48 protein-coding genes and 1 pseudogene (1 of these 49 running past the window's edge) are annotated in these 57671 nt (G+C 60.1%); 36 read left to right on the plus strand and 13 right to left on the minus strand.

What is annotated here, in order from left to right; all coding sequences use genetic code 11:
- Window positions 1–304: 304 nt before the first annotated feature.
- From QNJ86_RS05870 to QNJ86_RS05925, 12 genes are all read left to right on the plus strand, one after another.
- Window positions 305–526, plus strand: a complete 222-nt coding sequence (locus tag QNJ86_RS05870; RefSeq protein WP_283831671.1) for a hypothetical protein — start codon at window positions 305–307, stop codon at window positions 524–526.
- 99 nt (window positions 527–625) lie between these two features.
- Complete coding sequence (locus QNJ86_RS05875) at window positions 626–1132, plus strand: RsbRD N-terminal domain-containing protein (RefSeq protein WP_283831672.1); 507 nt, start codon at window positions 626–628, stop codon at window positions 1130–1132.
- Entirely contained in the window at window positions 1129–2118 is a 990-nt protein-coding gene (gene dsrM / locus QNJ86_RS05880) for a sulfate reduction electron transfer complex DsrMKJOP subunit DsrM (RefSeq protein ID WP_283831673.1), read from the plus strand. Before QNJ86_RS05875 ends, dsrM begins: the two co-directional genes overlap by 4 nt.
- A 6-nt stretch (window positions 2119–2124) precedes the next feature.
- Window positions 2125–3801: a sulfate reduction electron transfer complex DsrMKJOP subunit DsrK gene (gene dsrK / locus QNJ86_RS05885; RefSeq protein WP_283831674.1), complete on the plus strand. Its 1677-nt coding sequence runs from the start codon at window positions 2125–2127 to the stop codon at window positions 3799–3801.
- Window positions 3794–4195, plus strand: a complete 402-nt coding sequence (dsrJ, locus tag QNJ86_RS05890; RefSeq protein ID WP_283831675.1) for a sulfate reduction electron transfer complex DsrMKJOP subunit DsrJ — start codon at window positions 3794–3796, stop codon at window positions 4193–4195. Before dsrK ends, dsrJ begins: the two co-directional genes overlap by 8 nt.
- Window positions 4196–4241: 46 nt before the next feature.
- Window positions 4242–5027: a sulfate reduction electron transfer complex DsrMKJOP subunit DsrO gene (dsrO, locus tag QNJ86_RS05895; RefSeq protein ID WP_283831676.1), complete on the plus strand. Its 786-nt coding sequence runs from the start codon at window positions 4242–4244 to the stop codon at window positions 5025–5027.
- Complete coding sequence (dsrP, locus tag QNJ86_RS05900) at window positions 5020–6237, plus strand: sulfate reduction electron transfer complex DsrMKJOP subunit DsrP (RefSeq protein ID WP_283831677.1); 1218 nt, start codon at window positions 5020–5022, stop codon at window positions 6235–6237. Before dsrO ends, dsrP begins: the two co-directional genes overlap by 8 nt.
- Window positions 6238–6386: 149 nt before the next feature.
- Window positions 6387–6701, plus strand: a complete 315-nt coding sequence (locus tag QNJ86_RS05905; protein ID WP_283831678.1) for a TusE/DsrC/DsvC family sulfur relay protein — start codon at window positions 6387–6389, stop codon at window positions 6699–6701.
- 225 nt (window positions 6702–6926) lie between these two features.
- The gene (locus tag QNJ86_RS05910) at window positions 6927–8408 is read left to right on the plus strand and encodes a cobyrinic acid a,c-diamide synthase CobB (protein ID WP_283831679.1); all 1482 of its coding nucleotides are present in this window, start codon (window positions 6927–6929) and stop codon (window positions 8406–8408) included.
- A gap of 361 nt (window positions 8409–8769) precedes the next feature.
- Complete coding sequence (locus tag QNJ86_RS05915; protein ID WP_283831680.1) at window positions 8770–11010, plus strand: molybdopterin-dependent oxidoreductase; 2241 nt, start codon at window positions 8770–8772, stop codon at window positions 11008–11010.
- Window positions 11011–11014: 4 nt separating this feature from the next.
- The gene (locus tag QNJ86_RS05920; RefSeq protein WP_283831681.1) at window positions 11015–11353 is read left to right on the plus strand and encodes a 4Fe-4S dicluster domain-containing protein; all 339 of its coding nucleotides are present in this window, start codon (window positions 11015–11017) and stop codon (window positions 11351–11353) included.
- Between the two features lie 120 nt (window positions 11354–11473).
- Window positions 11474–12211: a hypothetical protein gene (locus QNJ86_RS05925; RefSeq protein ID WP_283831682.1), complete on the plus strand. Its 738-nt coding sequence runs from the start codon at window positions 11474–11476 to the stop codon at window positions 12209–12211.
- A gap of 254 nt (window positions 12212–12465) precedes the next feature.
- Here QNJ86_RS05925 and QNJ86_RS05930 read toward each other — a convergent pair whose 3' ends face one another.
- The 5 genes from QNJ86_RS05930 to QNJ86_RS05950 all read right to left on the minus strand — a co-directional run bounded on the left by QNJ86_RS05930 (window position 12466) and on the right by QNJ86_RS05950 (window position 18823).
- On the minus strand, window positions 12466–12744 hold the full coding sequence (locus tag QNJ86_RS05930) for a type II toxin-antitoxin system RelB/DinJ family antitoxin (protein WP_283831683.1): 279 nt from the start codon (window positions 12742–12744) through the stop codon (window positions 12466–12468).
- Between the two features lie 84 nt (window positions 12745–12828).
- On the minus strand, window positions 12829–13497 hold the full coding sequence (locus QNJ86_RS05935) for a haloacid dehalogenase type II (protein ID WP_283831684.1): 669 nt from the start codon (window positions 13495–13497) through the stop codon (window positions 12829–12831).
- 156 nt (window positions 13498–13653) lie between these two features.
- Entirely contained in the window at window positions 13654–14463 is an 810-nt protein-coding gene (locus QNJ86_RS05940) for a 4Fe-4S dicluster domain-containing protein (protein ID WP_283831685.1), read from the minus strand.
- Window positions 14464–14467: 4 nt separating this feature from the next.
- On the minus strand, window positions 14468–17203 hold the full coding sequence (locus tag QNJ86_RS05945) for a molybdopterin-dependent oxidoreductase (protein WP_283831686.1): 2736 nt from the start codon (window positions 17201–17203) through the stop codon (window positions 14468–14470).
- A 180-nt stretch (window positions 17204–17383) separates the two neighbouring features.
- Entirely contained in the window at window positions 17384–18823 is a 1440-nt protein-coding gene (locus tag QNJ86_RS05950) for an SLC13 family permease (RefSeq protein WP_283831687.1), read from the minus strand.
- A 433-nt stretch (window positions 18824–19256) separates the two neighbouring features.
- Between QNJ86_RS05950 and QNJ86_RS05955 the strand changes: the two genes are divergently transcribed.
- From QNJ86_RS05955 to QNJ86_RS05965, 4 genes are read left to right on the plus strand one after another with little or no spacing between them, the layout of a single operon-like run.
- Window positions 19257–21833, plus strand: coding sequence for a molybdopterin-dependent oxidoreductase (locus QNJ86_RS05955; RefSeq protein ID WP_283831688.1), 2577 nt, complete (start codon window positions 19257–19259; stop codon window positions 21831–21833).
- A gap of 1 nt (window position 21834) precedes the next feature.
- Entirely contained in the window at window positions 21835–22650 is an 816-nt protein-coding gene (locus QNJ86_RS05960) for a 4Fe-4S dicluster domain-containing protein (RefSeq protein ID WP_283831689.1), read from the plus strand.
- Between the two features lie 26 nt (window positions 22651–22676).
- The gene (locus tag QNJ86_RS13895; protein WP_365994047.1) at window positions 22677–22898 is read left to right on the plus strand and encodes a zinc ribbon domain-containing protein; all 222 of its coding nucleotides are present in this window, start codon (window positions 22677–22679) and stop codon (window positions 22896–22898) included.
- An 11-nt stretch (window positions 22899–22909) separates the two neighbouring features.
- On the plus strand, window positions 22910–24172 hold the full coding sequence (locus tag QNJ86_RS05965; RefSeq protein ID WP_283831690.1) for an MFS transporter: 1263 nt from the start codon (window positions 22910–22912) through the stop codon (window positions 24170–24172).
- Here QNJ86_RS05965 and QNJ86_RS05970 read toward each other — a convergent pair.
- Window positions 24169–25284: a helix-turn-helix transcriptional regulator gene (locus tag QNJ86_RS05970; protein WP_283831691.1), complete on the minus strand. Its 1116-nt coding sequence runs from the start codon at window positions 25282–25284 to the stop codon at window positions 24169–24171. The genes QNJ86_RS05965 and QNJ86_RS05970 overlap by 4 nt on opposite strands.
- 627 nt (window positions 25285–25911) lie before the next feature.
- Between QNJ86_RS05970 and QNJ86_RS05975 the strand changes: the two genes are divergently transcribed.
- Window positions 25912–27336, plus strand: a complete 1425-nt coding sequence (locus QNJ86_RS05975) for an SLC13 family permease (RefSeq protein WP_283831692.1) — start codon at window positions 25912–25914, stop codon at window positions 27334–27336.
- Between the two features lie 56 nt (window positions 27337–27392).
- On the opposite strand, the gene QNJ86_RS05980 is transcribed toward QNJ86_RS05975, so the two are convergent.
- The 3 genes from QNJ86_RS05980 to QNJ86_RS05990 all read right to left on the minus strand — a co-directional run bounded on the left by QNJ86_RS05980 (window position 27393) and on the right by QNJ86_RS05990 (window position 30667).
- The gene (locus QNJ86_RS05980) at window positions 27393–28793 is read right to left on the minus strand and encodes a response regulator transcription factor (RefSeq protein ID WP_283831693.1); all 1401 of its coding nucleotides are present in this window, start codon (window positions 28791–28793) and stop codon (window positions 27393–27395) included.
- 150 nt (window positions 28794–28943) lie between these two features.
- Window positions 28944–29861 carry a sensor histidine kinase gene (locus tag QNJ86_RS05985; RefSeq protein ID WP_283831796.1) on the minus strand — a complete coding sequence of 306 codons (918 nt, stop codon included), beginning with the start codon at window positions 29859–29861 and terminating at the stop codon, window positions 28944–28946.
- Between the two features lie 110 nt (window positions 29862–29971).
- Window positions 29972–30667, minus strand: coding sequence for a response regulator transcription factor (locus QNJ86_RS05990; RefSeq protein ID WP_283831694.1), 696 nt, complete (start codon window positions 30665–30667; stop codon window positions 29972–29974).
- A gap of 123 nt (window positions 30668–30790) precedes the next feature.
- Here QNJ86_RS05990 and QNJ86_RS05995 point away from each other — a divergent pair, with 123 nt between their 5' ends.
- The 12 genes and pseudogenes from QNJ86_RS05995 (at window position 30791) to QNJ86_RS06050 (ending at window position 44466) form a co-directional block, all read left to right on the plus strand.
- A complete protein-coding gene (locus tag QNJ86_RS05995; RefSeq protein WP_283831695.1) occupies window positions 30791–31570 on the plus strand; it encodes a type III pantothenate kinase in 780 nt (259 codons plus the stop codon).
- Window positions 31571–31753: 183 nt separating this feature from the next.
- A complete protein-coding gene (locus QNJ86_RS06000) occupies window positions 31754–33421 on the plus strand; it encodes a formate--tetrahydrofolate ligase (RefSeq protein WP_283831696.1) in 1668 nt (555 codons plus the stop codon).
- 350 nt (window positions 33422–33771) lie between these two features.
- Window positions 33772–35247: an ATP-binding cassette domain-containing protein gene (locus tag QNJ86_RS06005; protein ID WP_283831697.1), complete on the plus strand. Its 1476-nt coding sequence runs from the start codon at window positions 33772–33774 to the stop codon at window positions 35245–35247.
- 195 nt (window positions 35248–35442) lie between these two features.
- Window positions 35443–36693 (plus strand): ammonia-forming cytochrome c nitrite reductase subunit c552, encoded by a 1251-nt coding sequence (locus QNJ86_RS06010; RefSeq protein WP_283831698.1) that lies wholly within the window; start codon window positions 35443–35445, stop codon window positions 36691–36693.
- A gap of 271 nt (window positions 36694–36964) precedes the next feature.
- The gene (gene cgr1 / locus QNJ86_RS06015; RefSeq protein WP_283831699.1) at window positions 36965–37678 is read left to right on the plus strand and encodes a cytochrome c-type protein Cgr1; all 714 of its coding nucleotides are present in this window, start codon (window positions 36965–36967) and stop codon (window positions 37676–37678) included.
- Window positions 37679–37968: 290 nt separating this feature from the next.
- Window positions 37969–38634: a cytochrome c maturation protein CcmE domain-containing protein gene (locus QNJ86_RS06020; protein ID WP_283831700.1), complete on the plus strand. Its 666-nt coding sequence runs from the start codon at window positions 37969–37971 to the stop codon at window positions 38632–38634.
- 73 nt (window positions 38635–38707) lie between these two features.
- Complete coding sequence (locus QNJ86_RS06025) at window positions 38708–41026, plus strand: heme lyase CcmF/NrfE family subunit (protein WP_283831701.1); 2319 nt, start codon at window positions 38708–38710, stop codon at window positions 41024–41026.
- A gap of 53 nt (window positions 41027–41079) precedes the next feature.
- Window positions 41080–41745 (plus strand): annotated as a pseudogene (locus QNJ86_RS06030) (ABC transporter ATP-binding protein); the annotation flags it as partial.
- Window positions 41746–42462, plus strand: coding sequence for a heme exporter protein CcmB (locus tag QNJ86_RS06035; protein ID WP_283831703.1), 717 nt, complete (start codon window positions 41746–41748; stop codon window positions 42460–42462).
- 16 nt (window positions 42463–42478) lie between these two features.
- Window positions 42479–43249 carry a cytochrome c biogenesis protein gene (locus tag QNJ86_RS06040; protein ID WP_283831704.1) on the plus strand — a complete coding sequence of 257 codons (771 nt, stop codon included), beginning with the start codon at window positions 42479–42481 and terminating at the stop codon, window positions 43247–43249.
- A 51-nt stretch (window positions 43250–43300) separates the two neighbouring features.
- Window positions 43301–43492, plus strand: a complete 192-nt coding sequence (locus QNJ86_RS06045; protein WP_283831705.1) for a hypothetical protein — start codon at window positions 43301–43303, stop codon at window positions 43490–43492.
- Between the two features lie 152 nt (window positions 43493–43644).
- Entirely contained in the window at window positions 43645–44466 is an 822-nt protein-coding gene (locus QNJ86_RS06050; RefSeq protein WP_283831706.1) for a UTP--glucose-1-phosphate uridylyltransferase, read from the plus strand.
- 141 nt (window positions 44467–44607) lie between these two features.
- Here the strand turns inward: QNJ86_RS06050 and QNJ86_RS06055 are convergent, their stop codons facing one another.
- Together QNJ86_RS06055 and QNJ86_RS06060 are read right to left on the minus strand one after the other, a co-directional pair.
- Window positions 44608–45570 (minus strand): D-2-hydroxyacid dehydrogenase, encoded by a 963-nt coding sequence (locus QNJ86_RS06055; protein ID WP_283831707.1) that lies wholly within the window; start codon window positions 45568–45570, stop codon window positions 44608–44610.
- Between the two features lie 599 nt (window positions 45571–46169).
- Complete coding sequence (locus tag QNJ86_RS06060; RefSeq protein ID WP_283831708.1) at window positions 46170–47291, minus strand: SLAC1 family transporter; 1122 nt, start codon at window positions 47289–47291, stop codon at window positions 46170–46172.
- A gap of 767 nt (window positions 47292–48058) precedes the next feature.
- Here QNJ86_RS06060 and QNJ86_RS06065 point away from each other — a divergent pair.
- The 6 genes from QNJ86_RS06065 to QNJ86_RS06090 all read left to right on the plus strand — a co-directional run bounded on the left by QNJ86_RS06065 (window position 48059) and on the right by QNJ86_RS06090 (window position 54749).
- Window positions 48059–49054: a homocysteine S-methyltransferase family protein gene (locus QNJ86_RS06065; RefSeq protein WP_283831709.1), complete on the plus strand. Its 996-nt coding sequence runs from the start codon at window positions 48059–48061 to the stop codon at window positions 49052–49054.
- Between the two features lie 3 nt (window positions 49055–49057).
- Window positions 49058–49330, plus strand: a complete 273-nt coding sequence (locus QNJ86_RS06070) for a hypothetical protein (RefSeq protein ID WP_283831710.1) — start codon at window positions 49058–49060, stop codon at window positions 49328–49330.
- A gap of 394 nt (window positions 49331–49724) precedes the next feature.
- Window positions 49725–52052: an anaerobic ribonucleoside triphosphate reductase gene (locus QNJ86_RS06075; RefSeq protein WP_283831711.1), complete on the plus strand. Its 2328-nt coding sequence runs from the start codon at window positions 49725–49727 to the stop codon at window positions 52050–52052.
- Between the two features lie 10 nt (window positions 52053–52062).
- On the plus strand, window positions 52063–52608 hold the full coding sequence (nrdG, locus tag QNJ86_RS06080) for an anaerobic ribonucleoside-triphosphate reductase activating protein (RefSeq protein ID WP_283831797.1): 546 nt from the start codon (window positions 52063–52065) through the stop codon (window positions 52606–52608).
- A 66-nt stretch (window positions 52609–52674) separates the two neighbouring features.
- Complete coding sequence (locus QNJ86_RS06085; protein WP_283831712.1) at window positions 52675–53655, plus strand: mechanosensitive ion channel family protein; 981 nt, start codon at window positions 52675–52677, stop codon at window positions 53653–53655.
- Entirely contained in the window at window positions 53652–54749 is a 1098-nt protein-coding gene (locus QNJ86_RS06090) for a DUF2804 domain-containing protein (protein WP_283831713.1), read from the plus strand. Before QNJ86_RS06085 ends, QNJ86_RS06090 begins: the two co-directional genes overlap by 4 nt.
- Before the next feature lie 200 nt (window positions 54750–54949).
- On the opposite strand, the gene QNJ86_RS06095 is transcribed toward QNJ86_RS06090, so the two are convergent.
- A complete protein-coding gene (locus QNJ86_RS06095; RefSeq protein WP_283831714.1) occupies window positions 54950–56020 on the minus strand; it encodes a type IV pilus twitching motility protein PilT in 1071 nt (356 codons plus the stop codon).
- Window positions 56021–56306: 286 nt separating this feature from the next.
- On the opposite strand from QNJ86_RS06095, the gene QNJ86_RS06100 reads away from it, so the two are divergent.
- Window positions 56307–57152: an energy-coupling factor transporter transmembrane component T family protein gene (locus QNJ86_RS06100; RefSeq protein ID WP_283831715.1), complete on the plus strand. Its 846-nt coding sequence runs from the start codon at window positions 56307–56309 to the stop codon at window positions 57150–57152.
- 114 nt (window positions 57153–57266) lie between these two features.
- Here the strand turns inward: QNJ86_RS06100 and QNJ86_RS06105 are convergent, their stop codons facing one another.
- Window positions 57267–57671 carry the 3' portion of a Yae1 family protein gene (locus QNJ86_RS06105; protein WP_283831716.1) on the minus strand. 228 nt of this gene lie beyond the right edge of the window, so only the last 405 of its 633 coding nucleotides appear in the window; its start codon lies off the right edge, out of view — the gene reads right to left on this strand; its stop codon occupies window positions 57267–57269.

The raw sequence follows: 57671 nt of genomic DNA on the forward strand, positions 1-57671 counted from the left end.
AACCCTTGCCCTACGGAGCACCTGCAAAGGGAACTTCCGTTGCGCCCCCTTCTGAACGCCTGTGGAGCGGTGCGGCGATTGTAGCACCTGGGGGAAACGGTGCGTGCAACTATTTGAAAACTGCGGCGCGTGGGCGGCCAGAAATTAACAGCTGAACAGGTAAAACAGTCTGTCATTGTCTTTTTTGATGGGGTGATGAATTCATTGTATTTTACACGTGTCTAACCCCGTGATTAAATGAAGTGCAGTGGGAATCATGCACCAGTGACAGGCTCTTCGCGAAGGGCCGAAGGAGGACGTTATCATGGATAAAGGTCCCGCAGATCCTCAGATCAAGCAAAAAATCCTCGACTATCTCGACACCATTGAAAAGGCCAAGAGCAAGGAAATTGCCAAGGCTATTGGTGAGCAGAAGTCGGCCGTCGATTTGGCGGTCAAAGAACTCGCGTTCGAGGACAAGGTGGAGTATCTCTACATCACCACAACGTTTATCGCTCTCAAGGGCAAGGTTGCTCCGCCTGAATAGGCGCCTCCACCCGCAGTTCGGGGCGCACCCGCGCCGGGAGAGCGCGGATGCGAGCAGCGATGGGGTGGCAAGAGAGACGAGAGAGCACCGGGGGATGCGATGAGCGCGCTGACTGAAGCGATAAGCAGGGGAAAGGGGCCCATCCTGGAAGCGTGGCGAAAGGCTGCGTTTCCTGCGCAGGAGACGGGTTTTTCATTCCCGCATCAGGCCAAAGGCCGATTTGCCGACCCCGCTTCCTTCCATGAAGCGGAGGGGATGGACGCTATTCTCACGTGGCTGGCTGACGAAGAAAATTCGGATATACCCGAACTTTTAGGAGAAATCTGCCGCGTGAAGGCCGTGCAGGATGCTGCACCTTCCGCCGCCCTTGCGTTTCTGTTCGACCTCAAGCCCGCCCTTCGCTCCGTTGTGGGCGACGCGGCCGACGAGGCCGCCCTTCGAGCGCTCGACGCTCGCATTGACACCCTCGCCCTGCACGCCTTCGACCGCTATGTGGCCTGCCGCAACCAGATTGCACAGCTGCGCGTGGACGAGGTGCTGCGCGGCGAAGAGATGCTCCGCAGACAGCTTGCACGCATTCAGAAGAACGGGGAAGAACCGGTATGAAAATTGGGATCCCTCTGCTTATCGTAGTGTTGTTGGCGGCGTTCGCCTGGGTGGGCACCGCGTACCTGCAGTGGTACACCCTGTTCGGAATTATCATTCCGTATGCGGCGTTTACCCTGTTCGTGATGGGGTTTGTCATTCGCCTCATCAAGTGGGGCACCTCTGCGGTGCCGTTTCGCATTCCCACCACGTGCGGCCAGCAGAAGTCGCTGCCGTGGATCAAGCAGAACAAGCTTGAGAACCCCTCGTCGTTTGGCGGGGTGGTAGGCCGCATGCTGCTTGAGGTGCTGTGCTTCCGTTCGCTGTTCCGCAACGCCAAAACCGATAAGGTGGACGACAAGCTGGCGTTCGGCTCGGCAAAGTGGCTGTGGCTGGGCGCGCTCGTGTTTCACTGGTCCATGCTGATTATTGTGTTCCGCCACCTGCGCCTGTTTTTGGAGCCCGTGCCCGCGTTCATTCAGGGCATTGAGGGGCTCGACAGTATTTTGCAGGTGGGGCTTCCGCTGCTCTACATCACCGACGTGCTCATTGTGGGGGCGCTCACGTTTCTGTTCATCCGCCGCGTGGTAATTCCGCAGGTGCGCTACATCTCGCTGCCGGCCGACTTCATGCCGCTGTTTCTGCTGCTGGGCGTGGCCATTTCCGGCATCGTGATGCGCTACGGGTTCCGCATCGACATTGTGGACGTGAAGGAACTCACTATGGGCCTGGCCACGCTCAACCCGGTGGCTCCCGAGGGCATTGCCCCCATCCTGTTCGTGCACCTGTTCTTGGTGAGTGCGCTTCTGGTGTATTTTCCCTGGAGCAAGCTCATGCATGCGGGCGGCATCATTTTGAGCCCCACGCGCAACCTGGCGAACAACAACCGCGCAAAGCGCCACGTGAACCCCTGGAACTACCCGGTTGACGTGCATACGTACGCCGAGTACGAGGCTGAGTTCGGGGAAAAGATGAAAAAAGTTGGCCTGCCTCTGGATGCGGAGTAACTCGACATGGCGAAACTACCGAACAAAAAGGACCTGCTCAACTTCGAGCTTGGGGTGGGCGAGAAGCCGTGGATGGACACGCCCACCGAATTCAAGGACGGCATGTACTGCCACGGTGCGAAGCCCAAAACGCTTGAGATTGTGGGCATGCCGAACACGCACGACTGGTCGTCGTCGGATGAGGATTGGAACCTTCCTGAGAACTGGAAGGAGATCATCCTTGACGGCATGGCCGACCGCGTGAAGAAATATCGCTCGTTTCGGCTGTTCATGGACGTGTGCGTGCGCTGCGGTGCCTGCGCCGACAAGTGCCACTTTTATATGGGCTCGGGCGATCCGAAGAACATGCCGGTGCTGCGCGCCGAGCTGCTGCGCTCGGTGTATCGCCGCTATTTCACCACGTCAGGCAAGCTGTTTGGCAAGCTGGCCGGCGCACGCGACCTCACGGAGGACGTGCTGAAGGAGTGGTGGTACTACTTCTTCCAGTGCACCGAGTGCCGCCGTTGTTCGGCGTTTTGCCCGTACGGCATCGACCAGGCCGAGATCACTATCATGGGCCGCGAGCTGTTGAATCTCATCGGTCTGAACACCGAGTGGATTGCTGGCCCCGTGGCGAACTGCTACATGAAGGGCAACCACGTGGGGCTGGAGCCCCAAACCATCATGGGCAACGTGGAATTCCTCATGGAGGATTTGGAAACCATCACGGGCAAGCACATTGAGCCGTCGTTCAACCGCAAGGGCGCCGAGATTCTGTTCGTGGTGCCCTCGGGCGACCTCTACGCGGAGCCCGGCACGTTCACGTTCATGGGTTACATCTTGCTGTTTGAGCAGCTGGGGCTCGATTACACGCTGAGCACGTACGCCTCCGAGGGCGGCAACTTCGGCTTCTTCACCTCGAATGAGATGGCGAAACGCCTGAACGCGAAGATGTATGCCGAGGCCGAGCGCTTAGGCGTGAAGTGGATTTTGGGCGGCGAATGCGGGCATATGTGGCGCCTCGTGAACCAGTACATGGACACGTGGAACGGCCCGGCCGACTTTTTGGAGCAGCCGGTGTCGCCCATCACGGGCACGGTGTTTGAGAACGCCGCGTCCACGAAGATGGTGCACATCACGGAATTCACCGCTGATTTGCTGTATCACAACAAGGTGAAGCTTGACCCGAGCCGCAACGACCATCTGGTGGTGACGTATCACGACTCGTGCAACACCTCGCGCGCCATGGGGCTTCTGGAAGAGCCGCGCTTCATCTTGAGCAAGGTGTGCAACAACTTCCACGAAATGCCTGATGAGACTATCCGCGAGAAAACGCTTTGCTGCGGCAGCGGCGCCGGCTTGAATGCGGGAGAGAACATGGAGCTGCGCCTGCGCGGCGGGTATCCGCGCGCCGACGCGGTGCGGTCGGTGAAGGAGCGCTTCGGCGTGAACACGCTGGCGAACATCTGCGCGCTCGACCGCGCGTCGTTCCCCGCGCTCATGGACTACTGGGTGCCGGGCACGCGCGTGATGGGTGTGCACGAGCTGGTGGGCAACGCGCTCGTGCTCGACGGCGAGTGCGAGCGCACGCTTGATTTGCGCTTGGAGGAATTGCCGAACCGGAAGAAGCCTGCCGAGGCCGCGCCGGATGCGGCCGAGGGCGCAGGCGAGCCGGCCGCGGGCGAAGGGGGGAGCCATGTATAAGGGCGGAAGGATCATCCTGTTCGCGGGGCTGTTCGTCCTGCTCATGGCTGTGCCGCTTCTTGTGAACTTGGGCAACGCCACGGCGGCACCCACGCCGAACGTGGACACGCCGGCCATCAACGCGCTTTCCGAGAAGCAGTGCGTGGAATCGACCGAGTATATGCGCAGCTCACACATGCAGCTGCTCGACGAATGGCGCAACGATGTGGTGCGCGACGGTGCCACCGACTACAAGAGCGCCAGCGGTCAGGTGTATGAGATCAGCCTGGACGACACGTGCCTTGAGTGCCACTCGAACCGCGAGGAATTCTGCGACAGCTGCCATGAGTACTCGTCGGTTGAGTTGTATTGCTGGGACTGCCACGATCTGGCCGACGCGAAGCAGGCGAACTAGCATGGCCGCGCGCAACGAAGATCGCGAGAGGAGCCGGGACGGTTCTATGGAGAGACGGACGTTTTTGAAGGCCGGCGCGCTGGCGGCTGCCTCCGCCGTGATTCCGCTGAGCGCCTGCACTGTCGAGGGCGCCGCCGGAGCCGAGGGCGAAACGGTGCACAAGGTGATGAAGACGCGCCAGTGGGGTTTCGTCATTGACGTGGAGAAACTCAACGCTTCCGGCGTCATGGATAAGATCATCCAGGCGTGCCACCACGCTCACAACGTGCCCGATACAGGCGACCCGAAGACCGAGATCAAGTGGATTTGGGAAGACGATTTCGAGCATTCGTTTTCGGACATTGACAGCGAGTACGCGAGCGAGCGCGTGGTAAAGCTGGGCTTTCCGCTGTTGTGCAACCACTGCGAGGAACCGCCGTGCGTGCGCCTGTGCCCGACCGAGGCTACGTTCAAGCGCGGGGATGGCATTGTGGTCATGGACTACCATCGCTGCATCGGGTGCCGCTTCTGCATGGCGGGCTGCCCGTACGGCGCGCGCAGCCTAAACTTCTTCGACCCGCGGCCCTATATCGATGACCCGAACCCCGACTATCCCACGCGCTCAAAGGGTGTCGTGGAGAAGTGCATGTTGTGTTCTGAGCGCATTGACCAGGGGAAAGAGCCGCTATGTGCCGAGCTATCGGAGGGGGCCATCATTTTCGGCGACCTGACCGACCCGGATTCGCCGGTGCGCAAGGCGCTGTCTGAGAACTTCACCATCCGCCGGCGCGTGGAGCTGGGCACGGGCCCGTGCGTCTACTACATTGCGAACGGAGGCGAGGCGCATGCTTGAGAAAGCGCTGCACGGATCCAAGCTGTACTGGGCATGGGTGATAGTGCTGCTGGTGTGCATCGGCGTGGGCATTGCCGCCTACATCAACCAGTTCAATTACGGCTTGGGCTTGACGGGCATGAGTCGCGACGTGAGCTGGGGCCTCTACATTTCCCAGTTCGTGTTTTTGGTGGGTGTGGCGGCCTCGGGCGTGATGGTGGCCATTCCGCTGTATCTGCACAACTTCAAAGAGTTCGGCAAGATTATTATCTTCGGCGAGTTTATGGCCGTGGCTGCCGTGCTCATGGCCGTGCTGTTTGTGCTGGTTGACCTGGGGTATCCCACTCGCGTGCTGAACGTGCTGCTGTATCCGTCGCCGCACTCGATGCTGTTCTGGGATATGTGTGTGCTGTCGTCGTATCTGCTGGTGAACATACTCATTGGCTGGACGGTGCTGGGGGCGGAGCGCAAGGGCGTGAAGCCGCCGAACTGGACGCGCATTTTGAGCTACATCGCCATTCCGCTGGCCATTAGCATTCACACGGTGACGGCGTTTTTGATTGCCGGTTTGCCGGGGCGCGCGTACTGGCTTACGGCTATCATGGCGGCGCGCTTTCTGGCCTCGGCCTTCGCGGCGGGCCCGGCGCTGCTCATCGTCATCTGCTTTATCATGCGGAAGTTCACCACATTTAAGGCATCTGACAAGGCCATTGATACGCTGGCGAAAATCGTGTGCTACGCCATGATTGCCAACGTGTTCTTCTTCGTGTTGGAAATTTTCACGGCGTTCTACAGCAACATTCCGTCGCACATGGCGTCGCTTGAGTACCTGTTCTTCGGGCTGGATGGCTCGGGGCAGCTGGTGCCGTTCATGTGGACGGCTGTGGTGCTGGCGTTTGTGGGATTGTTCCTGCTGCTGGTGCCGAAGCTGCGGCGCAATCACAAGACGTTGATTGTGGGGCTGGTGGCCGTGTTTTTCGCCTGCTGGATTGACAAGGGCCTGGGGCTTATCCTGGCCGGTTTCGTGCCGAACTCGTTTGAGCAGGTAGTGGACTATATTCCGAATCTGAATGAGATTCTGGTGATTGTGGGCGTGTACGGCATTGGATTTTTGGTGCTGACGGTGCTGTACAAGGTGGCCGTCAACGTGCACGAGCACGGGATTGCGTTTGCGCACAGCAAGGATCGCGAGATCGCGGAAGGTGCGGACGCGGCCGACGCGGCGGAGTGACCGCGCGGCGTGTGGCATGCGTGTGTCGTGTTGCCGACTGGTTGTGTGGCCGGGGCAAACGTACGTGTTGGAACAGGGTTATGTCGGCCGTCACGTGGCGGCTCAGCATAAAAGGGAAGTAAGTAATAACCGAACCTGAGGAGGTAACAATGGCAGAACTGCATGTGGGCGACCGCGTTCTTGCGCTGGACGAGGACGGGTTCCTCGAGGATGCCACGCTGTGGGACGAAGAGGTAGCCGAAAAGCTGGCCGAGACCGAAGAGGTGGAACTGACGCCGGAGCACTGGGAGGTCATCAACTACCTGCGCAATTACTACGCCGAGTTCGGCGTGGCTCCCATGGTGCGCAAGATGCTGAAGGACACCGGCAAGACGAACGCCGAGATCTACGAGCTGTTCCCAAGCGGCCCCGGCAAGGGAGCCTGCAAAATTGCCGGCCTGTTGAAGCCGACCGGCTGTGTGTAAGCCCCTTTCGACGAAAAGTGTGACGCGCTTCGCGCTACTGATGACGCCAAGAGATAGTTGCCCTTCCTACCACTATGACGAGGGCTTCTTCATGTACAATAAATGTAACTTAAAGGGTAATCTTCGTAGGGGCGCTTCACGAAGCGCCCTCTCCGCCGCAGGCGGAGAACTTTGGTTGGTGCGTGTAACAACTCTTTTGTCGACAGGTTACGTGTGAACAGCGAAATGAAATCAACGTTGTCAACCGAGGTGCCGCTGCGGGCGGTGCCTCGGCTGATGATAGCTGCGCCCCATGGTCGGAGCGGGAAAACCGTTCTGACCCTGGGGCTTTTGCGTGCGCTGGCGAATCGCGGCGTGGTGGTGCAGCCGTTCAAGAAGGGGCCGGACTACCTCGATACGGGCTGGCATTCCGCGGCGGCGCGGCGTGAGAGCCGCAACCTCGATTGCTTCTTCATGGAACCTGCCGTCATGCAACGCGTGTTGCTGGAGGCGGCCGAAGGAGGTCGGGTGGCTGGCGTGCGCGGCGCTGGCAGCGCTAGTGGCGCAGCCGACCTGTGCGTGGTCGAGGGCGCCATGGGGCTCTTCGACGGGCTGGATGTGGAGGGAACAAGCTCGTCTGCCCAGGTAGCCAAGCAGTTGGGCCTGCCGGTGGTGCTGGTGGTGGACGTGACGCGCATGACGCGCACGACCGCTGCGCTCGTGCAGGGGCTCGCACAGTTCGACCCCGACGTGCACGTGGCAGGGGTGTTGCTCAACAGGGTGCAAGGTGCCCGGCAGGAGCGGCTCGTGCGCGAGGCGGTAGAGCACTACTGCGGCATTCCCGTGGTGGGCGCGCTGCCGAAGGACGCACGCATGGACATTCCCGATAGGCATTTGGGCCTGACCTCGAACACCGAGGCCGAGGGCGTGGAGGCGCTGCTCGACGACATCGCGCGCGTGGTGGAAGAGCACGTCGATCTCGATGCGCTGAGGGCGATTGCCGCGTCGGCTGAGCCGCTTGAGGTTGAAGAGGGGGGCGCGGCTGAGGCACCGCATGCATGCGTGCCAGAAGAGCTGCGCGTCAAGATAGCGGTCGTGCGCGACCGCGTGTTCTCGTTCTACTACCCCGAGAACCTCCAGGCGCTTGAGGATGCAGGCGCTGAACTGGTCTTTGTCGACAGCTTGGCGGACACGGCCTTGCCCGATGACGTGTGCGGACTGTACATCGGCGGCGGGTTCCCCGAGGTTTTCGCCGAAGAACTGCAAGCTAACGCATCGTTTCGCGCAAGCGTGCGTGCCTTCGCTGAGCAGGGGTTTCCCGTGTATGCCGAGTGCGGTGGCCTGATGTTTCTCGCCCGCCGCCTGCGCTGCAACGGCCAGGAGTATGACATGGCGGGCGCGCTCGACATGGTGGTGGCCATGGAGGAAAAGCGACAGGGCCACGGCTACGCCGTTGTGGTGGCGGGGGAGGATCACCCCTGGCTGCCGGCTGGCACTGTGCTGAAAGGTCATGAGCACCATCACTCACACGTGGTCGAGCGCGGCCCAAGCGTGCGCCTTGTCTGCACGAACGAACGCGGCCACGGCATCGCCGAAGCCCGCGACGGCGCCTGCTACAAAAACGTCGTAGCCGCCTACACCCACCTCAACGCCCTCGCATCCCCCACTTGGCCCCCCGCCTTCGTAACCGCCGCCCGAGAAGCCCGGGCTACAGACGGTGGGAATTGACAGAGTTTGTCATCCTGAGCGAGCGAAGCGAGTCGAAGGATCCCGAGCGGTGTCAACCGTGAGACTTCTAGCTATCGCCGCACGGGATCCTTCGACTGCGCGCCTTCGGCGCTCCGCTCAGGATGACAGAGGGCTCGGTGTTCGCTGAGGATAACAGTGGGTCGCAGCGGTAATCTTCGCTCTCGTCAGCGGGTTTTTGTGCATACTGCCGAGGGTAGTATGTCGTTCTTTTTCCCTTATCAATCCCATATTCCTACGATCTTCGCCTCCTTTCACGCCGCGGCGCCGATTCGCACCAGCGCCCCACGCGGCATGCTGTCTCCAGTGCTATTCGTGACGAGAGAATCAAGGAGGGCGAAGCATGGAGAAATCAGAGGGCATCACCATCCCCCATGAGAAGCCGTGGCGCTACCAAGAGGGCGAGTATACGGTGACACGCGGTAGCGCGTGGTCGGGGCCGGGGTGCCACCTGGGCTGCGGTGTGCTGCTGTACACCGACAAGGACGGCACGCTGGTGAAGGTGGAAGGCGATCCGGAGAACCCGATGACGGAAGGTCGCCTGTGCGTACGCTGCCTCGACATGCCCGAGGTGGTGAACCACAAGGACCGCCTGACGTACCCGATGAAGCGCGCCCGCGCCGACCGCGGCAAGAACCGCTGGGAGCGCATTAGCTGGGAAGAGGCGTACGACATCGTCGAGCGTGAGTTCAACGCCATCAAGGAAAAGTATGGTGCGGAATCCGTCGTGTTCATTCACGGCACCGGGCGCGACATTGCGCCGTGGCAGTCGCGTTTGTGCTGGTCGTTCGGCAGCCCGAACTACGGCAACGTGCTGTCGGGCAACGCGTGCTACCTGCCGCGCGTGGCTGGCATGGCCGCCACCACCGGCTCGTTCTGGATTGCTGACGTGGCCCAGCACTTCACCGACCGCTACGATCATCCCGATTGGGTCATGCCGGAGACCATGTTCGTGTGGGGCAACAACCCGCTGGTGGCGAACTCGGACGGCTTCTTCGGCCACTGGGTTATCGACCTCATGAAGCGCGGCATGAAGACTGTGGTTATCGACCCGCGCGTGACGTTCCTTGCGGCGAAGGCGAACCTGCATCTGCCTATTCGCCCCGGCACCGACGCGGCTCTGGCGCTGGGCATGCTGAACGTCATCATCAACGAAGAGATTTACGACAAGGAATTCGTGGATTGCTGGTGCTATGGCTTCGAGCAGCTGGCCGAGCGCGTGCAGGAATACCCACCCGACCTGGTGGCAGAAATCACGTGGATTCCCGAGGAAAAGATTGTGCGCGCGGCGCGCATGCTGGCCGAGTCCAAGCCGTGCACGCTGCAGTGGGGCCTGGCCATCGATATGACGCGTGAGGCTATTCCTGCTGGTCAGGCAATTGCTGCGCTGTTCCAGATCACGGGCAATATTGACTGCCCGGGCGGCCTGGTGCCTCCCGCGGAAATCATGGCGTACTCCGGTGGCTGGGGACGTGACTTGCTGCCCGAGGAGCAGGAGCCGAAACGCCTCGGCCTTGACCGCTACCGTCTGCTGCAGATGGGCTTCAAGCAGTCTTCGCCCGATGTGCTTATCGAGACCATGGAAACGGGCGACCCCTATGAGATTCACGGCGCCCACTTCCAAACGACGAACGGTCTGGCCTGCATGGCGGCCGACCCGCAGCGCGTGTACAAGGCGTTCAACAAGTGCGACTTCATTGTGTCGGTTGACCTGTTCATGACGCCCACCATTATGGCGCTGGCCGACGTGGTGCTGCCCGCGGCTACCTTCCCCGAGCGCAACGGCATCCGCGTGGGCGACGGCCCGCAGCGCGGCGAGGTCATCAATAAGGTGACACAGATTGGCGAATGTAAGTCTGACATGCAGATTAACCTTGAGCTGGGCAAGCGCCTGAATCCCGAGGCCTGGCCGTGGGAGACGCCCGAGGAAATGTTCACGGAGCTGCTGAAGCCCACGGGCTACACCTATGAAGAGCTGCGCGAGGAAGCGCCGGTGTATCTGCCGGTGGAGTACTACAAGTACAAGACGGGCAGGATGCGCTCTGACGGTCAGCCCGGCTTCCAGACGGCGACGGGCCGCATCGAGCTGTGGTCGACGTTCTACAACGCGGCCGAGCTTGATCCGCTACCGTACTTCGAAGAGCCCGAGCCCGGCCCGGGTTCCACGCCGGAGTTGTTCGAGCAGTACCCGCTCGTGCTGACCACGGGCGCGCGCCAGTGGAACTACTTCCACTCGGAGCACCGCCAGATTGAGCGTTTGCGCAAGATGCATCCCGACCCGGTGGTGCAGGTGCACCCCGACAAGCTGGCCGAACTGGGTATGGAGGATGGCGAGTGGGTGTGGATCGAGAACCAAAACGGCCGCGCCAAGATCAAGATTGAGTCGACGCCCATCCTCACCGACCCGCGCATCGTGGCGTGCGACCACGCCTGGTGGCGGCCTGAGGCCGACCCGGAGAAGTTCTTCGACGTGTTCGAATACAACATTAACAACCTGATGGTGTACAGCCCCGGTAAGAGCGGCTTCGGCTCCAACTACAAGACAAGCATTTGCAGGCTGTACAAACTTGAGGACGGTGAATAAGCTCATGGCCCAGTATGGAATCCTGGTGGACTACGAGTGGTGCACGGGCTGCCACTCCTGCGAGTTCGCATGCCAGATGGAGCACGGCTTCCCCGTGGGGCAGACGGGCATCCTGGTGAACGAGATTGGCCCGTGGAAGATTGACGAAGACGTGTGGCAGCTGGCCTACATGCCGGTGCCCACCGACCAGTGCGACCTATGCGCCGCCCGTCAGGCGCTGGGGAAGGTTCCCACCTGCGTGCAGCACTGCCAGGCGAAATGCCTGGAGTTCGGCCCGCTTGAGGAACTGAATGCCAAGCTGGTCACCAAGTCGAAGCAAGCTGTGTTCGCTCTCGGTAAGTAGAAACCTGTTTGGTTGAGCGGCGTGCATGGTTGGTGCGTTGCGCCGCTTGCCAGCCTTGGTTGCGAGGGGGGTGCGCCTCGGCTCACGCCTGGGCGCATCGGCCTTTGAGGAGGGAATTCCATGGATACCGTGGTGCTGCTGGTTGTAGTTGTGATTGCCTTTGTGGCGGCAGAGCTGCTGGGTATGCGTGCGTATCGCCGCTATCGCGCCCGCAAAGAGGCTGCTTTCACGCGCGAGAATGTGGGGGCCGTGTACGACGACTTGCAGCAGGTACGCGCCCGGTGTCTGGCGGAAAAACGCTGCTTCGGGCTTTTGGCCGATGCTGCGCGTGCGGCTGGGCGCTCGGAGGATGCGTGTGTTGTGGACGCGCTGGCGGAAGGAGAGCGGGCCCATTTAGCTGCTCTTGAGGAATTCCGCGAGCCGCTCCATGCCGAAAAGGTGGACGCCGAAGCGCGCCCGCCGCTGTCTGCGGATGTCAACGACGCGCTCCGTGAGGTGGCCGAACGCATTGATACATGGAGCACGGGAGCCTGCTGCGATGCCGCCGCGCGCGCCCGCGTGCATGGCTACCGTGACATCGCCAAGCTCTACCGCCGTCTTCAGGAGGTGGAGCAGAACGCCGCCTGCATCTGCCTCGACCTCGCCGAAGGCGCCCGCCCTGACGAACAGCTTTCCCGCTGCCCGTCTTGCGGCCTCATTGTTGCCGGTCGCCGCCCCGCCTTCTGCACCACCTGCACCAAACCCGGCTTCGAATTCGAAGAGGTGCTAGTTGAGCAACATACGGAAGCTACTTTCTCAGATCATCGTCCCGCTTCACATCGCGAAATCGATACGCAGGGTTTCTTCGTTGATCTATGAGTCCAAGTATTTGTATCGTCTGTTCGTGGTGATCAATGTGGTAGTAGATACTTTTGGTGCAACCCGGTAAGGCGAATACGCGGCAAGAAATGGGAAGTTCGTCATCGCCATTTTCTGGGAGGTATTTCCGCCCTAACTCAGGTTGGGAAGCAATAACGCGTACTGCTTTCTTGTACTTTTCGATTACCGTTTCACTGGCATCAACGATCATAAGTGCCGCCGTTTGCGTCACCAGCACTTGATAATCGCTCATATTAGGACGCCTTATTCTGATCAATGAGACGCTCAAGCTCTTCTTCAGTTATGACGTCGCCCCTGCGGAGGTCTTCGCAGCTTTTTTCGATTGTTCCGCTCAGATAATCATTCCAATCCTGCTCATCCCTCGTTCGTAAGGTAATGGGGAAGGGGATTGCCTTCTCACGTATGACAGCTCGAGCGAACAGGTTGACGGCGGAAGTGGCATTAAGTCCCAGCTTATTCACGACGTCCTGAAATTCCTTTTTCACTTCATCGTCCATGTTGATGGTCAGCATGATGATACCTACCTTTCCAAGATAGAATCAGTGTATCATATAGACAATAGAAGTATATTTACCATATGAAAAGCAAACGTGGACCTAGCGCTCTTCCTCAATTGCTAGCGCCAACTCCAAAAGATTTGTCACCTCGTAGTCAGCGCGTACTCCCAGTTCCTCGGGAGGGAGGCCACGGCGGTTGACCCAGCCGACGGTGAAGCCGAACGCCTTTGCGCCGGCCACATCCCAGCCGTTCGACGACACGAATAAAATGTGGCTCTTCTCAATTCCCATACGATCGATGGCCAGCTGATACACCTCGGGCCGCACTTTGAACATTCCTGTCTCGTCAGCGCTCAGGCAACCATCCAGGTGTTCATTCAGTCCCGTACGATTCATGAGCGGTTCTATCATGCCCAGATCGCCGTTCGTGAGGATGACCTTCTTGCGGCTGCCAAACGCCTCAAGTGCCTGTGGCACCTCGGGATACATTTCCAGTTTCAGATACGACTTCATGAGCGTCTCGATGTTGTCCGCGTCGGCTGCTAGTCCCAGTTCGGCTAGCGTGTAGCGAAGCGCGTCCTCCGTGACGTGCCAGAAGTTCTCATAGCGCCCCATGAGCGTGCGTAGCCACGAGTACTCCAGCTGCTTTTGTCGCCATGTTTGGCTGATGCGCTGCCCAAACCCGGGATACAACTCCTCGCACTTTTGCTCAACCGAGTACACGTCAAAAAGCGTCCCATACGCATCAAGCGCCACACCCTCAATCATCCCGTTCCCCTTTCCCCTCGTGCTAGTGTTTACCAATCGCTATTGCTCACCATTATGGCACCGACCGTCTCCGGTTGCCCTTCTCGTTTGTATACTTATGAAAAAGGCTCCCGCAACGTTCACGGGAGCCTATTCTTAGGAGAGAATCCAAGAACCTTACGCGCTGGCCAAAGCCACGCCTCCTATGTTGCGGTCTTCAGTACGCACGTCTGCCTCTACTTCGCGTGGCAGGTAGTTGGGATACTCAAAGCGCACGCGGTATAGCCCTGGTTCCACATCATGAAACCAGAAGTCCCCGAAGTCATCGGTCGTTGTTTTCGCTACTTCGGTGCCGTCGCTGAGCAGCGTCACGGTACAGCCAATCAATTCTTCATCGGCTTCGCGATCGTACGCTTCGCCCGCCACGAAGCGCTTCGGCACGTTCAGGTAGCGCGTGCGCGGGGTGCAGCTGTCTGTTGCACCCAAAGCTTCTCCTCCTGCGGCAATGGCATCTTCCTCGTCAATCCAGCGCAAGGCCCCGGTGGGGCAGGCATCCACGCAACGGGGTTCGCTCCAACCATCTTCCAACAAGTGCGCACAGCCGGTGCACTTCTGCGGCAAGGCTAACGCCTCGTTCCAAAACACTGCGCCGAAGGGGCAGGCTTCCACGATGGCGCGTTGGCCGCGGGCGCGCTCAGGGTCAATGATTACCAGTCCATCGTCGCGCCGGTACACGGCGCCGTCGCGCCCGGCCTCAAGGCACGGGGCGTCCGCGCAGTGGCGGCAACTGTGCGGCGTATACGCCATTTTTACCTTTGGCACACTGCCGCGCACCTGTTCATCAACTTCAATCCAGAATTGGCCCGTGTCGGGTTGCGGTGCTGCGTACGGGGCCCAGTCGGCGCCACAGTGCTCATCTTTGCAGGCCACCTGGCAACTGCGGCAGCCGTTGCAGCGGGCAATGTCAATAAGAAACGTTTTCGCCATGGTGTCATGCCTCCTTGACGATGCGCGCCGAGGCAATGAGGCCCACAGCGGGATCGTAGTCGCGGTTGAACTCTTCCGGATACTGCGCCGCAAGCGCTTGCACGTCCACTTTCTCAATGTTGGCTAAGAATCCGTTGGTCACTTCGCCGGGCGCGTTTTTCGACGTAGTTGCACCGGGGCAAATGAGGTTGTTCGCACCACCGCGATCGAGCCCACCGGTGCCGGTGACAATGCTATCCACGCGAGCGCCGTGATCTTGACTGATACAGTGCGGCATGATGCGTTCGGTCACCACTACGCCACCCAGCACGTTTCCGCGCTCATTGAAAATGCGCACAATGTCGCCATCGTGTAAGTTGCGGGCGCGGGCGTCCACCGGATTCACCCAGACGGGTTCATACCGATAGCCATCAGGGCCGATGACCTTGCAGGCGTTCAGCTCGCGCAGCCATGCGATGTCGTCGTGTTCGGCGTGCACGCGCCAGCGCGGATGATTCGACACCACGAGGAAGGGATAATCCTTGCCGCGGTCGCAGGTCAGACGCTCGTGATGCGCTTCACTTTCCTCAATCCAGTGGGGTACGGGCGGACGCTCTTCGTCTCCGGGCCAATGTTCAGCGATGCCGGTGGCGTAGAACTCAATCTTGCCGGTTGGCGTGTCCAGCGGATGGCCTTCCGGGTCGTCATGGAACTGGATGAGTCCGGCTGGATCGTCTTCCCAGTCATCAGCCGTGGGGAAGGGGTAGTAACCCACTTCCACAAACTTCTCGAAAGGTAGGTACTGAGACATGCCGCCCTTCATGGCGCTCAGTTGCTTAGAACGCGGTCCATCTCCCTTGGCGAGATTGGGATTGCCGCCCATGAATCCCACGCGTTTCAGCTCTTCAAACGCTGCAACCTTTTCTTCGTCTGTCAGGGTGTGCGCGGCGAACTGCTCGGGAAGTTGCGCGCGAGCTTCATCAACGCTCATCGAGCCGAGCCATGTACCTACGAGTAGTTCGGCTACGCCCAGCTTTTCAGCAATGGCTAGCACGCATTCAGCGTCGGTGCGTGCCTCGCCCACGGGGTCGACCGCTTGTTCCTCGTGAATGGCCAGATCGTTGTGCCCGCACATGGTGCAGGTGGCGATGTCGGTTTGCTCTAACTTTGTGGATACGGGCAGTATGATGTCGGCGAACAACGTGTCATTTTCCATCCACGGGTGCTGCACCAACATAAACTCGATAGAGGGGTCGCGCAGGGCGTCTTGCATGCGGTTGCCGCCGTTCCAACATGTGGACCAGCACGGTGTATCAGTCCAGAACATATGGATACGCGAGGCACCTGGCTCCGGGTAGCGGTGTTGACCGAACTGGTCGATGCGTGGAAGGCCAGCGATGACGTGCCCATACCAGGTAAGTTCCTCGCCCTCCGGCAGCAAGATAGCGTCGGGTACCATGGTCTGAGGAATGGACCACCGAAGGCCCGTACCCGGCAGGTGGCCGGTGAACGCTGCACCGAAATAGGTGCCGCCGGCCGGCCGGGGGCAGGTGAGCAGGTTTTGCTGGCCGTATAAGCCCCATTCAATCATGGATATCTGATTGCGTCCGGGCGCGCCAACCGCTTGCATGGCAAGCAGGCACACTTCGAGACGCCCTGGCTCATGGGAGAAGCAACTTCGAATGTAGCCGCCGCCGTTGCAGTGGGCAATGGAGACGTTATGTTGTGCCCAGTAGCGAGCGAGTGCCTTGATGCGTCGCGAGGGCACGCCGCACTTCTCTTCCGCCCACTTCGGCGTTTTTGGCACGCCATCTTCGCGACCCAATACGTAGTATTCAAACCAGTCAAAACCTACGGCGTGCGTGTCAATGTAAGAGCGGTCGTACAAACCTTCGGTCATCCAGACGTAGGCGATGGCTAGCTGCAGAGCCGCATCGGTGTTTGGCAGTACAGGGATCCACGTGTCAGCGTGCACAGCAGCGCCATAGTTCAGGTCGGGGCACACATAGATGCTCTTTATTCCCAGATCCGTCCACCAATAGCAAATCTGCGAGGCAATTTGGCCTCCCCATCCCCACGGTGTGGTTTCAGGATCACAGCCCCAGAACAGCACCGCGTCGGAGTTCTGCGACACGTCGCGCAGTACATTATTCTGCAGGGTCTGTTTGCCCACCGGGTCCATGCCCCACACGTGCTTGGCGCCCCAGTACCATCCCTCCCAGCTATCGGGCTGGCGTGCTTGGCAAGTGTAGCCCCCAAGCACATCCATGAGACGGGTGTTGCAGCCATGGCCGCCACCGATGATCTTCGTCTCGCCGTGGCCATCGCCCTGGCAAAACACCGCAGAGCAGCCATAGGTGTCGATGACGCGTGCAATTTCATCGGCGCAGATTTGCGCAGCTTCGTCCCAACTGATGCGCTCATAACCGCTGATGCCGCGCGTTTCAGGATGCCGCTCGCCCTGCGGATCCCAGTCCACACGCTTCAGTGGGTAGGGAACACGATTCGGCGAATACACGCGCTGTTTGTAGCCGTACGCCAACGGCGGTAGCGTCGTTTTAAGTCCCGGCGTGAATGACGACCCCCGTGCGTGGATTGTCCACGGTTTGATGTCATCGACCGAGTACTTTTCGTCGATGCGCATCGGTCGGATACGGGCAATTTTCCCCTCCTTCACGTCCACGATGCCCGCGTTTGTGCCGGCACCGAAGCCGCACCATCCGAGGGTCTTGTACACCGATCGGTCTTTGGTCGTGCCCATGGCCACCCCTTCCTCTCGTTAGGTTCAAGTGGAGCCGCCGCTACGTCGCGTCGCGCGCAGAAACACGCGGCGCAGCGGCGGCCTCGTTCGTCGGGTGGCGGAAAAGGGAAGGGCCCAGACCCCCATGTGGGGTCCGGGCCCGAGAAAGCGCGAGCCCGTGAAGAGCTCAAACGGTAGGACTTAGTACCCCACCATGCTCACGAGGGGAGCAAGGATGGTGGCGTGGAGAATCATCATGGCGATGGTCGGTGCGATACCGGCCTTGAAGAACTCGCCCATCTTCCACTGGTTGTGCTTGAAGGTCATCATGTTGTTGCTGTCCACACCCAGAAGGAACGTGGTGTTGGCGTTGAAGGCAATGATGATGGCAAACACGGCGGCCGAAACGCCCATGCCAGGACCCATGGCTGCCAGCGGGATAAGGCTGATGGCGATGAGCGCCGGGCCTACCGGAATAATGAGACGCATGAGCGGCAGCGCCATGGCGGTGGCGGCGATAACGGCGAATGCCGACACAGCCATCTTGCCCACGGTTGCGCCGAAGAGCCAGCTCGCAGCGCCCTGCTCCTTGATGCCGCCTGCGATGGACTGTACGCAGCCAATGAGCAGCACGATGGCCCACTGCACACTGGAGATGTACTCTTTCCAGGTGAGCACGTCGATGCCCGGGAGGAAGAACAGCGCCAAACCACCCACGGCAATAGCGGTGGCATCCCACCCGGTCCAGTTGCTCGCGACCCAGCACACAATCATGAGCAAGAGGATGGCCAGCACCTTCTTATCGAACGTGTCCAGCTTGCCCACCGAGGCACCCGACTTCTCGATGGCGAGCATCGTCTCGTCGGAGATGCGGTCGGTCTTGAAGATGAACACGACGGACAGCCAGCACACCACCAGAAGAATGATGGCGATAGGCGCGCAGATGATGACCCAGTCAAGGAATGAAATGGTGAAGCCCGCGTTCGCGCCCAGCATGTTCAGTGTCATGATGTTCAGCGCGGAGCCGGCCGGCGTGATCATGCCACCCATGCAAGAGGCGTAGGCAATACCGATCATGAGCGCCTTGCCAAGGTTGGCGGCGTGCTTCTCGGTGCCGTTCTTCTGCTCAACCTCAATGATGCTGGACATAGCGATGCCAGCGAACAGCGCGGTGCACGGCAGGTTCGACACAAACGCCGAGATCACGGCCGTAGCTACCATGAACATGAGCACCGTAGTTTTGGCGTTGCCCTTTGTCACGTGCATGAGCGCGAACACGATCTTCGTCGGAATCTTTGTCTTCAGTAGCGCGGACGTAATGCCAAACGACGCCAAGATGAAGAAGATAACGTTACTGATGAAGTTCGCCCACACGCCTGGTGTGCCGTTGTAGGGAAAGATGCCGAACCCGGGCATGAGGCACATGAGCGCCAGACCCGAAATTGCCATAGGAACCGGCTCGGTTACCCACAGCACGATGCCCGACACCATGAGCGCAATGGCCATCTTGCCGGCGTAGCTCAGCCCCTCGGGCGTGGGCAGGAAGTGTGCAATGACGATGATGGCAATAGCCACGCCAATAAGCGCCAGCCGCTTGCCAAGCGACGCGCCCTTCGGCTTACTGTTGTCTTTGTCTGACATGAGATGAATCAACCCCCTTGTTAGTTAGCGGACTGCCGTTGTGCCGTCTGCGCGATCCGGCGACCGATCCCCTTTCTCTCGTAACGCCCCCTTGGCGCATCGACTGCTTCACTTTCGCTCAATTTGCTGCCCTCGTAATCCGAACGCGTTTACTAAAAACGTGTGCCTGCATAGAAAAAAGCGTATGAAGGGCCTCCAGGATGCCGCTACTGCTCTGGGTAGTACGTTTTACGAGGGCTTATGCAAAACTTCGGACGCGATACTGCGACGGTATGCTCGCGGTACAACGGGCGTTTTCGCGCATGAAGCCGAAAAGGCGAGGTGCTTTGCCGAGTATTTAGTGCGCCGCGGCCGATTCGCAATGCGGGGAGTGCATGTGACCATGGCGCAGCCGAACGGGAAGCAAAATCTGGCACACGGCAAAGGAGGAGGAATGGAAGAAGGCGTTAAAACGTGTTTTAAGAACACGGGGTTCTGCAACTTTACGTGGGGGTCAAACGCTGCTGAGGTTGATGTAAAAGACGGGAAAATCCTGCGGATTCGCCCCTTGCGTTTTGACAAGGCATACGAGCGTGCGGATCTCAACCCGTGGCGCATCGAAGCGCGCGGTACAGTGTTCGAGCCGAAAATGTGCTCTTTGCTGCCGCCCTATACCTACGCTTACAAAAAGCGCGTGTATTCGCCAAACCGTATTTTGTACCCGCTCAAACGGGTGGACTGGGATCCGCGGGGCGACCGACATCCTGAAACGCGTGGCACAAGTAAGTTTGAACGCATTTCTTGGGATGAGGCCACCGATCTCATCGCTGCGGAGTTGCTGCGCATTCGTGAAGAGTACGGTCCGTACGCCGTGCTGGTACAGGGCGACGGTCACGGTGAAACAAAAGTGGTACACGGCCCGCACGGGTGTCAGACAAAGTTGCTGGAACTTATGGGCGGCTATACGTTGCAAGCGCGCAATCCCGACAGTTGGGAAGGGTGGTACTGGGGCTCAAAGCACGCCTGGGGGTTTGAGGCGCTGGGACAGTCTCCGCAAAACAATCTGTGGCTTGATGTAGCTGAGTACACCGATCTCATTTTGTTCTGGGGGTCGGATCCTGAGACCACCTCATGGGGTTGGAGCGGCCTGATGGCTTCACGTACGTGCTACTGGTTTGAAGAGCTGGGCATAAAGAGTGTGTATATCTGCCCCGATCTCAACTATGCGGCAGCTATCCATGCTGACAAGTGGATACCCGTACTGCCGGGTACGGACGCTGCTCTGCAATTGGCTCTTGCGTATGTGTGGTTGGATGAGGGTTTGTACGATCAGGAATATGTGCGCACGCACACGGTTGGCTTCGATGAGTTTGCCGCCTACGTTCGCGGTGACGAAGATGGCGAACCGAAAAGCCCGGCCTGGGCGGCGCCAAAGTGCGGCGTACCGGAGTACACCATTAAGGCGCTTGCGCGGGAATGGGCGAAGATGCCTACCGCTATTGCCCGCGGCAACGGTGGCGGCATGGCTCGCTCGTCATATTCGCACGAACCCGCACGTCTTGAGGTGTGCCTGCTCGCCATGCAGGCGGTGGGGGCACCCGGCCGCTGCCAGCTGAAAATGGGAGAGTGGAATGGCGACAAATTCCCCGGACCGCGTCCGGCTGTCGATCCTAACCTGTCCGCTGCTGGCCGGGGCTGGCATTTTTCGGTGCCACCCCAATTTGTACCCAAGACGCTGGTGCCCGAAGCGCTCACGTTGCCTGAAGGTGAGCAGCTTACCTGGTACGGTACCACGCTCTTCCCTTGGCCGAAAGAAGACCAATTTGTCGAGCACCACTTCCCGATAACTTCGGAAGAGGGAGGCGGCCCTATCCACATGGTGTGGACCGACAGCCCCTGCTGGACTACGTGTTGGAACAATGGCAATGCGTTGGTGGAAGCGCTCCGCGACCCGCGTATTGAAACGGTGGTCGCCCAGCACATTTGGATGGAGAACGACTGCCTCATGGCTGACATTATTTTGCCCATTAACACAAAGTTTGAAGAACGTGATATCGGCAATGATGTGTTTTCGGGTCAGTTCGCTTCGGTACTGTATGAAGATCAGTGCATTGAGCCGCTCGGTGAATCCAAGAGTGACTGGGAGGCCGTTGGTGAGGTGGCGAAAAAGCTGGGTTTGTACGATGCCTACGTGGAAGGCAAGTCGCTTGATGAATGGATGGAGTATGCGTTTGCTACCTCCGGCGTGCAAGAACTCGTTTCTTACGATGAGCTGCGGGAAAAGGGCTACTATCCCGTGCCCACGCGTGAGGGCTGGTGGGCCGATACACCGCGTGGCATGCGAGCGTTCTATGAGGATCCGGAGAACAATCCGCTTGATACCCCGTCCGGAAAGATAGAGTTTGTCAGCGAAAATCTGAAGACGGTGTTCCCCGATGACGAGGAGCGCCCGCCGCTGCCGCACTGGATTCCCTTTGGCAAAACCCAGCAAGAGAGTTTGCTGCACGAGCGTGCCCGTGCTTACCCGTTCTTGCTGGTGTCGAACCATCCACGCTGGCGCTTGCATGCCGAGCTTGACGACGTGACGTGGTTCCGCGAGATCGACACCTGTAAGGTAGTGGGGCCTGATGGTTACCGCTATGAGCCCGTGTGGATCAATCCGGTGGACGCCGAACGTTTGGGTATTGCGCACGGAGACGTAGTGGCGCTTTCGAATGAACGCGGCGTGGTGCTGGGTGGTGCGTATGTGACGCCGCGCATCATGCCGGGTGCGCTCTATCAGGATCATGGTGCGCGACTCGACCCCATTGAACTGGGGGTTGTCGATCGTGGTGGGGCAAATAACCTTATCTGCCCGTCGTCGGTCATTTCTGAACATTGTGCCGGTGAGGTGACCAGCAGTTTCTTAGTAACTATTGGGAAGGCCGATCTGGAAACCCTACGTAGCGAACACCCCGAGGCGTTTGAGCGACCCTACGACAAGGATGCTGGCTTGCTGATTGATGCGTGGATGACAGAAGGGGAGATGTGATATGAAGGCATTCCTTATCGACTTGGCTCGCTGCAACGGGTGCCATAACTGTCAGATTGTGTGCAAAGACGAGCATGTGGATAACGATTGGGCACCGTACGCAGCGCCGCAGCCGGACACGGGACAATTCTGGATAAAGGTTAACGAACGTGTGCATGGCTCCACGCCAAAGGTTCGCGTTGCGTATACGCCTGTTCTGTGCAACCACTGCGCGCATCCCGCCTGTGCTGAAGTGGCCCGCGATGGAGCTGTCTACCAACGCGAAGATGGGCTGGTTATTATCGACCCCATAAAGGCGAAGGGGCAGCGCGCTCTCGTTGATGCCTGTCCCTATGGTGCTGTGTACTGGAATGATGAGCTGGACCTTCCCCAGAAATGCACCGGCTGCGCCCATTTGCTAGACGAGGGTTGGGAAGTGCCGCGCTGTGTTGAGGCCTGTGCAACAGACGCTCTTCAGTTTTTGGAAGAAGATGACATACGCGAGCGTTTTCCCGATGCAGCACCTCTCGGTGACTGTGGCTCATGCGGCCCCCGCACCTATTATCGCCGGGCGAAAAAACCGTTCGTTGCAGGCACGCTTTTCGACCCAGCCTGTCAAGAAGTAATTGTCGGTGCGCGCGCAACCTTGCTTGACGAAGAAGGCGTTTTTGCTGGTGAGGCGCTCACCGATGGATTTGGTGACTTTTGGATAGAAAACGTGGATGAGGAAACCTACGCGCTACGCCTTGAGGCTGAGGGATATGAACAGCGCGAGGAACATGTTGTGGTAACTGATGGCGTCAATGTGGGCGATCTGCCGCTGACGCGCACAAACTAAACAAGCTTTGCGAGAAAGGATACATCATGTGCTTCAGACCGGTAGAAGCGGCGCTTCCCGTAAAGTGTCCCGCGTGCGGAACCACCAATAGCAATGGAGCGGAAACGTGCTTCAAGTGCGGTGCCGATTTAACCGCAGTAAAGGAGGCCGCAGATGGTTCTTCCGCACCGACCGGTGCGGCGCCAACTATACCTCGTGTGCCATCGGTGCCCTCTGCGCCGCAAGAGCCCGGACATAATGTACGGTGAAAGGGGGAGTTATGTCTGGAAAACGCATTACGTTCTTCAACGTTGTGGCCATACTTTCGGTTTCATTTATGTATATGGCAGTGGGGTCGTTGCTGGCACCCGCGCTCAACGCCATTGCTGAATCATTTCCCGATTCGCCGTTTACTACCGTGCAGCTGGTTATGACGTCATCGTATCTAACCATTGCACTGTTTAGCCTGGTATCGGGAGCGTTGGCTAGTAAATTCTCGCGCAAAGCCATAGCTGAAGTGGGACTTCTTATCTACGGTGTGTCCGCTCTGGTGGGTGCCAATTTGGGTGACCTCACGCTACTTATCGTCGATCGTTTCATTATGGGTGCGGGGTGTGGTTTGTTGCTTCCGCAAGCCACGGCCATCATTGTCGATCTGTTTGACGGGCAGAAACGCGAGCGCATGCTTGGCTTCTCCACAGGTGTTGCCAATTTCGGCGCACTGCTGGGTAGCTTGGTGGGTGGCTACTTTGCAGCCATCGACTGGTCGTTAAACTTTTATGGGTTCGCCATTACCCTGGTCATTTTCATCATTGTGCTCTTCGGTGTGCCGAAGATGCCGGTGGGCAAGGGAGGCTCAATCGGGGAAAACGTAGCTGATGATGGTGCTGCGGCTGCTGGCGAATCGTTGGGAGCTGCATCCGCTGAATCGGTAACTGCCAGCACGCCGCGTTCATCAAAAGGTATGCCATCATTTCTTATTGTGCTGGCCATCGCTATGTTCTTTGTGCAGGTGTACGGCCTGACCACGCCCACGAATATGGCGAAGTACTACCTTACCGTTCTCCACGGACCAGCGGAACTTTTGGGTGTAACCATGGCGGCCATGACGTTCTTTGCCTTTGTGGCAGGTTTTGTGCTGGTGTATGTGCGCAAACTGTTCCGTTCCTACACGCCGGTGGTGGCCTGCCTCCTAACAGGCTGCGGATTCGTGCTGCTGTCGCAAGCGACCAGCTGGGAGATGGCATTAGCGTCAAACGTGCTCATCGGTTTTGCCAACGGTGTGCTCATGCCGTGCATCTTTGTAAAGAATGCCGAACTTGTGTCGCCCGCGCAGCGCAACATGTCAACAGCGGTTATCACCTGTGGCATGTACCTGGGCGAATTTGTATGCCCCTACCTTCAGCAGTTCGGCAATTTTGTGATGGGTGATTCTTCGCAGGCTGCTATGTTCTTGTTCTTCGGTATAGCAGCGTTCGCCATTACGGTATTGGTGTTGGGGTGCATCGTGTTTTTTAATCGTCGGAAGGCGACGCGCGCCTAAACGAGGGGCACCTCGCACTGCTCGACGATGTCCATGAGTTCCGCCTGCGCGTTCACACCCATCTTGCGGTAAATGTGGTAGATGTGGGCTTTGGCCGTGTAGGTGGATATACAGAGTCGATTGCCGATGTACTCGGCGTTCCGCCCGCGCGCCAGGTAAACAAGTACCTGGCTTTCGCGGGCGGACAACTTGAAGCGGTCGGATACCTCGGCGCAGCGCAGTTCGAACAGCGAATCGGCCGAACGATGGTGGGTGACCACTTCCGCCACGGTGTTGTCCTTCACCGGCACGAATACGGCTACAAGGGCCAGCACCAGCAACAATCCCAAAGCGGCGGACGCCAGTGCGGTGGGAAACGTGCCAGCGGGGCCAGGATCTACCGCGCGAACAGCCGCCTCAAGAGCGATTCCTGCTGCTAAGCCAAGCGGGATGCTGAGGCGGCCGCGGGCGAGGTAGCGTACCGACCGCGCGCGATCGGTACTGGCCAGTGCGGTGAGCGCTGAGAGGTCGGCCAGGTCGAAGCACACGAGTAGGGCTACCAGCACCAGGCAAATGCCCACGTGAAACGCAGGTGGTGCAAACAAAACGGCCAGAAAACCCACCACCAATAGCACGAGCATTGCCTTTTCTACCCATCCGAATGGCAGGTAGCGCTTCAACGCGCGGCTGAGCACATTCTGCGCGAGGGCGCCCACGGCTACCGCCACTGTGGTCAGCGTCAGAAAGGCGTCTGAAGCTGGTTGAGCCGTGATGAAACCCACCACCATGCCGAACAGTGCACCATAAGCGACCACGGTAAGTCCTGTGATGCGGAAGAATTCGATGCGTTCTCCTTCGCGCTCGCTTGGGGAGGGAGTCTGATCGAACACGTGATGCTTCAAATAGATAAGCACGGCGTAGGCCAGCAGCGGTAATGCGGCAACTGCCGATGGTTGAATAGGGAGGCTGACATGAGCCAGTACAAAGGCCACGACGGCAGCCGCAGCCATGGCGAATCCGTAGCGTGCTCCCACGTCGCGGCGCCATTCGATGGAGAGCAGGTCGGCGTAGCTAGCAAGACACCATGCGAACGACACGCCAGCAAGCGCGGAGGCCGCGACCGAAAGACTCACGCTCAGTGTGGGGGGCAGTGCTGTGAGTAGGGTAGTTTCGTTTGACAGTATTTGGATTGCGCTGGCTGGCACGGTACCCAAAAAACCTCCAAGGGCGGATCGCAGGGGATGAATGTGCGAAGATGACGCGCCACGCGCGACGATTGCGCCTGAGCAGAGTGCCGCACCGGCGAAAAAACCAATCGCACGTGGGACGGCGTAAATCCCTCCGAGCGCGGGTCCTGGGGCGACGAACACAAAAAGCAGTACCCATGCCCACAGAAAAGCAAGGCCGGCTACCGCTACGGGAAGAAGCACGCGCACGCTTGTTTTAGGGATCGTGTTTTTTTGCTCGGGCATAACGCCTCCTAGCTGCGGCGGAAAGACGCATTGCTAGTATGTTCGCAAAATTGCCGCCTCGCATTGGCCGACGGGTGTTATCCGACTTGAACTCTTTACTACTTTGAGTAGTAAAGACCCGTTTTCACCTCGTACTACTCAGGTTTCTATACGCGGTCGCCAGTTTGAGTTTTCGGGCCTGATTCGGGCGAAGCCGCAGAGGGGATACCGTGTATCGCGGGGATAGTACCGAAGTCCCTGGGGTCTGTCAAGGAACCTTCCCCAGCGGAAGGCACAAGGGGGTATCGTATGGCTGGATCGATTAAAAAGCAGCGCAGCCAACCGTCCGTGGCACGTCGTGTGGTGTGCGTGAGTATTGCGGTGGTGCTTGTTGTGGCGGCTTGGGTGGGGCCGACGCCGGAGGGGTTGACGGTTGCGGGGAAGATGTCGCTCGCTCTTATGGTGTCGGGTATCTTCTTATGGGTGACCGAGCCCATCCCGGTGGCCATTTCGGGTCTTGTCATGATGATTCTCATGCCGGTGTTTGGCGTGTTGGAGTTCAACGGGGGCGTGTGGAGTGGGTTTATCAGCAGTGTGATTTTCTTCATTCTGGCGTCGTTTGGTATTACGGCGGCATTGCTGAAAACGAAGTTGCCCACAAAGATTGTGTTTGCCCTCATGCGGCTGACGAAGGGAAACGCGCGGGCCACGGTGCTGGCGTTTATGGTGTCGGCTGCGGTTCTGTCCTTCTTCATTTCTGACTTGCCGTGCACAGCGCTGTTTGCGGGCATTGCGGTGTCCAGCATCTTGAAAATTGAGGGGTGCGAGCCGGGTTCTTCCAACCTGGGGCGAGCGCTCATGATTGGTATTACGTATGCGTCGGTGGTGGGCGGGCAGTCCATTCCGTCGGGCAGTGCCATGAACATCATGGCCATGAATGTGCTGGCAGCGAACACGGGTATTGAGATATCGTTTCTCGACTGGACGGCCATTTGCCTTCCGATTTCGCTGGTGTTGCTGGTGGTGTGCTGGCTTTCGGTGGTGCTGGTATTCAAGCCTGAACCCATCTCACCGGCTACGATGAACTGTATTGAACGCAACGGCCAGGCAGTCGGCAAGCTGGAACTGCTCGATTGGAAGGTGCTGGGCATTATTGGCGTAACGTTCGCGCTGTGGATTGCCAGCAACTGGACGGGGTGGGATGCCACGGCTATTGCGGTGCTGGCGCTGGTGCTGTTCTTTGTGCCGGGGCTCGATGTGCTTACGTGGCGCGAATACACCGCGTCGGTCTCGTGGAACATTGTGCTGCTCATTGGCTGTGTTCAGTCGCTCTCAGGCGGCATCAAGGAGCAGGGCGCAGCCAGCTGGTTGTTTGGATCTACGGTGGGCAAGCTTGCGGTGAGCGGTGGGGCTATTGTGGGTGCCACTGCGGCGTTGCTGCCCCTGTTGCGCCTGGTGATTCCCGTGGGGCCGGCGTTTATTGCCATTTGTCTTATTCCGCTGGCATCGCTGTCAACGGCTTTCGGGGTGAGCCCGGTGGTGTTCACCGTCATTGTGGCGGTGAACGCTTCGACGACGTTCCTCATGGGCGTGGATGGCAACAACATGCTGTCGTTCCGCTATGGGTATTGGAAGATGACCGATTTCTTCAAATCTGGCGTGTTGCCCACGGCTGCCATGATACTTCTGCATGCAACGGTGCTTGCGCCTTTGGTGGCGCTGGTGGGGTACTAGGCGGGCTGGCCTGCTTGTGTGGTCTGCTGGTCGGGCAGTTGCGGGCGCGCAGGTTGTTACTGGTACATGATTTCGGTCGAGTCTACTATTGAGATAAGTTCCTGCTGGGAATTGATGCCCATCTTCTGATAGATGTGATACACGTGCGTCTTTGCCGTGTATGCGGAAATGCTCAGTTCGTCGGCGATGAACTGAGCATTTCGCCCCTTCGCCAGGTAATACAAAATTTCCTGCTCGCGGTTCGACAACTTGTAGTCCTGGGCGGCCTGGTTGCAGCGCTGTTTGAAATAGCCGCCTTCAAGTAATTCGCCCTTCACTGTCTTATCGGCGAAGGTGTTGTCCTTGAAGGGGACGAATGCCGCCAGAAGTGCCAGAGCCACCAGTAGCACCAGCGCGCCATAGGGCAGGTAGGTGAACAGGCTCGGGTTCACGCGCTCGATGATGAGGCATGCCGACCAGCTCACAATCATACCGGCGGGCAAGACGAGTTGCCCACGTGCGATGCGCCAAAACGGCGAAGGGTGGCCGCTGGCAAATCCAACCAGCGCCGCCATGTTCGAAAAGTCCAGGAATACGTACACACCAACGATAAACAAGCAGCACGCCAGCGTGAGACTGGGCCCGAAGAACGCCAGCCCCGCGAAGCCTGCGAAGAGCAGCAGGAGCGACAACTTCTCGGCAACACCAAATGGCAGGTAGCGCTTCACCAGTACATTCAGTGCTAAGTGTAGTCCAGCGCCGCACGCGATGGCTAATGTTATGGCTAGCGGGTTCACCGCATTCAGATCGCGGCACAAAAGGTACAACGCTATGCCGAACAGGGCGCCGAACACCGCCACAGTGAAACCTGTCAGGGGGAATAGACGCGTCTGCTCAAGCGGGGACTCGGGCTCCTGTTCGCTTCCGACAATATGCGTGCGCACATACTGAAGCACAACGAGCGAGATCAATGGCAGCGCGATAAGCGCCACGTCGCCGTAGGGCGCGCGCAGTTCGCACGCGAACAAATACAGCACGGCTCCTGCGAGCGCGCTGGCCGAGAGGTAGGCACCTACATCCTTCTGCCAGCCCACCATAAACACCTTCGGCCACAGAAGAAAAATGAGCGAGAAGCCACCGCCTGCCAAAGCCCACGCAATGAAGAACGCCACAGGCGAAACGGCGATATAGTGAGCCATGATGTTGAAAAGGCTGAGTGGTAGCGTGAGTAGCGCTGCGGCGCGCGGTAGCGGGTCGCGTTCCGTGCGGGCGAACAGGTCGCGCTTTACGTATACCAGCAGCATGACGGCCAGCATGCCCACGAGAAAGGCCAGTTTCAGCAAGAGCGAGGTTTCCTCGCCGGCGTGATTTGCTGGGTAGGGGCTTAGTAATACCAGGTAGAACCAGGCCCAAAAGCAAGCGAAGCCCGCCGAAGCGACGGGCAGCATTGTGCGGATGTGCGCTTTCTTTACTTTCATGTGCGAATCCTCCCCTGAATCAGGTGTCGTTCGAAGGGGATCGAGCGACACCAAGAATACTATTATAGTCGAACTTTTCGGCACGCTTGGGTGAGGGCTGCGGCTGAATAGTAGGACGGATGCTGCGAGGCCTCACGGGTGCCTTATCCCCTACGCGGCTACTTCCTGAATGGAGGGCAGGGCCACTATGAAGCAGGCGCCGCCTTGGGGGAGGTTGATGGCTTCTACGGTGCCGTCGTGAGCTTCCACCACGGACTTGACGATGGCCAGCCCGAGTCCGGTGCCACCGGTGCCGCGACTGCGCGAGGCGTCGGCGCGGTAGAAGCGGTCGAACAGCAACTTGGGGTCTACGTCGCCGAAGCCGGGGCCGTCGTCCTTCACGGCTAATATGGAGTTGCCGCGCAGACCGAACAGTTCAATGATAATGTGCCCGCCTGGCTCAATGAAGCGGCTCGCATTCTCTACGAGGTTCGTTACGGCCTGCTTGAGGCGGTCGAGGTTGCCCAGCACGTCGGGTGCCTCGCCGACAACCTGGGTGTGGGCGCCGCGGTCGCGCAGAATGGGCTCAAGCGCATCCAGCACGTTGTGGGCGAGGTTCTTCAGGTTCACGCGCGAAAGCTCCATCGGCGCGTTGTCGGCCTCAATGCGCTGCAGCGTCAAAAGGTCGTTCGTCAGTCGGCTCAGCCGCTCGCTTTCGGTGATGATGATGGAGCAGAACTTCGCGTGCAATTCGGCTGGTAGGTCGGGGTCTTGCAGCATTTCGGCGTTGCCGCGGATGGCTGTGAGTGGCGTGCGCAGCTCGTGGGCCACGTCGCTCACGAACGCGGACTGCCGATGTTCTTTCAGCGCGAGGTCGGCCTGCTGCGACTTCGTCTTGCGCACCAACTGGTCGATAGTGCGCGCCAACTCATCGGCTTCGTGCAGGCGCCCGTCAGGGGCTAACGTCACATCGGCGCCGGAGCGCACGGCTTGCGTTTTCTTCACCAACACGTTCAGCGGCTCAGCAAGAAAGTGGCCAATGATCAGGCTCAACACAAACGTTATCACGCCCGTGGGTAGTAAAAGCAGAAACGCCTCCGGCGGAGTGCCGAAGGCGAGAAAGCATATGAGGATGACGATGGTGCCGGCAAGCAGCATCAACAGCGTTGCCAGCAATGAAAAGTATGTTTGCAGTCGTTTTATTGTTTGAACCTGTACCCGTATCCGCGAACCGTCTCCACCAAGCCGGGATCGTACCCGGCCCCCTCAATCTTATCACGCAGGCGCTTGATGTGGGTGTCAACGGTCTTCGTCTCCGTCAAGTATTCCCAACCCCATGCGTCGCGCAGCAGGTCTTCGCGCGATACCACCTTGCCGGCGTTCTTCATAAGGCTGGCAAGCAGCTCGAACTCGCGGGGCGTGAGGTCAATTTCGCCCTGCTCACCGGAGGCGGTGTGGGCATCCTCGTCCAGTGTGATGCCGCTGGCCGTGATGGCGCGATTCGCGCCTGGGAAGTCGCCACCCGAACCACGACGCAGAAGGGCGCGCACGCGTGCAATGAGTTCGCGCACGCCGAAGGGCTTTGCCAGGTAGTCGTCGCCGCCAATTTCCAGACCAACGACCTTGTCCAGCTCTGTGTCGCGCGCGGACAGGAACAACACGGGTACGGTAGTTTTCGAGCGCAGACGACGGCACAGTTCGTAGCCATCCATGCCAGGCAGCATGATATCCAGGACAAACAGGTCGTACGGGTTCTTAGTCGCTAAGGCCAGCGCTTCCTCGCCGTTGTCGACCACATCGGTATAGAAACCTTCCTTCTTCAGCGCGTAGCTGACGAATTCCGTGATGGAAGGTTCATCGTCAACGACGAGAATGCGGTTGGGTGTATCGTTCATGTGATACCTTTCTACGAGCGCAGTGTCAGACGATGGGGCGGGTATCCGCTTGATATAATGAATAGCTGCAACTATATCCGTTCCCGTCTAGAGTGCCTGCTTTCGAGGGGGTTTGTCAAAAACATGTTACTTGCTATCGACGTGGGGAACACGCAAACCGTGGTGGGCGTGTATGACGGCGAACATCTGGAACACATGTGGCGCGTGGCTACGAACAAAAGCCACACGGCCGATGAGTTGCGCGTGAAAGTGGAGCCGCTGCTGGCGTCCGAGGGCATTGCGCGCGAAGCGGTGCGCGGTGCGGCGTTGGCCTCGGTGGTGCCGCAGCTCACGCAGGCGTGGTGTGCCGCACTTGAGCGTATGCTGGGTGCCGCGCCGCTGGTGTGTACGGCCGAAGCGGCAGGTGAGTTGTTCCCCACGACGTATGCGAACCCTGGCGAAATTGGGGCCGATCGCGTGGCGGATGCCGTGGCAGCGCGCGTGCTGTACGGTGCGCCCGTGGTGGTGGTGGACTTTGGTACGGCGACGAATATCGAGGTCATCGACCATAAGGGGCGCTTTATCGGCGGTGTCATTGCGCCGGGTGTGGACACGAGCGCCGCGGCGCTGTTCTCGCGCGCCACGCGCTTGGCGGCCATCGACCTGGTTGACCCTCACACGGCCATCGGTCACAGCACGGAAGAGGCCATTCAGGCCGGCATTGTCTACGGCGAGGCCGACCGCGTAGATGGCCTGGTGCGTCGCATCTTCGCCCAACTGGGCTACGAAGCCCCTGTGGTGGCAACGGGCGGCCTGGCCTCACGCGTGGCCGAACAATCAAGCACCATCACCGCCATCAACAGCGAACTAACCCTCGAAGGCCTACGCCTCATCCACGAGGCCCGCAAGGGCAACGCGGCCTAAACTTCTTACTATATATAGTAAGAGAATCCGTTTCGGCTTGGCACGTTCCGGCTGCTGGTATTTGTTGGCACTTGGGGGAACGAGGGCGAACGCGCGGGTTAAAACCAGTAGAATGAGGTGAGACGAGAGAAGGGGAAGGCTGTGGCTTTTCCCTTGTGAAGCTGAGGAAAGGAAGGGCCCGACGTGTTGAGCGACATTGAAATTGCCCAGGCCACGAAGCCGGAGCACATCAGCGTTATCGCTGAGAAGGCGGGCGTGCCCGAGTCGTACCTGGAAATGTACGGCACTAATAAGGCGAAGGTGGACTATAACCTGCTTACCGACGTCGAACACACGCCGGGCAAGCTGATTCTGGTGACGGCCATCAACCCCACGCCGGCCGGTGAGGGCAAAACCACCACTACGGTGGGTCTGGCCGACGCGCTGGCGCGCCAGGGCAAGAACGTGGTGGTGGCGCTGCGCGAGCCGTCGCTCGGCCCCGTGTTCGGCATCAAGGGTGGCGCGGCTGGCGGCGGTTATGCCCAGGTGGTGCCCATGGAGGATATTAACCTGCACTTCACAGGCGACTTCCACGCCATCGGCGCGGCGAACAACCTGCTGGCGGCACTACTTGACGCGCACATTCACAACGGCAATGAACTGGGCATCGACGTGCGCAAAATCACGTGGAAGCGCGTGGTGGACATGAACGACCGCCAACTGCGCAACATCGTGGATGGCCTGGGCGGCAAGGCACACGGCGTGCCGCGCGAGGACGGCTTCGACATCACGGTGGCCTCCGAGGTTATGGCTATCTTCTGTCTGGCCACGTCGATCACCGACTTGAAGGAGCGCCTCGGCCGCATCGTGGTGGGCTACACCTACGACGACAAGCCGGTCACAGCGCACGACCTGCACGCCGAGGGTGCCATGGCGGCGCTGCTGAAGGACGCGCTGAAGCCGAACCTCGTGCAGACTTTGGAGGGCACGCCCGCATTCGTGCATGGCGGCCCGTTTGCGAACATCGCGCACGGCTGCAACTCCATCATGGCCACGCGCATGGCAATGGCGCTCGGCGACTACTGCGTGACCGAGGCCGGTTTTGGTGCCGACCTGGGTGCGGAGAAGTTCCTCGACATCAAGTGCCGCCTGGCGGGTTTGAAGCCCGACGCCGTGGTAGTGGTTGCCACGGTGCGCGCGCTGAAGAATCACGGCGGTGTGGCGAAGGCCGACCTGGGGGAGGAGAACCTTGAGGCCTTGGAAGCGGGCCTGCCGAACCTGCTGCAGCATGTGGAGAACATCACGCAGGTGTATCAGTTGCCGTGCGTGGTGGCCATCAACCGTTTCCCCACCGATACCGAGGCCGAGTTGGCGCTCGTGGAGGAAAAGTGCCGCGAGTTGGGTGTGAACGTGGCGCTGTCCGAGGTGTGGGCGAAGGGCGGCGAAGGCGGCCAGGCGCTTGCCGCCGAGGTGGTACGCCTGTGCGAGCAGCCGAATAACTTCCAGTTTGCCTACGGCGACGACGTGTCGCTGCGCGAGAAGATTGAGGCCATTGCTACGCGTATCTATCATGCCGACGGCGTAGACTTCGAGCCGAAAGCTGCGGCTGAACTGGCCAAGTTGGAGAGCCTGGGCTTCGGCAACATGCCCGTGTGCATGGCGAAGACGCAGTACAGCTTCTCCGACGATCAGAAGAAACTCGGTGCGCCGCGCGATTTCCGCATCACCGTGCGCGATGCGAAGGTGTCCGCTGGCGCTGGCTTCGTGGTAGCCCTCACCGGCAGCATCATGACCATGCCCGGCCTCGGCAAAACCCCCGCCGCCTTCAAGATCGACGTCGACGAAACCGGCAAGATTTCCGGACTGTTCTAAACGGGTAATTGGGAGCCCGGGAGTTATTCCCGGGCTTTGCTATTTCAGTTTCTCCTTGGTTCTCTCTTGTTCTCACGAGTAAATGCGTGGTACACTCGGCGCCGTTGTTGTTTGGTTTGCAGCTGCCTCTATGCCACGTGGCTGCTCGAGAAGGAGAGCGATACTTGAAGTTTTAGTGGTGCATTTCATCCGACGTATTCCTTGCGCCTGCGGGCGTTTGGCCTTGCACGGATAAGCATCGCAGCTTCACGGTTTGCCCCTTTCTGCGTTTCGACGTACTGGTGCGTATCGCGCCATTCACTCTGCGAGTTTTCCGCAAGCAGGGCCTCCGTAGTTTAAGGAGGTTAGCTATGGTTCTTACCCTGCGCACTATTACCTATACCTATCCCGGCTCGCCGCTGCCAGCACTCAGCGACGTTTCGGCCACCTTCGACGAAGGGTGGTGCGGCATTGTGGGTGACAACGGTTGCGGCAAGAGCACGCTTGCGCGCATCGCGTGTGGCTTGGTGACGCCCGATGCGGGAGAGGTGGTTCCTCGCCGTACGAGCGCGTATTGCTCGCAGGATGCCAGCGCGCCGCCCGCGCTGCTGGAAGACTTCGCATGCGACTGGTCGCGCGAAGCGATGGTGCTGCGTGAACGCTTGGACATTGATGACGAAATGCTGTGGCGCTTTGACCACCTCAGCTTCGGCGAACGTAAGAAAATCCAGGTGGCCGTGGCCCTATGGCAACGCCCGGAGGTGCTCGCCCTCGATGAACCCACCAACCACGTTGACGCGCGCTGTCGCGAGGCGCTGGCAGGTGCACTCGAAGAATACCGGGGAATCGGCCTCTTGGTTTCGCATGACCGCATGCTCCTGAACCGGCTGGTTAAGAGTTGTCTCATGTTCGAAAACGGCACTTGGACTCTGCGGCCAGGTTCCTACGACCAAGGGCACAACCAGTACGAACGTGAGCAGACAGAAGCGGCGGCTAAGAAAGCAACCGCCAAACGCGAGGCGGCGCGGCTTGCTGCTGAAGCTGACGCGCGGGCGCATCAGGCTGCTCGCACGGCATCGCGCCTGAGCGCGCGGCACCTCGACAAGCACGACAGCGATGGGCGCGCAAAGCGGCGCTTGGCGGCGGTTTCTGGTCAAGATGGCAAGGCGGGTGCGCTCGCCTCAACCATAAAAGCACGTCAGGCACGGGCCCATCAAGAAGCGCACCGCATCTCCGTGGCAAAGCGCTACGATGGGTCGCTGTGGCTAGATGCCTCCCCAAGCCCTCGCGCCACGCTCCTGTTCAAAGACGCGCACAGCATTCCCTGTGGCGTGCGCACGCTTGCCCTGCCGAAGTTGGCCCTCGGCAACACCGACCACATAGGCATTTCCGGCCCCAATGGCGCAGGTAAGTCAACGCTTGTTACGCATCTGCTCGGCCAGTTGCCCGCGGACATTCCTGCGCTCGTCATTCCCCAGGAGGTGCCGCCTCACACGGCGCGCCACCTTATTGCCAGCGTGCGCTCCGCCGATGAGGCGCGCCGTGGGCGCATCCTTTCCCTGGTCACGCAGCTCAATTCGGACGCAAAGCGCATTCTTGCCGGGCGCGATGTCAGCCCCGGTGAGTTGCGCAAACTCATGCTGGCGGAGGGCGTGCTGAACCAACCCGCCCTCATCGTCATGGACGAACCCACCAACCACCTGGACCTTCACTCGGCCGAGGCCCTCGAACGCGCGCTCGCCGCCTACCCCGGCGCGCTCATCGTCGTCTCGCACGACGATGATTTCCTCACCGCGTGCACCACCATTCGTTGGGTTGTCGACGAGGGAAAGGTAACCGTGCAGTAAGCGCCACCTCCAGCCCTTGCGCCCTCCCTCCACTTGCATTCTGATCTGCGGATAAATGGGGGGAGGGTTTTTCCCTATGGCTGGAATGGGAATTCCCGAACTCGGGCTGCAGCGTCACTATTGCGCGAAAAAAAGTGTATATTTCGTGAAGGAGAGATCGTCAAAGGTCGAAGGTCGAAGGGAGGAGATGCTTTGATGAAATCTATCATTGCAAGCAAGAAGACTCATCTATGGCTTTCCCTCACGTGCGTTTGCGTTTTGGTTTTGGGCTTGGCGGCGTGCGCGCCCCAGCAGACCGAAAACGTTACGAAGGAAAGTGATAGCGCGGTGGACATCAAAATCCCCGCACCGAACGATAATGGCATCATCACGGCCGAGGCGTGGAAGGACGTGTATCCGAACGAGTATGCCACGTACAAAATGAATGACGAGAACAAGGATCCGGGCGATTACACACAAATCTACCCGCAGATCCAAACCATTTGGGCCGGCTCCGCTTTCTCGAAGTTCTACGCCGAGCCGAACGGTCACACGTACTCGCTGACGGACATTCAGGAGACGGGGCGCAACCCCAAGACGGCTAACTGCCTGACCTGCAAGTCTTCGGAATTCATCCTGAAGCAGGACGCTGACCCCACGCTGAACAAGTCCGACATCCACGAGATGGAGGCCCAGGTCACTGAGCCTATCAGCTGCTACGACTGCCACGAGAACAGCCCGGCCGACGGCTCCAAGGCCATCCGCCAGTTCTTCGTTGATGCCGTGGGCGACGACATTTCCCAGGTGCCCGAAGGTGCCATGTCGTGCGGCCAGTGCCACAACGAGTACCTGTTCCCGAATGAGAACAAGTCGGCCGAGAACCCGTGGAAGGGCCTGGCCGAGGCCACGCCGGAAAAGGTGCTGGCGTACGAGAACTCCATCAACTACGTCGATCACACCAACCCGACGAACGGCACCAAGCAGATCAAGGTGCAGCACCCCGAGTTCGAGACGATGTATGGTGGCGACATGGCCCCCATGGCCAAGCTTGGCTACAGCTGCTCCGACTGCCACATGGGCACGACGAAGAGCGCTGACGGTCTAGAGTTCGACAACCACAACTGGACGAGTCCGCTGGACAACCAGGAGCTTATCGCCAACGACTGCTCCAAGTGCCACGAGGACATCACGGCGACTGTGAAGGCCAAGCAGGCCGTCGCTATCGCCCGCGTCAACAGCATCGGCGACAAGCTGGTCACGCTCAACAACAAGCTCACGGACGCTGTGAACAACGGCTCCAAGAGCGAGGACGAGCTCAACCAGATCCGCGACCTTAACCGCACGGCTCAGTTCTACTGGGATTGGGTCATGGTGGAGAACAGCGACGGCGCCCACAACTCCGCGCTGGCTCAGGACACGCTAAACAAGTCCGAGGCCGCCGTGGACAAGGCTCTGGCGATGTTCTAGCCGCAAGGCAACCGGTCTCTCCACTCCGGTGCGGAAGGGGAAGCACGCCGCTTCCCCTTCTTGCCACTTCAAGCCCTCGCTCCATGGTGTCACGGCTGATTCACACGAAAAATGGGGGTAAAACGGGCTATTTCCCCCCAAATGGGTGATAGGTTTTTGGCCGAGCGACGGCTAGTATTCATCAAGTAACGTGCCGCGCCTTGACGGAAGCCTTCGGTTTCCGCGCGCAAGGCGGGGCGAATCGAGTCAGCATGAAAGGGGGTTAAGGAGAATGAGCGAAGAGGAAGCCAAAGTGGAAGCCGCCGCCGAGACGTCCGAGACCGAAAGCTCCACGACCAATGAGCCCGCTCCCAAGAAGAAGGGGAAGAAGTGGCCCATCGTCGTTGGCGTTGTCGTGGTTGTTCTGATTGCAGCCGGTGCCGGCTTCTGGGTTTGGCATGAGCAGCCGAGTTTCTGCAACGCAATCTGCCACACGCCGATGGATCCGTATCTGCCGACGTACGAGGCGGAACCGGGCCAGCCGGCCGTTGACAAGTGGGGCAACGACGTGGCGGATGCCAGCGGCATGATGGCCGCCGTGCACCGCGTGTCGAAGGATCAGGGCGGTGCCGAGGCTACGTGCATGAGCTGTCACGTTCCGACCATCGGCGAGCAGGTGTCCGAGGGCATGAGCTGGATTTCGGGTAACTACTACTACCCGCTGGAGGAGCGCGACCTGGAAGAGCTGGTTGCAGCGCGCGGCCTTGAGGAAGATCAGTTCTGCCTGAACGAGGCCTGTCATACGCAGACGCGTGACGACCTGATTGCGGCCACGTCTGAGCTGGGCAAGTACAACCCGCACACGCCGCAGCACAACGAGCAGGCGTGCAGCAACTGCCACAAGGCTCACCGTGCGTCGGTGAACGCCTGCACGCAGTGCCACACCGATGCGTACGTGCCGGAAGGCTGGTTGACCTACAGCCAGGCGAACAGCCTGAACTCGTAGCGCCAGACCCGCAGTGCGTGCGAGCGCACAGCAAGCGTCAATTGCATAACGAAGAGGAAGCCCGCCTCAAGCGAAACTAAAAAACGCTTGGACGGGCTTCCTTTTCAAAGCCTCGAAGAATGGAAACGGGCCCCTTTGAGAGAGAGGGCGCCTTGTGAGCAGGGCTCTCGCAGCCAGATGGGCACACACGGGAGGCAACATGGTGAATCTTTGAATTCACCCCGCTTCCGTCCTTCGGAACTTTGGAGTACGTGACAATTGTCGGGAGATTATATGAGGAGGAGGCGAACGTGAACGCGAAAACGAAACGGCGCCTGGTGGTGGTGACCGGTATCATCATTATTGTGCTGGTCGTTGTTCTGGCAGTGGTGGGCGGCAGCTCGTCTGCGAAGGCCGTCACGGTGGCCGACGCAGTCAGTGGCCAGTATCAAGACCAGAAGATTCAGGTGTCGGGTAACGTGGTGGAGAACTCCTTCAAGACAGAGGGCAACGTTCTCACGTTCGACATTTACGACCCCGATGGGGACCCCATGCAGTATGTGCGCGTGAGCTATGAGGGTGGCGTGGCGGCCACGTTTGGCAACGACGTGACGGCCATCTGCACCGGCAAAGTGGGCGCTGACGGCGTGCTGCGCGCGAGTGAGCTTGTGACCAAGTGTCCGTCGAAGTACGAAAATGCCACCGATGCCTTGGGCGTGGCGCAGCTGCTGGACTACGGCGATAGCGTGCTGGACAAAACCGTGAAGGTGGCGGGCACCGTGAAAGCGGGCACGCTGGCTGCCGCGGGGCAGGGCGACCGCTTCGTGTTGGTGGATGCCGAAGGCACCACCGAGATGCCTGTGGTGTTCGACGACGCGCTGTCTGACGAGGTGAAGGATGGCTCGTCGCTCGTGCTTACCGGCTCAATCAACGCCGATGGCAAGTTCCATGCGACCAATGTCGCGCTTGAGGGCTAGCGCGACGCGCTGCCGGAAACATCCCTAGGAATACAGGCGGCCGCCCCGCGCGGCCGCTTCGGAAGGAACCTCTATGTCTCTCTTCGGTCTGATGGGGCTGCTCGTGTCGTTTGCGGCCGTTGCGGTATCCATCATCTGTTTGGTTGTGGGCGGCCTTATGCGTCGCAAGAACCCCGATGGCGTTGGAGCCACGCTCACCTGGGGTGGCCACGTGGCGGCATTGGTGTCCGCCATAGGGTTGACGGCGTGCTGCGCTGTGTTGGTGTACTGCTTCATGACGGGCGACACGTCCATCGAATACGTGGTGCACTATCACAGCAACGCTTCGGGCGACTTTAGCTGGCTTTACAAGTTGGCAGGCCTGTGGGCTGGACGCGAAGGCTCGCTGCTGTTCTGGGCGTGGCTTATTGCCGTGTTCAACTCGGTGGTGGCGGTGCGCAACATGAAGCGGCTGGAGAAACTGGACTCCATGGCACTGCTGGTGTCGCAAATTGTGCTGGCAGCGTTTGTAGGTGTGCTGCTGTTCTCGGAGAGCAATATGCCGTTTACCGCCATGGCGGCGTCGTACTTCAACGCTGACGGCTCGCTGCGTGGCGAGGCGGCGCTCTGGGGCATGAACACGCTGCTGGAGCACTGGGCTATGGCCATTCATCCGCCCACCCTGTTCGTGGGTTACGCGGGCCTCACCATTCCGTTCGCGTACGCCATTGCGGCGCTCATTGTGAACGATTCGTCGAAGACGTGGGTGGTGCGCTCACAGCGCTATGCCCTGTTCTCGTGGCTGTTCCTGGGCTTCGGCATTGGCTTGGGCGCCGTGTGGGCCTACGTGGTGCTTGGCTGGGGCGGCTACTGGGGCTGGGACCCGGTCGAGAACGCCAGCTTGCTGTCGTGGCTGGTGGGCGTGGCGCTCATCCACAGCTTCACGGTGTATCGCCAGCGCGGCGCGTTTAAGCGCTGGTCGGTGATGTGCGCATGTCTCACGCTGGCATTCGTCATTGTGGGTACGTTTATTTCGCGTTCGGGGTTGGTGCAGTCGGTGCACGCGTTCGAGGGTGACCCGGTGTCGCTCGTGCTGTTCGGCGCACTTATTATTGCGTCGGTGTTGGCCGGCATCGTGGGCCTGGTGGTGCGTTGGAAGTCGTTTGGCCCGGCTAAGGCGGGCGCGGACGACGTGGAGAACATGCTGTCGAAGGACGCCGCTTACTACTTTAACAACGTCATCATGATTGTGTTCACGTTCCTGTTGGCGTACATGACCATTTCTTCCGCGCTGCCTGCGTGGATGCCGTTCGGCGGCCAGTCGCTGTCGGCCGGCACTTACAATGCTATTGCGCGTCCGTTGGGCGTTATCTACCTGCTTATTCTGGCCGTGTGTCCGCTGCTTTCGTGGGGCAAGACCGAGGGCAAGCAGTTCTGGAAGCGCGCGCGCATTCCCGGCGTGTGCGCGCTGGTGCTGTTTGCCGTGCTCATGGTGTACTTCGTGACGTACCTGCTTCCCAGCTACGACGCCATGATTGCGGCTGGCGGCACGAACGCTGAGGGCCTGGCCGACGAGGGGCCGTCGTGGTACTACAACGGTCTTGCGGTGGTAGGCTTCTTGGTGGCCAGCCTGCTGTTCTTTAACTCGCTGTTCATGTTGGGGCGCGGCATTCGCGCATACAAGGAGAAGCACGGCGGCAACGTGTTCGGCGCCACGCTGGGCATGCTGGTGAACCGTGCTTCGTCGTTCGGCGGCTTCCTATCGCACCTGGCCATGGCCGTGATTTTGGTGGGCCTCATCGGCTCGTCGATGTACGTCACGGAAAAGGTTGCCTACGTGAACTACGACGAGGCTGCCGATACGGCCGAAGACTTCACCATTCAGGACTTCACGCTGAAGTACACGTCGAACGACATTACCGAGATGGAAAACGGCGACGACATTCTGTACACCGTGAACTACGACGTGTACAAAGACGGTCAGTTCGTGGGCTCGGTGTCGCCGGCCGTGCAGCTGGTGCAGTCCACGCAGCAACAAAAGCTGGTGGCGGGTGTAATCTCGTTCCCCACGGAGGACCTGTTCGTGGTATACAAGGGTGTGAACAAAGACGGCGACTTCTCCATGGATGTGCGCGTGAACCCGTTGATTGCCGAGGTGTGGATAGGGTTTGGGCTGCTGATGGTGGGCGTCGTGGTGGCGACGCTTGGGCGCCGTGGGGCTAAGCGGAAGTCGGATGATTCTACCAGTGAGACCGCGAGCGGGGTCGGCAACGTCCAGTCGCTCAAACAGTCCTCGCAGAGCTGCGGAACTCGCTTGGTGGACGCCGCCGACCCCGCTCGCTCCGAGGGAGCTTCGGAGGATGGCGCCTGCGAAGACGGCGGTAAAAATTTGACAGACGAGAAGAAGGCGTAGTTGTTGTGGTTGCGGCCATTGAGACTCATAAGCTTTCGAAGGTGTTCGGGAACCGCCGGGCGGTTGACAACGTGTCGATTGAGGTTCCGCAGGGGGCGTTTCTGTCCATCTTTGGGCCGAATGGGGCGGGGAAGACGACGCTTCTGCGCGTGCTGTCAACGCTTTCGCGGGCGACTTCGGGCAAGGCCACGCTTATGGGGGTTGATCTGAAGGAGGATCCCGACAAGGCACGCGACCATATTGGCCTCATTTCGCACAACTCGATGCTGTATCCCGACCTCACGGCGGAGCAGAACCTGATGATTTACGCGCGCCTCTACGGAGTGGAGAACCCCGAGGCGCGCGTTATGGAGCTGCTGGAGGCGGTGGAGTTGAAGCACCGCCGGCTTGATGTGGTGCGCACGTTCTCGCGCGGCATGACGCAGCGTCTTTCCATCGCTCGGGCGCTCATTCATGACCCCGACGTGGTGTTTTTGGATGAGCCGTACTCGGGTCTTGACCCGCATGCGGTGGAAATCTTCGACGAACTTATCGAGCAGCAGCGCGAAGGACGCACCTTCGTCATGGTGAGCCACGACTTGCAGAAGGGTTTCGCCATGTGCACGCATGCACTCGTGTTGGCGAAGGGCAAAGTGGTAGCGTTTGACGAGAAGGATGCGTTTGACTTCGACGAGTTTGCGGCCTTGTATCGCACGACGGTTGGCATGGGGGTGGCGTAAATGGCAGTCGCGCTGAAAAAGCCCTCGACGTTCCAGCAGTACAAGACGCTGCTGCGCAAAGACCTCGAGCAGGAATTCCGCACGAAGGAAATGCTCACATCCATGGGCATCTACGCGCTGCTCGTGCTCATTGTGTACGGCGCGGCGCTGGCGCAAACCTCGCAGACCACCGACATCTTGCAGATGAGTGGCGGCCTTCTGTGGGCGCTCATCGTGTTTACGTCGCTGCTTGGCCTGAACCGTTCGTTTGCGCACGAGAAGGAGCAGGGCTGCCTTGAGGGCATTCTCTTGGTGCCGATGGATCGCTCGGTGGTGTTCCTGGCGAAGTCTACTTCCAACCTCCTGTTTCTGCTGGTGGTGGAAGTGATTTCAGTGCCGCTGTTCTATTTCTTCTTCCTGACTACCACTACGCCGTCCGAAAGTTTTTGGCTGCTGATTATCCCACTTTTGGTGGGTACCATCGGTGTGGCGGGCATCGGCACGCTGCTGTCCACCATCACGGTGAACACGCGCGGCAAGGACGTGATGCTGGCGGTGCTGTTCATTCCGCTGATTTTCCCGCTGCTGTACGCGTGCGTGTCGGCGACGACCGCCGCCATCGTGGGCGCGGAGGGCTACGCGGATGTGATGCTGACGTCGCTCGCACTCGGTGCCGGCTACGATGTCATCATGATCCTCGCTAGCTGGGTACTGTACGATTTTGTGATAAGCGCTTAAAGAGAGAAGGGGCTATATGAGCGAGAAGGAGAAAAAGGCGCTTAAGCTGCCGGAAGCGGGGCAGTGGCCCGACCGGATTGCGCCGGTGGTGCTCGTGGTGGGCATCGTGCTATCGACTATTGGCTTTTTGCTGGCGTTTCTCTGGGCCTCGCCCGTGAACGGCGCGGCGGTGAGCGGTGTCGAAATGATCGGCGGCCAGATGGTCACTCATGTGCTGCTTCTGTCGCAGAAAATATTCTACTTCCACATGCCGGTGGCCATCACGTCGTTTGTGGCGCTGGCGTTCGCGGGCTACTACGCGGTGCGCTTCCTTATGACGAAGAACCGCCGTTTCGACACATGCTCGAAGATTGCCATGGAAATTGCGCTTTTGTTCGTGGCGTGCACCATGATCACGGGCGACCTGTGGACGCGCTTCGAGTGGGGCGTGTGGTGGACGTGGGATCCGCGCCTGACCACCTATCTTATTCTGATGCTTATCATCATCGCGTACTTCATCCTGCGCAACGCCATCGACGAGCCCGAACGCCGCGCCACCTACGGAGCCGTACTTGCCATTATCGCGCTCATCGACGTACCCATCTGTTTTATGGTGACGCGCCTCATCCCCTCAAGCATCCACCCGGTGGTGGTGCGCGAGGGCGGCATGTCAAGCGACATGGGCATCACGCTTATGTTCTGCCTGCTGGGCATCATGATGGTGGGCTTTGCGCTGTATCGCCTGCGCTTCCGTCAGGTGCGCCTGACCGAGCGCGTCGAGGCGCTGAAGGAGCAGTTGGAAGATTAAGGGTTTGACCGCCGATGTGCGGTTGAGCATGCGAAAGGTTGGTTGATTAGTATGAATCCCATTCTCACCGAGATTTACAGCACGGTTGCTCCGTCGATGCCGTTCATCATTGGCGCGTATGCGCTCATGTGGGTGGCGCTGCTGGTGTACGTGCTCATTATCATGCTTGGCTACAAGAAGGCCGAGGCGCAGATGGCCGTGCTGGAAGAGGCCATCGCGGAGCAGAAGAATACGACGCTGTAGGCGCCACTGCTACGCTTACGTGCAGGTTCGCCGTAGGGTCGCCTGCCACCTGTTCGCTCGTGCTACAATAGCGCGAGCGATTCGTTGAGGACGCCGCCCGATCGCGGCGTCCTCGCTTTTGTCCCTGTACCTTGCGAGAAAGGCACCCGTCCATGAAGGCTCTTATTCCTGCCGCCGGTCTCGGCACGCGTTTTCTGCCCGCCACGAAAGCGCAGCCGAAGGAAATGCTGCTTGTGGTTGATCGTCCGGCCATCCAGTACGTGGTGGAGGAGGGTTTGGCGTCGGCGGCCGACGAGGTGGTTATCATCAACAGCCGTGAGAAGAAGGCCATCGAGGACCACTTCTCGCCGAACCCGGAGCTGGTGGCCACGCTGCGCGCTCGCGGCAAGGATAAGTACGCCGACCTGGTGGAACAGGTGGGGAACTACAACGTGAGCTATGTGTACCAGGACGAGGCACTGGGCCTGGGCCACGCCGTGCACTGCGCTGCTGTGAAGACGGCTGGCGAGCCCTTCTACGTGCTGCTGGGTGACGTGCTGGTGCCCGACAATCAGATGTTGCCTCGCATGCAGGAGGTATCCGACGCGCACGGCGGCGCGAGTGTGATTGCTGTCATGCCGGTGCCGGACGATCAGGTGAGCCGCTTCGGCGTCATCGCCGGTGCGGCTGTGGCCGACGATGTGTGGAAGGTGGACGCCTTGGTGGAGAAGCCGGCGCTTGAGGATGCGCCGTCGAACCTGGCTGTGTTTGGCCGCTACCTGCTGTCGCCCCGCGTGATGGAGTTGTTGGCCGACGTGCAGCCCGGCGTGGGTGGCGAGATTCAACTGACCGACGCTTTGGACGCCGTACTCAAAGAAGAAGAGATGTATGCCCTGATCATCGATCCCACCGACGGCTTCGACACCGGTACCGTAGAAAGCTGGCTCGAAACCAACAACATCTTGTTCCGTCGTTCTGCCGAACGACGGAACTAGTCGACGCTGCGAAGGGCTCTGGCACCCAAGCTTCGCGCGATCCCGGCAACTCGCGTACCACAGTACGCTTCGCTGCCGCGATCCCACGAATCTCGGGCGCCAGCGCCCTTCTCGCTGACGTTACGAACGACCCGTTGTTTTTTAATCCACCACGTTCTGTGGTTTCCCTTCCACGAAGGCGCTTACGTTGGCGGCTACTACGGACAGGAGGCGCTCTCTTGCTTCGTGGGTGGCCCAGGCTATGTGGGGGGTGACTACGATGTTCTCGCCCTTTGCTTGGAGGAGGGGGTTGTCGGGGCTCATGGGTTCTTCGGATACTACGTCGGCGGCGAAACCGGCCAGTTTGCCAGAGTGGAGGGCGTTCACGACGGCCTGCTCGTCGACCAGAGTGCCGCGCGCGGTGTTGATGAGCATGGCGCCATCTTTCATGCGAGCGAGGGTTTCGGCGTTCATCATGTTGTTTGTCTCGGGCGTGGCTGGTACGTGTAGCGATACGAAGTCGGCCATGGTCAGAAGCTCGTCGAGCGGTACCTGGCGGATGCCGTCGCCTTCGGCCTCGGGCTTGGGGCGGTGGTTCGCGAACACTACCGGCATGCCGAAGGCGCGCGCGATGCGGGCGACTGCCTGGCCGATGCTGCCCATACCCACGATGCCGAGTGTCTTGCCCTGAAGCTCAATCAGCGGAGTTTTCCAGAACGAGAAATCCTTTGCGCGCGTCCAGTCGCCGTCCATGACCAGTTCGGAGTGTTCGCCTACATGTAGACACAGCTCCAACAGAAGAGCGAAGGTCATCTGAGCCACATCGGGCGTGGAGTAGGCCGGCACGTTTGACACCACCACGCCGCGCTCGCGCGCTGCGTCCAGGTCAACCACGTTGAAGCCGGTGGAGGTGAGAGCGATCATCTTGAGGTTCGGTGCCCACGAAAGCGCCTCGGCATCCCAGCGTACCTTGCTCGATACCGCCACCTCAGCTTCGGCCACGCGCTCCGCCAACTCGTCGCGCGACGTGCGGTCATAGACTGTCACCTGGCCAAACTGCGAAAGCGCATCCCAGCTCAGATCGCCCGGATTGTTTACACACCCCTCAAGGATAACAATGTTCATAGCGCGCTCCTTCCGAGAGCCAAATGGTTTTTTCGCGATTGTATCAGCCCCCACGCGCGCCTCCACCCCCGCTCGCCCACCGCCACAACAAGGTAACCAGGAGGAAGCATGGCCCCACAGGTTGAAAACATTACCTCCCAGGTTGGTGAATCCATCCCACTCCCAGGTTGGCGTAGTAAGTCAGCGAGAAGCTGTGTGGTGCACCAGATTGCCGCGCCGCGCGGCTGAGCGTACTTTGGTACGCGAAGGCAAGCGCACAAGCGGCAAGATGGGGTACCACACAGCTTCGCAGCGTCGAGGAGTTCCGGCGGCCGGCAGGCCGCCGGAACAAAAAAAGATCGGCCCGGGGAGAGGGGAGCTCCGCCGGGCCACAAGGAGGGGATGATGCGGTGTTCTTTGACACCGCTCTGCTTTTAAGGGGTTAAAGCAGAGGCAAACTGAAAAGGAGGGGAGCCTTTCGTTTGCTGACGTTAGTATAAAAGTTGGCCTTGAAAAACATATGAGCGCGACGTGCATGTTTTGTGAATCAGGGGCCTCGAAAGTAACAATTAGGTAAAACCGTCCGCGAAACAACCCGTCCGCTCTGCCACAGCCGTTTTCTACGCCTTCGCGTTTGCCACCTCTTCGCAGTCAACCTCACAGGCCACGCCGGCCGCAACGGGTACGAAATCTTCAGTTGGCGCAGCCACATCGCCAGATCCGCTGCGCAAGAACGCCCGCACCGCCCGCAGTGCTGCCAGGTGCTCGGGCGCAAGCGCCCCGGAAGAACGGTCGGCCTTCAATCCCGCAGCCAACATGCCCGCAAACCGCGCACACACCACAGCAACAATGACCGTGGCCATCACCAGCTGCAAGCCGGCAAGCTGCTGGACCGCTGCCGCCAGCTCCCCGTACCCTGCTGCTGCCAGTGCTGAAGCCAGCAAGCGCGTAGCCAGCACGCCCACGGCCATGGGAAACGTCATGCCCGCATAGCCGGGGTGGAACGCTACGCTGAAAAACTTCGGCAACTTCCACACTACATATATAAGTGACACGGCCTCGCACGCAAAGAGCGCCGCCAGCACCACCAGGTTCGGCTCCGGAAACACGTTCACGTACGACACCAGACACATGCTGCACGGTCCCAGCATAATGGCTTGAGAGTGCATCATGGCCTCGGCTACCTCGCAACGCTTCATGCGCCACAGCATAAACGGCGTCACCACCACATAAATGGCGATGCCCCACACCACAATGCCCACGGCCAGCGGCTCCGGCATAAACACCATGCCTGCCACCGTGGTCACCATCACGCCGTTAGTGGTGACGTACCAGCTGGGCATAAACGTTTTCCACTCGAAGCGGCGCACGAAGAAGCGTACGAAAAACACGGCTACGTGCACGAACAATATGCCCAGCATCAGGAAGAATATGCCTTCGAACAGCCCCCATGCGCCGGGTAGAAGCGGCGCGAAGTACGCGCAGAGTGCCATGATGAGCATAGGGAGGGTGGGGTAGAGGGCAGCCAACATGGGGTTCGCGTACTCCGCCGCCACCACACTGCGCAGATGGAACGCAATCTTCAGTCCATACAGCACCACCACAGCCACCGACACCGCCGCGGCCAGCCACCGCACGAGGGGATAGCCCAGCGCATCGTACACGCCGCTCAGTACAAACAGGCCAAGCGTCGCCGGCACCACCGGCAACGGCAGCTTCGACACCTTATCCTTCAGGTACATGGTGCCCCTCATTTCTCGCGCAAAAAGATACCGCCATCATAAATCCGAGTTACCAGGTATGCAATGGGAAATACCCCGGCGGTTGAAGGATGCTCGCTTATCCCTGGTCGAAACACCCGCTTTCAGGTTGAACACCCTCTCCCTGGTTGGCGTAGTAAGTCAGCGAGAAGCTGTGTGGTGCTCCAGATTGTCGCGCCGCGCGGCCGAGCGTACCTTGGGTACGCGAGGGTAAGCGCACAAGCGGCAAGATGGGGCGCTACACAGCTTCGCAGCGTCGAGAAGTTCCGGTGGTCGGCAGGCCGCCGGAACCAATAAGCTTCGCAGCGTCGAGAAGTTCCGGTGGCCGGCAGGCCAGCGCAACAAACAGATCGGCCCGGGGGAGAGGGGAGCTCCACCGGGCCACAAGGAGGGGATGATGCGATGCTCGGGGCATCGCTACTGCTTTGTAAGGGGTACAAGCAGTGCAAGTTGAAAGGAGGGGAGCCTTTCGCTTGCAGGGCCCATTATAGGGTCCGACGTTGAAAAACGTATGGCGCAAGCGTGTTCGTCTTGTGCAGCGGCCGTGCATGATCGGTGAAATGCACAGCCGCCTGCTTTTTTCTCCGCTCGCGCCGTCAGCGCCTCCGCTCACGGCGGCGTGAGATTTGACAAAAAGGGAAGAAGGGGCTCGGCCGATGGGCCTTCTGTCGAAACGTGCGGGAATTCGGCGGAACCGGGCGCGGCGGCGCGGCGTTTTCGGTATCATGGCTTCGACGAAAGGAACTGTCATGCCTGATATCACGCTGCGCCTTCACAAGGACATGCTTGTGCTGTCCGCCCCGCTCACTGCCGTGCTCGCCCGCCAGGGTGTGGATGTGGGACGTGACCTGGAATATCTCAACCTGGTGGAGCCCGAGGCGGTGGTCGATGCCCTGCGCTTGGAGTCGCTCGCCGGGGCGAAGTGCCTTGTCACCACGACGGAAGGCATTGCGCCGGCTCGGCTGGCGCATCATGGCATGGAAGACCGCGCGTCTGAGGTGGCGCATGCGGCGCTCGATGCAGTGGCTGAACTCAAGCCTCAGCACGTGCTGGCTGAAATCGGCCCCTGCGGGCTGCCGCTCGATGGCTCAAGCGCTGCCTCGCTCAACGAGAATCGCAGTCAGTATGCTCGCGCGGCTCGCGCGTTCGAAGGCGGCACCTTCGACGCCTATTTCCTTGAGGGCTTTACGAGCGCGGTTGACCTGAAGTGTGCGCTTATGGGCGTGCGTCAGATGAGTGACCACCCCGCCTTCGCGTCCATACAGGTGGAACCCGACGGGCTGCTGGCCGACGGCCGCACCACGCTTGAAGAGGCTGTGGCAGTGATGGAAGAGTTTGGCGCATGCGTGGCGGGCTTTACCACCGGTGCACCCGAGGACGAAGCTGTGGCGCTCTGTGAACGCGCCGTGCAGGCGTGCTCGCTGCCTGTGCTGGTGCAGCTGCGGGTGGCTTCACACGCGCCGCGCCAGGGAGATGTCACGCCGGAGAACCCTTACTTCTGCCCGGACACCCTGGTGGGTGCCGCTGTGCGTTTGCGCAGCGCCGGGGCGCAGTTCCTGCGCGCCGTGGGTGATGTGACGCCTGCTTACACGGGTGCTCTTGCAGCGACGGTCGATGGTCTGGACGTGGCCCGGCGCTGCGACGAAGACCGCACGTCGGTGTCGGGCGAGGTTGAGCCCAGTTTAGAAGAGCGCCTGGCTGCTGCTCGCGAGAGCGTTGCCGCGGCTCTTGCCGAGGGGAGGTAGCGCATGGCTGCAGCTAAGGGTTCCAACATTGAGCGCAGCCCCTTCTACGGCGCGCTGCAGGATGTGGTGGATGGTCTGTTCGCGGACCCCACGCAGAAAAGTGTGCGCCGACTGGACGTAATCATTGCGGCCGAGGCGGCTGATTTGCCGGAGGATCTTCTGGAAGTGGTGCGTCTGTTGCCGCCTGGGTCGTACACTCGCCAGCGGCTGTGCGACCAAATTAACTCGTCTATCGGCGGTCACGCCTGGGGCCAAGTCTACGGTACGGTGGAGTAGAGCCGTCTTCGCCCCCGGCTCCCCGCGCGCTTCGCTTGCTGTCCGCCCTCGGTGACTTCCCTGCGCGTTTCGCCCGCTGCCCGCCGCTGGGCCTCGCTCACGCTCCAGCCGCTCACCCTCATACGCCCTCCGTCTCCTGTGGAGATTCGGTGGTTGCCCTGCGTGATTACGAATGGAACTCTTTTTGTAACAATTATCCCCCTTGTTTTCTCGGCATCCTCCCGGTACTATATGTCCACGCTAAAACGTGCTTGCACCACAACATGTTGTGGAAAAAGCACTCATAGGCAGTGGAAACCGTGGGCATAACATTCCCAAACGCACTGCTCATACTGCGAAAACACAGACGACGGAACAACGCACACAACGCAACCGACACGGAGGGATACGACGCATGGTCACCACCATCATCAAACGCGACGGCCGCACGGCGGAATTTAACCAGAGCAAGATTGCCGAGGCGGTGGAGCGCGCCTTCCAGGCATGCGGCGCCATGCAGGATCGCGCGGCGGCCGAGGAAATTGCGCAGAAGGTGGTCGACAAGCTGGAGGCTGGCGCCATCGAAGGCACGCCCACGGTTGAGGGCGTCCAGGATCTCGTTGAGGAAACGCTCATCGAGTCTGGCTTCGTACAGACGGCGAAGTCCTACATCCTCTATCGCGCCGAGCGCAGCCGCGCCCGCGACGTGAACAGCCGCCTCATCCAAACGCTCAAGGACATCACGTTTTCCAAGGCCAGCGACTCGGACATGAAGCGTGAAAACGCCAACATCGATGCCGACACCGCCATGGGCACCATGCTCAAGTACGGCAGCGAATCGGCCAAGCAGTTCTACGAGATGTGCGTCATCGACCCGAAGTTCGCGCGCGCCCATCGCGAGGGCGACATCCACATCCACGACATGGATTTCTACACGCTTACCACCACGTGCTGCCAGATTGAGCTGCGCAAACTCTTCAAGGGCGGGTTCTCCACGGGCCACGGCGTGCTGCGCGAGCCGAACGACATCTCCAGCTACGCGGCGCTTGCCTGCATTGCCATTCAGTCCAACCAGAACGACCAGCACGGCGGGCAGGCCATCTGCGACTTCGATTACGGTCTGGCCGAGGGCGTGCGCAAGACGTATCGCCGCCTGTACAAGAAGCACCTGGCCGAGGCGCTTGACCTCTTGGCCGATGGCGTGGTGGAAGACGCCCGCACCTTCGCGCAGGACACGCTTGCGCGCGTTGAAGAAGAGACAGGTGTGTGGGCCAGCCTTACGATGGACGAAGGCTTTGAGGCCGCCCTGCACGCCGCGCTCGTGGAGGCTGGCGTAAACGAGGCAACGACCACCAAGACGCTCGCCTACGCCGCGAAAAACGCCCAGGCCGACACCGATCGCTCCACATTCCAGTCGATGGAAGCGCTCGTGCACAACCTGAACACCATGCACTCCCGCGCCGGCGCGCAAACGCCGTTCAGCTCGGTGAACTACGGCATGGACACCAGCCCCGAAGGCCGCATGGTGGTGAAGAACATGCTGCTGGCCACCGAAGAAGGCCTGGGCTCCGGCGAAACACCCATCTTCCCCGTGCAGATTTTCCGCGTGAAGGAAGGCGTGAACTACAACCCCGAGGATCCGAACTACGACCTGTTCAAGCTGGCTATGCATTGCTCGGCGAAGCGTCTGTTCCCCAACTTTAGCTTCCTTGATGCGCCGTTCAACATCCAGTACTACAAGGGCACGCCCGAGACGGAAGTGGCCTACATGGGTTGCCGCACGCGCGTCATGGGCAACGTGTTCGACCCCGACCGCGAGATCACGCCTGGTCGCGGCAATCTTTCGTTCACGTCTATCAACCTGCCGCGCCTCGCCATCCGCTCCAAGGGCGACATCGATTTGTTCTTCGACCTGTTGGACGCGAAGCTGGCACTCACGGTGGGCCAGCTGGACGAGCGCTTCGAAATTCAGGCGCGCAAGAAGGTGTACAACGCACCGTTCCTCATGGGGCAGGGCGTGTGGATTGACTCCGAGAAACTGGCGCCGGGCGACGAGCAGCGCGAGGTGCTAAAGCACGGCACGCTGTCGGTGGGCTTCATCGGCCTGGCTGAGGCGCTCGTGGCGCTGACTGGCCAGCATCACGGCCAGTCGAAGGCATCGCAGAATTTGGGCCTGGAAATTATTGGGCATATGCGCAGCTACCTCGACCGCATCTCGGCCGAGCGCGGGCTGAACTACGGCCTCATTGCCACGCCGGCTGAGGGGCTTTCGGGCCGCTTCGTGCGCATGGACCGCGAGCGCTACGGCTCACTGCCGGGCATCACCGACCGCGACTACTACACGAACGGCTTCCACGTGCCGGTGTATTACGACATCAGCGCGTTCGACAAGATTGAGATTGAGGCGCCGTACCATGCGTTGACGAACGCGGGCCACATCTCCTACGTTGAGCTGGACGGCGATCCCACCGACAACCTGGAGGCGTTTGAGGCCGTTATCCGTCACATGAAGGAAGCTGGCATCGGTTATGGCTCGGTGAACCACCCGGTCGATCGCGACCCGGTCTGCGGCTACAACGGCATCATCGGCGACGTGTGCCCCAAGTGCGGCCGCACCGAAGAAGAGCACGGCCAGTCCTTCGAGCGCATCCGCCGCATCACCGGTTACCTCGTAGGAACCCTCGACCGCTTCAACGACGCCAAACGCGCCGAAGAAGCCGACAGAGTAAAACACCAAATGTAGCAGGTTGAAAGTGACCACCCCCACCACCATTCGGCTTTATGGTACGGCTCCGGATTCCATTGTTGATGGGCCAGGGCTGCGCTTTGCCGTGTTTGTGCAGGGGTGTTCGCATGGGTGCCCCGGATGTCATAACCCCGACAGTCAGCCGTGTGGGGGCGGGACGGTGCGCGCCATTGACGACCTCGTGGCTGAGATCGCCGCGAACAAGCTGGCGCAGGGCATCACCATCTCAGGCGGCGAGCCGTTCGAGCAGGCCGCTGCTTGCACTGAACTCGCACGCCAGTGCCGCGTGCTTGGCCTCAACGTGTGGACGTACTCCGGCTACACCTACGAGCAACTGGCCGCCGGCGTGCCCGACCCTGCGGCGCGCGACCTGCTCCAACAAACCGACGTCCTCGTAGACGGCCCCTTCGTGCAGGCGTGCCACTCCTTCGAACTCAAATGGCGCGGCTCCTCCAACCAACGGTTGATCGACGTTCCCGCCACGCAGCGCGCAGGGCACGTGGTTCTATGGGAAACTGAGGACTACCTTCCCCGCAAACCCGCGTCGTGGTGACACGCGCCGTTCGCCATTTCGGCACGCGGCGAGACGACGGCGCACCTGACATGGTAGGATAGCGTTATGGAGCAACTTCTCCAACATATCGACAGCCTCGTGCGCGCCGACTGGATCAACACGGCCCTCTCGGTGGTCATCATTTTGGCGGTCACAGCGGTTGTCGCGCGCCTGGTCACCCGCTTTTTGCGCCACCTTCTCCACTTCAACGAGGAAAAGAATCTGCCCTCCAGCTCCATCTTCGTGAACATCGCGCGCGGCACCGTATGGGTGTTGGGCGTGTGTATCATGCTGTCCACCAGCTTCAACGTGGATGTGAGCGCGGCCATCACGGCGCTGGGCATTGGCGGCATCGCCATTTCGTTGGGCTTCCAGGACACCATATCGAACCTGATAGGCGGCTTGCAGGTGTCGCTCATGCGCATTGTGAAGCCGGGCGACAACATTCAGGTGGGCACCTCCACCGGTGTGGTGAAGGATGTCACGTGGCGACACACCACCATCAAGAATGCGAAGGGCGAGGAAGTAATTATTCCCAACTCAATCATCAATAAGACGGCACTCACGCACCTGCCACCGACGAACCAGGTGAGCGTGGCCTTTGTGGTAACGGCCGACGGCGCGCGCCTCGACGAGGTGGTGCATGCCATCGAGCACGCGGCGCTTGAGGCGGCCAATAGCGTGGCGAAGTTGACGAAGGATCCCACCGCTCTGCTCACGGAAATTGATGGCGACGGCTTCAAGGGTTCCATCTCGTTCAAGGTGGCCGACAGCCGCACCGCTTCGCGCGCGGCCGATGCGGTGGTGCGCGCCGTGGCGCCCCTCACACGCCAAGCCGGTGCCGAGCGAGTGGAAGCGGAAGAACACCCGGCGGCCGACCTGTGGGCCGATGCGCCCCAGGAAGGTGCTGAAGTTGCTGCGAGCGCACAGATGAGCGGCGAGGGCGACGAGGCCTCCACCAGCACACATTCCTCCGCAAACGCCAGCACCGACACGCCTGCTTCCGCGCCCGACGGCACTTCCGCTAACCAAGGAAAGGGACGATGATGGGTTTGGAAACGCGCATCCTCGACGCTGGCCCGCTTCACGCCGACGACGGCTCGCTTGCCGCGCGCGGCTGGGCTACCGAGCCGCTGCTGTCCTACGACCGCAGCCGCATCAAAGCTCCCCGCTGGCGCATCAAGGAGTGGGACTACTACCTGGTGAACGACAATGACTATGCGGTGGCGCTCACGCTGGGCGATTTGGGCTACCTTGGCATGATTTCGGCCTCGGTGATCGACTTCGCGCAGGGGGCGTACAAAACCACGAGCGTCATCACACCGTTTCCGCTCGGCCGTTTCAAGTTGCCTGCTTCATCCGATGATGGCGTGTCTACGTTTGAGAACGCGCGTGTCTCCTTCCGCTTTGAAGTGGCCGGGGGCACGCGCCGCCTGAGCGCGCGGTTCGCGAACTTCGACGGCTCGGACGACCTCGTGTTCGATGCCGTACTGGATGACGAGCCCGTGGATTCCATGGTCATTGCCACGCCGTGGGCCGAAGATAGGCTCGCGTTCTATTACAACCGCAAGATTGTGGCCCTGCGCGCCCGCGGCAGCTTCAAGAAAGGCCTGCTTGTGCATGGGTTTAGCCCCGATACCTCGTTCGGGCTGCTCGATTGGGGTCGCGGTGTATGGACGCGTGATAATACCTGGTACTGGGGCGTGGCGCAAGGCTGGCAGGATGGTCGCGGCGGTTGCGAACCGGGCCGCAACGCGCGCCGCTTTGGTTTGAACCTGGGGTACGGGTTCGGCGACACCTCCGCTGCATCTGAGAACATGGTGTTCGTCGACGGTGCTGCTCACAAGCTCCATCACGTTGACTTTGGTGTGCCCGAAAAGGCTGGTGCCGCGTCTGCGCGCTCGGTTTCCGACCGCTACGACCTCATGGCGCCCTGGCACGTCACCGACGACGAAGGCCGCCTCGACCTCCTGTTCACGCCCGCCATCGACCGCGCCGACTGCATCAACGCCCTTGTGGTGCGCACCGACCAGCACCAGGTCTTCGGCACCTTCAACGGCACCGTCACCCTCGACGACGGCACCCCCTTCCGCATCGCAAACCTCCAAGGCTCCGCCGAAGTAGTCCACAACGTATACTAAGTTTCGTCGTTCTGACGAACGACGAAACGAGCCGACGCTGCGAAGGCCTGAGACATTCGATCTCGCCCCTTTTTCGCTTGCCCTTACGTGCGAAGCACGCGCGGCCGCGAAACGGGACGATCTCGAACACCTCAGGCCTTCTCGCTGGCATACTACGCCAACCTGGGCTTTCGTTGCACCAACCTGCGCAAAGAGAGCGCCTAAAAACCCTCTTCCTCAAAACGGCGTTCCAAATCTTCCTGGTAGATGCTGTAGTGGAGGGCGGTTTCTGCTTTTACGCGGCCGCTTTTTACGAGGTTGAACAGGCTTTGATCCATGGTGCGCATGCTTGAGTTGCCGAGGGCAAGCACGCTTTCTATCCCATGCGTCTTGTTTTCGCGAATGAGCGTCCGGATGGCGCTGTTTGCCACCATAATTTCGAACGCCGGCAGCACTTCGCCATCCACAGTGGGCACCAACTGCTGCGACACCACTGCTTGCAGCGCGATGGACAGCTGAAGGCGAATCTGGCACTGCTGCGCAGCGGGGAAGACGTCGATGATGCGGCTTATCGTGTTGGCTGCGCCGGTGGTGTGCAGCGTGCTGAGCAGCAGCTGCGCCATTTCGGCGGCGGTGACGGCCGTGGCGATGGTCTCGTAGTCGCGCATTTCGCCCAGTAGAATGACGTCGGGGCTTTCGTGGAGCGCCGAGCGCAGCGCCTCGCCGTACGTGGCGATGTCGGTAGGCACCTCGCGCTGCGTAACGATGCAGGTTCCGTGCTTGTGGACGTACTCAACGGGATCCTCCATCGTAATAATGTGACCCATACGCTCGTGGTTCAGGCGGTCAACTATGCAGGCAAGCGTGGTGGACTTACCCGCGCCAGCCGGCCCGGTGACTAGCAACAACCCTTTCTGCAGCCGCGACAGGCGCAGCACTTCCTCGGGAATATGCAGGTCGGAGGGGTCGGGCAGGCCGAAGGGAATCACGCGCACCACCGCGCCATACGAGCCGCGCTGGCGGAAAATGTTCGCGCGGAACCGGCCAACGCCCGCGAGGGCGAACGAGAAGTCGTCGTCGTGGTTGGTGTTGTCCAAGAAGCTTTGAAAACTGCGGCCCGAAACCTCGTAAATGGCCTGCACAAACGTCTCGGTGTCCTTGGGCATAAGCGGTGCGGAGTTCATGCGTATTTGGCGCCCGCTCACCACGTAGGACAGGGGCAGGCCCGCCACAATAAAGAGGTCGGACGCATGTGCGTCCACTATCTCCTGCAGCAGTTCATCAAGTTTCATTGTTTTCGCTCCTCGTGCGGGGTGCAGGCCCGGAATAGTGTGGCGGTTAGCGGCAGTAGTCAACGGTGGTCAGCGGCAGGAGTTTCGTTCGTTGGGGAAGCCATGGACGCATTATACCCTTGCTTTCGTGCGCCTCTGTCTCCGTAATGCCATGATGCCCCTCCCAAACTGATAATGGCGAAGATAACAACGTTGTGGTGTAATCGCCCGCTGATCGCGCGGAATTGTCAACCTGGGTGCTTACGGGGTGGGGTGGTTGTGGCATACTGCCTGCATGCGTATCTCTGTGAGCTCTTACATTCCTGGAACTTCGCCTGTTCATGCGTGCGATGCGCGCGTGAAGGTGCTGCTGTTGCTGGCGTACTCGCTGACGCTGTTTTTCGTGCGCACGTGGACGGGATTGGGGTTGTGCGCGCTGCTGTTTGCGGCGGCGGTGATTGCGTCGGGCATACCGGTGCGGCGGTTTTTCGCGCTGCTGGTGCCGGTGTATGTGATTGCGGCGTTTGCGGTGGTGTTCAACGCGTTTTCGCTCGATGTGGTTGCGGCTGCGGCGGCAGGAGCCCCCGGTGGCTTGGGGGACGTGTCTTCCGGCGTGTTGGCCGACGTGCCGCCCGTGGCGCTTATGGGGTCGTTTGGCCTGGTGCCGGCAGGGTTGGCGCGCGGGTGCTTCTTCGCCGTGCGTATCGTGCTGTTGGTTACGGCCAGCCTCGTGGTTACGTACACCACCACCTCCACCGAGCTTACCAATGCACTCGCGGCGTTTTTGCGTCCGCTGCGACGGCTACACGTGCCGGTGGATGATGTGGCTATGGTGTTCTCGCTGGCGCTGCGCTTTATTCCCGTGACGGCCGAGGAATTCGGTCGCGTACACGACGCCCAGTGGGCGCGCGGTGCCGCGTTTGCGGAAGGGAACCTGTGGGAGCGGCTGCGCGCGTGGCAAACGGTACTCATTCCCCTGTTCGTAGGCCTGTTTCGCCGCGCTGATTCGCTGGCCATAGCCATGGACGCCCGCTGCTACGGGGCGCCCGAGGTGGAACGCACGTCGCTTGCTGCCCAGCGTCTCACGGGAGGAAGCGTCGCGGTCTTGGCGCTTGGACTCGCCACGTGCGTCGCCCTCGCCGCGTGGTTGTAGGGGCGATGGGGAAGGCGAAGCGAGCGCATTCATCCGCAAGCAGCGCAGATGCACCTGCCTGCGAACATCAACGCGCGCCGTCGCACCCTTCAACCTACTTAATAGTGATGTACTTCACGTATTCCGCATTGCGGTTCGGGCCGAACGCGGAACTGAACCGTAGCCTTTGATTTCGTCGCCGTAATTGTTTGAGATGCTTCGGCCGATGAGAATGGCATATCCCGGCTCTACCGTCGAGCGTCCGATCTCTTCCTCAATGAGGCCGTTGCCAATGCCGTCGTAGCCATTCCTCCCGCAGGCGACAGAGAACAGCAGCTTGTCGTCGGCCTTGTTGCGCACCTCAACCAGTTCGCCGCGGTCTCCGGCAACGGTCGTCTGGTTGCCGAAACCCTCGGTGTACTCGTAGTAGTATGTCCCCTCCCAGGCGGCCGGGATGGCTATGCTGTAATACGGCGTGTCGATGACCTCGGCAACCGCCGGCTGCTCGGGCGCAGCCGCAGCCGCGGCTTCGTCCTGCGC

The organism is Gordonibacter faecis (genome assembly GCF_030077735.1).
GTDB lineage: Bacteria > Actinomycetota > Coriobacteriia > Coriobacteriales > Eggerthellaceae > Gordonibacter > Gordonibacter faecis.

Excerpts from the sequence above, each read along its gene's own strand:
- QNJ86_RS05870 (WP_283831671.1), top strand. The coding sequence starts at position 305 with ATGGATAAAGGTCCCGCAGATCCTCAGATCAAGCAAAAAATCCTCGAC.
- QNJ86_RS05875 (WP_283831672.1), top strand. The coding sequence starts at position 626 with ATGAGCGCGCTGACTGAAGCGATAAGCAGGGGAAAGGGGCCCATCCTG.
- dsrM (WP_283831673.1), top strand. The coding sequence starts at position 1,129 with ATGAAAATTGGGATCCCTCTGCTTATCGTAGTGTTGTTGGCGGCGTTC.
- dsrK (WP_283831674.1), top strand. The coding sequence starts at position 2,125 with ATGGCGAAACTACCGAACAAAAAGGACCTGCTCAACTTCGAGCTTGGG.
- dsrJ (WP_283831675.1), top strand. The coding sequence starts at position 3,794 with ATGTATAAGGGCGGAAGGATCATCCTGTTCGCGGGGCTGTTCGTCCTG.
- dsrO (WP_283831676.1), top strand. The coding sequence starts at position 4,242 with ATGGAGAGACGGACGTTTTTGAAGGCCGGCGCGCTGGCGGCTGCCTCC.
- dsrP (WP_283831677.1), top strand. The coding sequence starts at position 5,020 with ATGCTTGAGAAAGCGCTGCACGGATCCAAGCTGTACTGGGCATGGGTG.
- QNJ86_RS05905 (WP_283831678.1), top strand. The coding sequence starts at position 6,387 with ATGGCAGAACTGCATGTGGGCGACCGCGTTCTTGCGCTGGACGAGGAC.
- QNJ86_RS05910 (WP_283831679.1), top strand. The coding sequence starts at position 6,927 with ATGAAATCAACGTTGTCAACCGAGGTGCCGCTGCGGGCGGTGCCTCGG.
- QNJ86_RS05915 (WP_283831680.1), top strand. The coding sequence starts at position 8,770 with ATGGAGAAATCAGAGGGCATCACCATCCCCCATGAGAAGCCGTGGCGC.
- QNJ86_RS05920 (WP_283831681.1), top strand. The coding sequence starts at position 11,015 with ATGGCCCAGTATGGAATCCTGGTGGACTACGAGTGGTGCACGGGCTGC.
- QNJ86_RS05925 (WP_283831682.1), top strand. The coding sequence starts at position 11,474 with ATGGATACCGTGGTGCTGCTGGTTGTAGTTGTGATTGCCTTTGTGGCG.
- QNJ86_RS05930 (WP_283831683.1), bottom strand. The coding sequence starts at position 12,744 with ATGCTGACCATCAACATGGACGATGAAGTGAAAAAGGAATTTCAGGAC.
- QNJ86_RS05935 (WP_283831684.1), bottom strand. The coding sequence starts at position 13,497 with ATGATTGAGGGTGTGGCGCTTGATGCGTATGGGACGCTTTTTGACGTG.
- QNJ86_RS05940 (WP_283831685.1), bottom strand. The coding sequence starts at position 14,463 with ATGGCGAAAACGTTTCTTATTGACATTGCCCGCTGCAACGGCTGCCGC.
- QNJ86_RS05945 (WP_283831686.1), bottom strand. The coding sequence starts at position 17,203 with ATGGGCACGACCAAAGACCGATCGGTGTACAAGACCCTCGGATGGTGC.
- QNJ86_RS05950 (WP_283831687.1), bottom strand. The coding sequence starts at position 18,823 with ATGTCAGACAAAGACAACAGTAAGCCGAAGGGCGCGTCGCTTGGCAAG.
- QNJ86_RS05955 (WP_283831688.1), top strand. The coding sequence starts at position 19,257 with ATGGAAGAAGGCGTTAAAACGTGTTTTAAGAACACGGGGTTCTGCAAC.
- QNJ86_RS05960 (WP_283831689.1), top strand. The coding sequence starts at position 21,835 with ATGAAGGCATTCCTTATCGACTTGGCTCGCTGCAACGGGTGCCATAAC.
- QNJ86_RS13895 (WP_365994047.1), top strand. The coding sequence starts at position 22,677 with ATGTGCTTCAGACCGGTAGAAGCGGCGCTTCCCGTAAAGTGTCCCGCG.
- QNJ86_RS05965 (WP_283831690.1), top strand. The coding sequence starts at position 22,910 with ATGTCTGGAAAACGCATTACGTTCTTCAACGTTGTGGCCATACTTTCG.
- QNJ86_RS05975 (WP_283831692.1), top strand. The coding sequence starts at position 25,912 with ATGGCTGGATCGATTAAAAAGCAGCGCAGCCAACCGTCCGTGGCACGT.
- QNJ86_RS05980 (WP_283831693.1), bottom strand. The coding sequence starts at position 28,793 with ATGAAAGTAAAGAAAGCGCACATCCGCACAATGCTGCCCGTCGCTTCG.
- QNJ86_RS05990 (WP_283831694.1), bottom strand. The coding sequence starts at position 30,667 with ATGAACGATACACCCAACCGCATTCTCGTCGTTGACGATGAACCTTCC.
- QNJ86_RS05995 (WP_283831695.1), top strand. The coding sequence starts at position 30,791 with ATGTTACTTGCTATCGACGTGGGGAACACGCAAACCGTGGTGGGCGTG.
- QNJ86_RS06005 (WP_283831697.1), top strand. The coding sequence starts at position 33,772 with ATGGTTCTTACCCTGCGCACTATTACCTATACCTATCCCGGCTCGCCG.
- QNJ86_RS06010 (WP_283831698.1), top strand. The coding sequence starts at position 35,443 with ATGAAATCTATCATTGCAAGCAAGAAGACTCATCTATGGCTTTCCCTC.
- cgr1 (WP_283831699.1), top strand. The coding sequence starts at position 36,965 with ATGAGCGAAGAGGAAGCCAAAGTGGAAGCCGCCGCCGAGACGTCCGAG.
- QNJ86_RS06025 (WP_283831701.1), top strand. The coding sequence starts at position 38,708 with ATGTCTCTCTTCGGTCTGATGGGGCTGCTCGTGTCGTTTGCGGCCGTT.
- QNJ86_RS06035 (WP_283831703.1), top strand. The coding sequence starts at position 41,746 with ATGGCAGTCGCGCTGAAAAAGCCCTCGACGTTCCAGCAGTACAAGACG.
- QNJ86_RS06040 (WP_283831704.1), top strand. The coding sequence starts at position 42,479 with ATGAGCGAGAAGGAGAAAAAGGCGCTTAAGCTGCCGGAAGCGGGGCAG.
- QNJ86_RS06045 (WP_283831705.1), top strand. The coding sequence starts at position 43,301 with ATGAATCCCATTCTCACCGAGATTTACAGCACGGTTGCTCCGTCGATG.
- QNJ86_RS06050 (WP_283831706.1), top strand. The coding sequence starts at position 43,645 with ATGAAGGCTCTTATTCCTGCCGCCGGTCTCGGCACGCGTTTTCTGCCC.
- QNJ86_RS06055 (WP_283831707.1), bottom strand. The coding sequence starts at position 45,570 with ATGAACATTGTTATCCTTGAGGGGTGTGTAAACAATCCGGGCGATCTG.
- QNJ86_RS06060 (WP_283831708.1), bottom strand. The coding sequence starts at position 47,291 with ATGTACCTGAAGGATAAGGTGTCGAAGCTGCCGTTGCCGGTGGTGCCG.
- QNJ86_RS06065 (WP_283831709.1), top strand. The coding sequence starts at position 48,059 with ATGCCTGATATCACGCTGCGCCTTCACAAGGACATGCTTGTGCTGTCC.
- QNJ86_RS06070 (WP_283831710.1), top strand. The coding sequence starts at position 49,058 with ATGGCTGCAGCTAAGGGTTCCAACATTGAGCGCAGCCCCTTCTACGGC.
- QNJ86_RS06075 (WP_283831711.1), top strand. The coding sequence starts at position 49,725 with ATGGTCACCACCATCATCAAACGCGACGGCCGCACGGCGGAATTTAAC.
- QNJ86_RS06085 (WP_283831712.1), top strand. The coding sequence starts at position 52,675 with ATGGAGCAACTTCTCCAACATATCGACAGCCTCGTGCGCGCCGACTGG.
- QNJ86_RS06090 (WP_283831713.1), top strand. The coding sequence starts at position 53,652 with ATGATGGGTTTGGAAACGCGCATCCTCGACGCTGGCCCGCTTCACGCC.
- QNJ86_RS06095 (WP_283831714.1), bottom strand. The coding sequence starts at position 56,020 with ATGAAACTTGATGAACTGCTGCAGGAGATAGTGGACGCACATGCGTCC.